Raw genomic sequence first — 55,843 nt, 5'->3', positions numbered from 1 at the left:
AGGCCGAGCGAATTGACTTGAACGCCATAGCGGAAACGGCGGAATTTCTCCTCCTCGATCCCGTAGCGTTCGCGTGTGATCTCGTCCCAAAGCTCTGTAAAGGCGCGCATTTTGCAGAGCTCAGTGACAAAGCGGATGCCGGCGTTCACGAAGAAGCTGATGCGGCCGACCATCGCGGGGAAATCACTTGCAGCCACCTTGCCGCGCAGATCGTCGAGCACCGCGATCGCGGTCGCCAGCGCATAGGCCAGCTCTTGTTCGGGCGTCGCTCCGGCCTCTTGCAGGTGGTAGGAGCACACATTCATCGGGTTCCATTTCGGCAGATGCTGCGCGGTATAGGCGGCAACGTCCGTGATCATGGCGAGCGAGGGCTGCGGCGGGCAGATATAGGTCCCGCGCGAGAGATATTCCTTGACCAGATCGTTCTGGACCGTGCCCTGCAGCTTGGCGACATCCGCCCCCTGCTCTTCCGCCGCCGCGATATAGAGTGCCAGCAACCAGGGCGCGGTCGCATTGATCGTCATCGAGGTGTTCATTTGCTCGAGCGGGATCTGGTCGAAAAGCGCCCGCATATCGCCGAGATGACCGATCGGCACGCCGACCTTGCCGACCTCGCCCCGCGCCAGAACGTGGTCGCTGTCATAGCCGGTCTGGGTCGGCAGATCGAAGGCCACAGAAAGCCCCGTCTGCCCCTTGGACAGGTTCATGCGGTACAGTTCGTTCGACTTTTTCGCGGTGGAATGGCCCGCATAGGTACGGAAGAGCCAGGGCTTGTCTTTCTCGGTCATCCAAACGCTCTCGCAACAATATTACAGTTGAGCAATCGTTACGGAAACAATCATACCCTGTCAATTCGCCGCGTTGCAGAATTTGCGATCCCTCTCGCAAATGCGAAATCGCACGGAGGTTGCAGGGCTTGGCACGACTCCATTTCGCGCGAGTGACCAGCAATGGTTGGGATTTGCCGGTAGCGCGCATCCTCCGCTCCGCCCTCGGGGACGGGAATCGCAACGGAGAGAGGGCCTGCCGGATCTGCTCGCTTTCGGCCCATTTTGCACCTGCCTCGGCTTCCATCGGTCCCTAGGCGCATTTTTTTTCGCATGCGCAGCATCAGTGGGGTATCATCTCCACAAGGCCCCGCCTTCTCCGGTCAAACATCTATAATTTAACGGGATTTCAAAGAAACACACCAAAGCGGAGGCGTCGGACCTCGCGCAACAAAATAACCAATGCGACACATTGTTTCAATTTCACAGTTTCTTTGGTTGCATTGTTTCAACGCCAATCGTAATTCATGTCTTATTCGCCGATTCTGCAACGCGGCAAGGAGATTGAGATGGCTCTGGACCAACCCGCCCCGATCGCGGCCTATGATGCGCCGGAAAAGGACCTCTACGAGATCGGCGAAATGCCGCCCCTCGGTTATGTTCCGAAATCGATGTATGCTTGGGCGATCCGCCGCGAGCGTCACGGCAATCCCGACAAGGCCATGCTGGTCGAAGTCGTCGAGACCCCGAGCATCGACAGCAACGAGGTTCTGGTGCTCGTGATGGCGGCGGGCGTGAACTATAACGGGATCTGGGCCGGTCTCGGCGTTCCGATCAGCCCGTTCGACAGCCATCACCAGCCCTATCACATTGCCGGTTCGGATGCCTCGGGGATCATCTGGGCGGTCGGCGACAAGGTGAAGAACTGGAAGGTCGGCGACGAGGTCGTCATCCACTGCAACCAGGACGACGGCAACGACGAGGAATGCAACGGCGGCGATCCGATGTATTCGCCGAGCCAGCGCATCTGGGGCTACGAAACGCCCGACGGCTCCTTCGCGCAGTTTACCCGCGTTCAGGCCCAGCAGCTCATGCGCCGCCCCCAGCATCTGACCTGGGAGGAATCGGCCTGCTATACGCTCACGCTGGCAACCGCATACCGCATGCTTTTCGGCCACGAACCGCACGAGCTGAAACCCGGCATGAACGTGCTGGTCTGGGGCGCATCGGGCGGGCTGGGGTCTTTCGCGATCCAGTTGATCAATGCGGCGGGTGCCAATGCGATCGGGGTTATCTCGGACGAGGACAAGCGCGAGTTCGTCATGGGGCTTGGCGCGCGCGGCGTCATCAACCGCAAGGATTTCAAATGCTGGGGCCAGCTGCCGACGGTCAATACGCCCGAATACAAGGTCTGGTTCGACGAGGTCCGTAAATTCGGCAAGGCGATCTGGGACATCACCGGCAAGGGCAACAATGTCGACATCGTCTTTGAGCATCCCGGCGAGGCGACCTTCCCCGTCTCGACCTTCGTGTGCAAAAAGGGCGGCATGGTCGTGATCTGCGCCGGCACCTCGGGCTTCAACTGCACCTTCGACGTGCGTTATATGTGGATGCACCAAAAGCGCCTTCAGGGCTCGCATTTCGCCCATCTCAAGCAGGCGTCGGCCGCCAACAAGCTGATGCTCGAGCGCCGGATCGATCCCTGCATGTCGGAGGTCTTCCCTTGGGCGGAAATCCCGCAGGCCCATACCAAGATGCTCAACAACGAGCACAAACCGGGCAATATGGCGGTGCTGGTCCAGTCGCCCCATACCGGCATCCGCACCTTCGAGGATGCGCTGGAGGCGAGCCGCGCCAAGGGTCGGTTCTGAATTAACTTTTGCCAACAACCGTTTGGCAGACAAAAGAAAGGGCGGCATTGCCGCCCTTTTCCATGGGATCGTCTTTGCTTCGGGTTCAGCCGTATAGCGTGCGGGCGCGATCCTCGAAGGCGCGGACGATGCGCGACATGGCCTCGCCGAAGACGACGCCGATCAGCTTGCCCAGAATGACGCTTTTGAATTCGAAATCGACGAAGAATTCGACCTTGCAGCCGCCCTCGGGCAGATCCTCGAAGGTCCAGCCGCTGCGCAGATAGCGAAACGGCCCGTCGAGATATTCTGTATCAATGCGCAGATCCGCGGGCCAGAGCGTGACGCGGCTGCCGAAACGCTCGCGCATCACCTTGAAGGAGATGACCAGATCGGCCTCGATCACTTCGGAACCGTCGGGGTGCGCCTCGCGCGAGCGGATGCGGGCGGCGCTGTTCCACGGCAGGAATTTCGGATAACTCTCCACATCCGCCACCAGATCATACATCTGACGGGCGGCATAGGGCAGGATGCGGCTATCGCTATGATGTGGCAAAGCTTTGTTATCCGTCGCTATCGTATTATCTGGGTCTTGCTGTCTGGCGGCACTCCTAACAGGGGAGAGGGGCAATGAACAACCTCAACTGGCTTATTCGCGCCTCGCGCTGGGTCCGAAATCCGCCGAGCGAAAAGCGGGTCATTCTGGTTTTCTCGGTCATTGCCATCGGTCTCGCGATTGCGGGGCTCGAATATTTCGGATTCTGGCCCGATTGGGCCACGCTCGAGCGCCCGCCGCGCGGCCCGCATCTGCCGCGCTGAAACGGGTTCGGGACCGGATCGGGCCGGATTGCGGTGTCGGGCGAGGCTTAAAGCCCCGCCTCACCAAAGGTATTGCACTGACCCATTTGGCCGGTCTTGAAGCCGCGGGTGAACCAGGTCTGGCGGTCCTCGGCCGAGCCGTGGGTAAAGCTGTCGGGCATCGGCGTGCGCCCTGCCTGCTTCATCAGGACATCATCGCCTACCGCACCGGCCGCGCGGATCGCCTCGCGGATATCGCCTTCGTCGATCGTGCCGAACTGGTCGCTGGCCTGCCGCGCCCAGATACCGGCGAAGCAGTCGGCCTGCAGCTCGGTCAGGACCGAGAGGTAGTTCGAGTCGCTTTGGCTGGCGCGCGCGCGTGTCTGGTTCACCTGGCCCAGAACCCCGATCAGGTTCTGGATATGGTGACCGACCTCGTGGGCGATCACATAGGCATAGGCGAAATCGCCGCCCGCATTCATCTTGCCCTGCATGATCTGGAAGAAGTCGGTATCGAGATAAAGCTTATGGTCGCCCGGACAATAGAACGGCCCCATTGCCGCCGACGCGCCGCCGCAAGCCGATTGCACCGCGCCCGAGAACAGGACCAGCGTCGGATCCTTGTAGGCCATCCCCGCCTGTTCGGGCAGAACCCGCGCCCAGACCTCTTCGGTATCGGCCAGAACGACCGAGACGAACTGCCCGATTTCCTGCTCCTGCTGGCTCAGCGGGCGCGTCTCACCGGATTGTGTTCCCTGATCCACCGCACCGACCAGAGGCGAGATATCGACCCCGAAGAAATAGCCGACGGCCAAGACCACCAGCATCCCCACGACCCCGACACCGCCAACGCCTGCTGCGCTCCTGCCGCGCCTGTCATCGACATTGCGGCTTCCCCGACGTCCTCGCCATTCCATTCAAAGCCACTCCTTAGCCATGGGTTTTCCGCACAGTGACCCTAATCATCATCGCAATCAACGCCCTGCGAGACTTGACAGTTCCGCGGCCACAGACCAGCAAATGCACAGGCAAATGAGGAAAAGACATGTTCGACTGGATCACCTCGACGATTGATCACTGGGGCTATCCCGGCATCTTCTTCCTGATGGTCGCCGAAAACGTCTTTCCGCCGATTCCCTCCGAGCTGATCATGCCGCTGGCCGGCTTTCTCGCGGGATCGGGCAAGTTGAACCTGTGGCTGACGATCCTTGCGGGCACGGCCGGATCGGTCCTCGGCACCACGATGTGGTATTACATCGGCCTGTGGATCGGCGAGGCGCGGCTCAAGCGTTGGGCCGCAAAACACGGCCGGCTGATGACCGTCTCGCCCGCGGATATCGACACCGCGCACCGCTGGTTCGACCGTTACGGCGTGCTTGCCGTGCTGCTCGGGCGCATGTTGCCGACGATCCGGACGCTGATCTCGGTGCCGGCGGGTTTCGTGCGCATGCCCTTGCCGCGCTTTCTGGTCTACACCACCATCGGCAGCGCGCTCTGGACCAGCATTCTGACCATTGCAGGCTATCTGATGCAGAGCCAATATGCGCTGGTCGCCGATTGGGTCGACCCGCTGTCGAAGGTCATCGTGGCGCTGGTCGTGGTTGTCTATCTCTACCGTGTCTTTACATGGAAGCCGCATTAACCCCCCTCGCCCTTTCCCGTTTTACGCCGTCTCCGTGCAATCAAGTCCCACCTGCCCCAACATCCGCCCCATCGCGCACCACAGCGCCGATCATCTGAAATGGAAGCCCATGCCATGACGCATCTGAGCAATCGACAATTGGCAGGCCTTGCCGGGCTGGGATCGGCGGGTCTTCTGCTGGCCGCACTGACCTTTCAACATTTCGGCTATGCGCCTTGCGAGCTGTGCATCCTGCAACGCTGGCCCCATCTGGCGGCAGCCGTCATCGGTCTGGCGGTCTGGGCTTTCGGCTGGGCCCGCGCGCTGGCGGTCCTCGGCCTGCTCGCCGCACTGGCGGCGACGGCTTTCGCGATTTTCCATGCCGGCGTCGAGCTGAAATACTGGGAGGGACCCGCACATTGTTCGGGCGGGATCTCCAATCTGGCGCAGCTTTCGACCAATGACCTGATGGCGCAGCTCAAGGCCGCGCCGGTGGTGCGCTGCGACGAGGTTTCCTGGAGCCTGCTCGGCCTCTCGATGGCGGGCTGGAATGCGGTTTGTTCGGCGGTTTTGTCGCTGCTCTGGGCCGTCTCGGCCTTTCGCCGCGCCTGAGATCCTTCCGCTTGCGCCCCCGATCGCGGGCCGCAAGCGGGAATTTGTCCGGCCCGAGCCCGATCCCGAGCGGATCACTGCCCGATCCCGCGCAATCGGACCGCCGCAAGGCCGCTTTCATCAAGATAATCCGGCATAATCGGTGCGAAAGCCCCCGCCGCGATTGCACCCAAGGTCAGTGGGCGGTATACCATGACACAACAATATCTTGAGGCGATCACGTGTCAGACACTCCGGAAAACGACAACGACGACAACATCGAAACCGCTGCATCGACGCAGGACGACGCCGCGCGCGAGGTGATGGCGCATGACGGGCCGGTGGTGAGCATCTCGGACGAGATGCGCACGGCCTATCTCGACTATGCGATGTCGGTCATCGTCAGCCGCGCCATCCCCGATCTGCGCGACGGGCTGAAGCCGGTGCACCGCCGCATCCTTTTCGCGATGCACGAGACCGGCAACACGCATGACAAATCCTATCGCAAATCGGCCCGTCCGGTCGGCGATGTCATGGGTAAGTACCACCCCCACGGCGATGCCGCGATTTATGACGCGCTGGTGCGCATGGCGCAGGACTTCTCGATGTCCCTGCCGCTTCTGGACGGTCAGGGCAACTTCGGCTCGATGGACGGCGACAGCCCTGCGGCCATGCGCTACACGGAAGTGCGCATGGACAAGCCCGCAGCCTATCTGCTGGCCGATATCGAAAAAGACACGGTCGCTTTTCAGGACAACTACGACGGCAAGGACCGCGAGCCGACGGTTCTGCCGGCGCGCTATCCCAACATGCTCGTCAACGGCGCGGGCGGCATCGCCGTCGGCATGGCCACGAACATTCCGCCCCACAACCTCGGCGAGGTCATCGACGCGACCCTCGCGCTGATCGAGGATCCCGATCTGACGGTCGAGCGGCTGATGGAATATGTCCCCGCCCCCGACTTCCCGACGGGCGGCATCATCCTTGGCCGCTCGGGGGCGCGCAAAGCCTATATCGAGGGTCGCGGCTCGGTCATCATCCGCGCCAAAACGCGGATCGAACAGGGCCGCAACGGCCGCGAGTCGATCATCATCGACGAGATCCCCTATCAGGTGAACAAGGCGACGATGATCGAAAAGATCGCCGAACTCGCCAAGGAAAAGAAGATCGAGGGCATCGCCCATGTGCAGGATGAATCCGACCGGATCGGCGTGCGCGTGGTGGTCGAGCTCAAGCGTGACGCGACCGCCGAGGTCGTGCTGAACCAGCTGTTCCGCTTTACGCCCATGCAAACGAGCTTCGGCGCGAACATGCTGGCGCTCAACGGCGGCCGCCCCGAGCAGCTGACCTTGCGCGATTTCCTCGTCTACTTCCTCGCCTTCCGCGAAGAGGTCGTCGCCCGCCGCACGGCTTACGAGTTGCGCAAGGCGCGCGAGCGCAGCCATATCCTCTGCGGTCTGGCCGTGGCGGTTTCCAATGTCGATGAAGTCGTGGCCACCATCCGCGCCTCGGCGGATGCGGCGCAAGCGCGCGAGCGTCTGATGGAGCGCCGCTGGCCTGCCGAAGAGATCATCGAATATCTGCGCCTGATCGACGATCCGATGCATCCGGTCAACGACGACGGCACCTACAACCTCTCGGAAACCCAAGCCCGCGCCATTCTGGAACTGCGCCTGCAGCGCCTGACCCAGCTCGGCGTCAAGGAAGTCACCGACGAGCTGCAGGAGCTGGCCGATGCGATCCGCGAATATCTCGCGATCCTCGCCTCGCGCGAGCGTATCCTCGAGATCATTGCCGGCGAGTTGCGTGAAGTGAAACAGCTTTTCGCCGTGCCGCGTCGTACCGAGATCACCGATTGGTCCGGCGATATGGACGACGAGGATCTGATCGAGCGCGAGGATATGGTCGTGACCATCACCTCGGGCGGCTATATCAAGCGCACCGCGCTGGCCGAGTTCCGCTCGCAGCGCCGCGGCGGAAAGGGCCTGTCGAGCATGGCCACCAAAGAGGACGACCTCGTCACCACCCTCTTTGTCGCCAATACCCATACCGAGCTGTTGTTCTTCACCACCGACGGCATGGTTTACCGCCTGAAAACCTGGCGTCTGCCGCTGGGTGGCCGGACCGCCAAGGGCAAGGCAATCGTCAATATCCTGCCGATCGATCCGGGTGTTTCGATCGCGGCGCTGATGCCGGTCGATGCACCGGAAGCCGATTGGGACAATTACCAGACGATCTTCGCGACCTCCGAAGGCGATGTCCGCCGCAACGCCCTGTCCGATTTCACCAATGTGAAATCGAACGGCAAGATCGCGATGAAGCTGCCCGAAGGCGTCGAGCTGATCGGCGTGCGCATGGCGACGGAAACCGACGACGTGATGCTGGTCACGGCATTCGGCCGCGCGATCCGCTTCCCGACAACCGATGTGCGTGTCTTCAAGGGCCGCGATTCGACCGGCGTGCGCGGCATCCGGCTGTCGGAAGGCGACAAAGTCGTCTCGATGTCGGTCATCCGCCACTTCGAGGCCGATCCCGCCGAACGCGCCGCCTATCTCAAGATGCGCCGCGCCGTCGAAGGGGCGCTCGATGACGGGGCCGAAAGCGACGAGGACGACGAGACCGTCGAGGGCAACATCACGCAGGAACGCTATGCCGAAATGTCGGCGGCGGAAGATGCGATCCTGACCATTACCGCACGCGGTTCGGGCAAGATCTCGTCGAGCCACGATTATCCGGTGCGCGGTCGCGGCGGTCAGGGCGTCATGGCCATGGACAAAGCGATGCGCGGCGGGCCTCTGGTCGCCTCCTTCCCTGTCGAGCGTGACGACCAGATCATGCTTGCCACCTCGACCGGCCAATCGATCCGCGTCGCGGTCGACGGCATCAGCTTCCGCTCGCGTTCGGCCGGGGGCGTGCGCGTCTTCAATACCGGCGCCGGCGAAGAGGTGGTTTCGGTTGCCCGTATCGCGGAAAGCGGTGAGGATGACGCCGAAGAGTAAGGCCGCATAGGTATTTGGGTCAGAGCGAGGGCGAAGGGTGGAACCACGCGAAGCGGTACTGCGCGAGCGGTTGCAAACGGGTTTTCTGGGCATTGTCGCCTTCGCTTTGATCCTCTTCCTGCTGGTGCAGGCGAAATTCCTGCTGATCACGCTGTCCATCGCGATCATCATCTTTTCGCTGACCTCGGATGCGATCCATGCCATCGCCAAGCTGAAAGTGCCCACATGGTTCGCGACCATCGCGGCCTTGTTGGCGCTGAGCATCTTTCTGCTCTGGCTGGTTGCGACCATCGTCAGCCAGGTCAACGAGATCGTCTCGACCTCGATTTCCTATGCCGAGCGGGTCCAAAGCCTCGTGCCCGAACTGACCGACTGGATGGGCCCCAATGCCCAGACCGCGGTCGAGAGCTTTTTCAGCAGCATCAACGTCACCGGCTGGATCCGGCAGGTCGCGGCGCAGGCCTCGAACCTCTTTTCCGGCGTGGTGATGATCCTGCTTTACGTCGGCTTCATGTTCTCGGAGCGGATCTGGTTTCCGGTCAAGATCGAGCGCCTGACCGGCGATCCCGACAAGGCGCGCAAGGTGCGCGCGATCATTTCCTCGATCATGCGCAGCGTGAACCGCTATCTGGTGATCAAGGCGCTGGTCAGCGCGCTGACGGCCGCTTTGGTCTGGCTGATTTTCTGGACGGCGGGCCTCGATCTGGCGGGACCGATCGCGATGATCACCTTCATTTTGAACTTCATCCCGACCATCGGCTCAATCATTGCAACCGTTGTCGCGGTGCTTCTGGCGCTGGTCCAGACCGGCGATGTCCCCGAGACCGTGGTCATCGGACTGGCCTGCACCTGCGTCCATTTCCTCATCGGCAATATCCTCGACCCGATGCTTTTGGGCCAGACCTTGCGGATGTCCTCTTTCGGGATCGTGCTGTCCCTCGCGGTCTGGGGTGCGGTTTGGGGCCTGCCGGGGATGTTTCTTTCGGTGCCGATCATGGCCGCAATCATGATCATCTGCGCCCATATCCCCTGGCTCAGGCCGGTGGCCGTCCTGCTCTCGCGCGAGGGGTTCGCCGATGACGGGCTCGAGGGCGACGATTATCTTCTGGACGAAGAGCCCGCCCCGCGCCAAGAGGCATAGGGGCGGAGCCGTCACGGCGCACGGCAGGCCGGAGCCCGCCGTTTCACCGCATCCTAGTTGCGCTCGAACTGCTCGCCGTAGCCGCTCGTCCCGCTGTCGCCGTCATCACCGTCATCATCACCATCGTCGCGGCCTTTCGCGATTTTGGCATCATCGTCCAGCGGACGCAGGCCAATGGTGCGCGGATCCATCGGCGGCTGTTGCGGGCCCGGATCGGGCGAGAGCGGCGCGGCCTTGCGCGGCGGGTTCTGCGCGGCGGTCGGGTTCAGCGTTTCGGCATTGCGCAGCCAGATGTCGCGCTGCGGAAAGGGCAGTTCGATTTCCTCTTCCGCAAAGCGGCGCGCGATCTGGTGGTTGATCTCGGAGATCACGCCGGTCCCGCCGTTCACGTCCGAGACAATGGCGCGGATCTCGAAATTCATGCTGTCGGCCCCGAAACCGCGGAAGATGATCGCGGGCGGCGGGGTGATCAGCACGGTCGGCTGGTCCTCGGCGATTTCCTTGAGCACGCGCTCGACCTTGCGGGTATCGGTGCCGTAAGCCACGCCCACCGGCACGATCACGCGACCCGAGAGGTTGTTGCGCGTCCAGTTGGTCACCGACTGGCTGACGAAATCCGAGTTCGGAACGATGACCTCGGTCCGGTCGAAGGTCTGGATATGGGTCGAGCGCACCGAGATGCGTTTGACGATCCCCTGTTTGCCGCCGACCTCGATCCAGTCGCCGACGGTAATCGGGCGCTCGATCAGCAAGATGATGCCCGAGACGAAGTTCGACACGATGTTCTGGAGGCCGAAACCGATACCGACCGAGAGCGCACCGGCAAAGAGCGCGAGCGACGACAGGTCGATCCCCGCGCTGGTCACGGCCAGCATCAGCGCAATCATGATGCCCACATAGCCCAGGCCCGAAACGATCGCGTTCTGCCCGCCCGCGTCGATCTTGGTCTTGGGCAGAATGGTCGTGCGCAACGCGCCCTGCACGAAGCGTGTGACCCAATAGCCTACCGCGAAGATCACGAGGAAGGCGAGGATCCGCGTCGGCGACAGGCGCACGCCTCCGAAGGCGACGCCCTGTTTGAGCTGCGACCAGAGCTCGCTCAGCTCGCTGCTGCGCGCGCCCCAAATCAGCGCGAAGAGCGGCAGCGAGGCGATAACCAGCGCTATCCCCACCAGCACCGGCATGAGAGAATCGCGCGCCGCGCTGTCGCCACCCTTGGCCATCGCGTAAAGATCGGCGATGAAATCCTGCAGGAGGATCAAAAAGCCCACGAGGCCGATGGTCATGACGGTCGGCCAAAGGATCGCATTCGCGCCCGCCGTATAGCCGATCAGCGCCGCCAGCGCCGAAAAGATCGCGATCAGACGCCCGATCGATCCAAAGATCGCCATGATGCGGACGCGGTAGGCGGGGTTTTCTGCGTTGTCTTGTTGCGGCAACTGGCGCAGGACATCGCTCAGCCGGAACAGGAAAAGCGCGCCGAGCAAAATAACAGGCAGGTGCCAGATAGCGGCCGAAGCATCGGAAATCTGGAGCGGCACCCGCCCCTCCGGCCCCGGTTGGTTGAGAAAGCCCGACAGCGGCAGGACGGCCGAGCCGAAGATCTGGTGCAATGCCAGAGACGCGGAAAGCGCCACGCCGTAGCGGCGGCCATGCAGCCGCGCCTTGTCCGATACCGGCAAGCAGGTCGAAATATCGTCTTGCGGCGAGGGGAAAATCCTGCGGCTCAGCCAGACGCCTGCGAAAAACGCGAGCCCCGCCGCCGGTAGCGTCATGATGAGCGGCCGCCCCCACGCGCCGAACAATCCCGTGACCAATAGCGCGATGACCAAAAGCACGACGCCCAGCAGCGGCACGAAGATCTGGCCGAGCGAGACCGCGAAAACCAGCGTCGCCCGTGTCCGGTCGCTGACCCGCGCCGAAAGCCGCATCGGCAGCGAATCGATCCATCTGCGGCCCTTGGTCAGCAGCAAAAGCGCCGCCAGTAGGACGCCCGCGACCTTGGGCAACCATTCGCGCGCCCCGCTCCAACCGCCCTGATTGGCCAGACGGGCGGAGACCTCGCCCACCAGACCCGCAGCCAGCTTGTAGCCGTCCTGAAGCGCCGGCCCCCAATTGGCGGGGTTGAGCGGGCTCGGGGCGATGCGCAGGAGGGCGCTGGTCTGGCGGTCGCGCTGGAAGCGGTCGATCTGCTGGATCACGCCATCGGCGCGGCCATAGGCCTCGACGGCGGCAAGCCCGGGGGCCTGCAATTCCGACATCTGCGCGCCCAGCTCCTTGCGCCGCGCCGCAATATCTTCGGATTCGGTCGCCCCTTCGGCGGGGGGCGGCCCCAAAGCCGCGATCTGGTCGCGCAGCGTGGCGATCCGCGTCGCATTGGTGCCTTCGGCCGCGCGGAAACTATCGCGCCACTTCACCACCTCAGCGCGGATCGCATCCAGACGCGCATCATTGGCCTGTCCCGATTGCAGGATCTGCTCGGCCTGTCCGGCGAGCTTTTCCCAAGCGGCGTAATCGGGCTGGGGTGCCTCTTGCGCTGCGGCAAAGCCGGTCAGCGCCAGAAAGACGGTCAGGGTCAGGGCAATCAGGTGGCGCATGGGAGATTAGTCTTCGTAAACGGTCGGAAGATCGGCCGGCGCGCGGTCGAGCCATTCGGGAACCGGCAGGCTCAGCGCGCGCAGGAAATCGGGGTTGAAAAGCTTGCTTTGATAGCGCGTGCCGGAATCGCACAGCGCGGTGACGATCGTATGGCCCGGCCCCATCTCGCGCGCCATGCGGATCGCGCCGGCAACGTTGATCCCCGACGAGCCGCCAAGGCAGAGCCCCTCGTGTTCGAGCAGATCGAAGATGACCGGCAGCGCCTCGCTATCGGGGATGCGGTAGCTGAAATCGGGGGTGAAGCCTTCGAGGTTGCGCGTGATGCGCCCCTGCCCGATCCCTTCGGTGATCGACGAGCCGGGGCTTTCGAGCTTGCCGGTCGTGTAGAAGGAATGGAGCGCCGCGCCTTCGGGGTCGGCCAGACCGATCTTTACGCCCTTGGGCTGGAGCGCCATCGCAACCCCCGCAAGCGTCCCGCCCGAGCCGACCGCACAAATGAACCCGTCGACCTTGCCGCCGGTCTGCTCCCAGATCTCGGGGCCGGTCGTCTCGATATGGGCCTGACGGTTGGCGGTATTGTCGAACTGGTCGGCCCAGATCGCGCCATGAGGCTCGGTCTGCGCAAGCTTTTCGGCCAGACGGCCCGAATAGCGCACATAGCTGTTGGGGTCGCGGTAGGGCGCGGCGGGGATCTGGACAAGCTCGGCACCAGCAAGGCGCAGCATGTCCTTTTTCTCCTGACTCTGGGTCTCGGGGATGACGATGACCGAGCGGAAGCCCATCGAGGCCCCGACCAGCGCAAGGCCGATGCCGGTATTGCCTGCCGTACCTTCGACGATCGTGCCGCCGGGCTGCAGCGTGCCGCGCGCGATCGCGTCACGAATGATGAACAAAGCGGCGCGGTCCTTGATCGACTGGCCGGGGTTCATGAATTCGGCCTTGCCCAGGATCGTGCATCCGGTGATTTCCGAGGCATGACGCAGCTTGATCAGCGGCGTGTTTCCGATGGAGGAGGCAAGATCAGGGCAAATACGCATGAGCAGGGCCTTTCGCGTTGAACTGTATGTCTGTTTATACGCCGCCCGCAGCGAGCGACAAGTCCAACCGCCCTAAACACGACTTATCCTAGCGTGTATTCTTTGCGCATCCGGTCGGCCTCTGCCTGAAGCCAAAGCGCGAGGACCAGCAGCGGCCCGTTTCGGATCTTGCCCTGCCGCAACATACGCTCAAGCTCGGCCCGCTCGACCAGATGCGAGCGGATGTCTTCGGCTTCGGCCTCGAGCCCGCCCAGCCCTTCCGATCCGTCGGGCAGATCGGCGATGCCGATGTAAAGATAGAGCATTTCGGCGGTCGCGCCGGGGCTGGCGTAATGATGGGGCGCGGGGATCAATTGCCCGAGAGCGACGCCCGCCTCCTCCTGCGCCTCGCGGCGCGCGGCATCTTTGGGTGCCTCAAGCTGGTCGATCCGGCCCGCGACAGCCTCGTAGAGCCAGGGCTCGCGGTCGCCGCGCAGGGCGGGCGCGACGCGGAACTGGTCGATCAGCATAACGCGGTCGCGCACGGGGTCCCACGGCAGAACGACCACCGCATCGCCCGAGACGAAAACCGCGCGTTCCAGCACCTCCGACCAGCCGCCGGAGTAAAGCCTGTGGCGCAACCTGACATCCTCGACTGCGAAGAAATGCGCATAGGGCTCGGATCGATCGAGGATTTCGAAACGTGCACCGCCCGCCTTCTCCGCAGCCGGTCCGATCACCGCCTGTTCCTCTCGCTCGGCCCGCATTCGGGCCGCGACCCAGTCGCCGATCCGCGGCAAACGCGCGCGAATGGCCGACGCAGGGCGTGCCGGATCAAGCGCAAGGAGCGCCCGCGCCATGGCGGCGCCATATTCGGCGGGCCAATCGCCCGTTCCATCGCGTTGCGCCCCCACATTGGCGCAGGCATCGTCATCCGCCAGTGTTACGCCCAGCACTTCGCGGCCATCGAGCGGGATCGGCGACAGATCCATGATCTCCGCGTAACGGCACAAGGCGGGTTGCCAGTCGACCGCCACCGCCGCCAGGGGCTCGGGACCCGCGCAGAAAACCGGCCAGCCGTCCGCAACGATTCCCGCCTTCGCGCCGCCATAGAGGCGCCCCGTCATCGGCACCGCCGTCCCTTCGAGCCCCAATGCGTCGAGCATCTGCGGGCTGGCCAACGGCCCTGTCAAAACAATCATAGATCCGCCTCGGCAAGCTGACCGGCCGACATCACGCCGGTCTCATAGGCGATACGCGCGAAGATCCCGTCGAAAGCCGCGCCAAGCGCATCGGCCAAAGCCGACGCCTCGCGCGAACCAACGAAGGTGGTCAGATCCTCGAGCTCCGCCTCGCTCAAAGGGCTATAGGCCAGATAGAGCATGGCCTGAACCCACCGTGTGATATTATCGCGGATTTCAGGCTCCTGCGCCCAGGCCTCGCTGGTCATGTCCTCGACGGGAACCTCGATTTCGCTGACATCGGCAAAGCCGCGGCTCGAGGCGATAATGGCGTTCAGACTACCCGCGACATTGGCATCGACCACATCGGTCACCGCCATGATCCGGTCGATCCGTTCAAGCCGGAGGTTGCCGGTTTCGGCCGCCTGCTCTGCCGCCTCCATCGCGGCATCGCGCGCATCGGGCGCGATCATCGCGAGGCGCGCCGAAAGCTCGAGCTGGACGACGCGCTTGCCCAAATCTGTGTGGTAAAACAGCAAAGCCTTGCGGATCTGCGCCGGATCGACACGACCGAGCGCAACCGGAAGCTCGATCGCCATCAGCCGCGAAAGCCGGTCGGGATCGTTGATCCGCGCGATATTGGCGCGCCATGCCGTCTGCTGGTCAGGCGGAATCGCGCCGAGATCCTCCGAGGCCTGCGCCACTGCCTCTTGCGACATGACCGAAACCAGCTCGTCGAGCATCAACAAACGCGTGACCTCTCCGGTCAAAATACGACCGTCCTGCGCCACAGGTGCCGCATCGACGGGGGCGGCAAAAGCCGGCGGCATGATTCCCCCGATAAGGGCGTCAAAACCGCCCACAGTAAAAAGTGCAACTATAACAGTCGCTTTTGTACAATTAACCAACGAGTAAAAACTTTCTTTCATCTTTTTTAGAGTTTCTCGTTCAACCCCTCTTGCGCTTCCATATTCACACAGCTAAATGCCCCTCACCACACCAAAAAAAGCGCGGAGAGGTGCCGGAGTGGTCGAACGGGGCGGTCTCGAAAACCGTTGAGCCTGCAAGGGTTCCGTGGGTTCGAATCCCACCCTCTCCGCCAATTTTCCCAATCGGCAAAAGAATAACCAGACAGGTCCTAACGGCCGGTTAACGTTTTCTGTTGTGAATGGCGGTTCTGCGTCCGATCCTGGCGCGCGAAACACCAACGCTACCGTTTCCCTCCCTCCCATCTGTCACTACCCCAAGCAGCGCAGTCGTACGCTGGTGCGGATCCGTCTGGTTTCGACGCACCGGCCCGAAGCCGTTTGCGCAATTTTTTGCACCCCTGAACGCGTCCCGTTTACCGCGATCGCGCCGTTCGGGATTCGCCCGAAGCCTTTCCCAATCCGACAGCCATGTCCTCTGTGCAAGCGGCGCCTTCTGCCCTGCCCCTGTTAAGGCGGAATTTCCTTCCTATCTCCTAGGGCGTCGTTCCTGTTTGGTTAACCAGAGCCGCCATGTTTGTTTTTCTTGATTTTGAAGCCTCCTCCCTCGCGAAAGACAGCTACCCGATCGAGGTCGGCTGGGTGTTCGAGGACGGTCGCTCTGGCGGGATGCTGATCCGTCCCGCGCCGGAGTGGAGCGATTGGGACATGCGCGCTCAGGCCGTACACCAGATCGATCGTGCAACCCTCCTGCGCGACGGGACCCCGCATGGGGCGGTGGCGGCGCATTTGGTCGAGATGATGGAGGGGCATGCGCTTTTCGCCAGCGCTCCCTCATGGGACGGCAAATGGTTGAGCGTGCTGCTGCGCACCGCCGGATTGCCGCGCCATAGCCTGCGCCTGCGCGACACCGATCTGGCTTGCCGCGAAACGGCAGGCGCGATTCTCGGCCCCGTCCTTCCGGCCGATGCGCTCGAAGCCGAAATCGACGCGATTCTGAAAGCCGTCGACGAGGCCCGCACCACCGTTCCTCCTGCGCACCGCGCCCTCGCCGATGCCGAGGGAGAGCGCGACCGCTGGCTGCAGGTCCGCGACGAGGCGCAAAAGCGCATCCACAGCCTCTCGCCCGAAGGCCGCGTCAGGTCCTGACGGAAAAAGCCCCTTAATCTTGCCGATATCCGCAAGACGGGCGGCAGCAGTCCCGCCCGCCCCGTCACGCCCGAAAGCAAAGGGATACCATGTCCGATCTCTTCGATACCCCGCCCTTGCCCGGCCTCGCGACCCGTGCCGATCTCGTCACGCGCGAGGAAGAACAGGCCCTGATTGCCGCAATCGACGGCGCGGGCCTGACGCCGTTCCAGTTTCACGGCTGGGAGGGCAAACGCCTGACCACGGTTTTCGGGTCGAAGGACGATGCGGCCAAAGGTGCGCGCCCCATCCCCGACTGGCTCTTGCCTTTGCGCGCGCGGCTTGCCGAATGGGGCGGGCTTGCTCCCTCGCAATTGGTGCAGGCGCTTCTGATCCGCTATGATCCGGGCGCAGGCATCGGTTGGCATCGCGACAATGCGGGCTTTGATCAGGTCTTCGGCCTCTCGCTTGGCGCAGCGGCCGATATGCGGTTCCGCCGCAGACGCGAAAGCGGCGGCTTCATGCGCGTCACGGTCCCGCTCGAGCCGCGCGGGGCCTATCACATGACGGGGCAGTCCCGCTATGATTGGGAGCATTCCATCACCGAGATGGACAGGACGCGCTGGTCGATCACCTTCCGCACGCCCGCGCCCTGATCCTTCGCACCCTTGACGTCGCCTCGACGCATCCACCCGCAGCGGTCCACGCCATTCTGCAACCATCGTGGCACCAACCGAAAGTCCATCTTCCCCACGGGACGAACTCGCCGCATTTGTCTTAGGAATGGAAGCTGCTACAGGCAGGAATGGAACTCCGGCCGCTTTGCGGCATTCAAACGGGGTCAAGGCGGATAAGCGTTACGCGGCATGCAAGAAAACAAGACTGACACCCTCCCCTTCGTTTTCGAGGGGAATTTGACCCAAAGGACCGCCATGATCGGGTTGACCGGCACGCTCATCGCTTCCAGTCTCGCCGAAGCCGAGACGATCCAGACCCATTTGCCGCGCCATCTGCGCCTGTCGCGCAACGAGCCGGGTTGCCTGCGTTTCGACATTTCCCTGACCGAAGATCCTTTTGTCTGGCAGATCGACGTTCTCTTCATCGACGAGGCGGCTTTCGTCGCCCATCAAGAGCGCACCTTGGCCAGCGAATGGGGCCGGCTTTCGGCAGACATCACCCGCGATTTCACCAAATTCGCCGCCAATATCGAGCTGCGCGACGAACGCCCCGAGGATACGGCGGCAATCCTGTCGCTCCTGGCCGAGACCTTTGACGGCGTGTCCGAGGCGCGTCTGGTCCAGACCCTGCGCGAGGACGGCGATCTGGCCTATTCGCTGATTGCCGAGGCCGGAGGCGCGATCCTCGGCCATCTCGCGCTTTCGCCGCTGGCCTCGGCGCGGCCTGCGCTGGCCATCGCGCCGCTTGCGGTGATGCCGCGGGCGCAGGGGCGCGGCATTGCCTCCGAGCTGATCCGTTTCGCGATCGAACGCGCGCCCGAACATCTGCTGGTCGTACTTGGCGAGCCCGATTTCTACGGCCGCTTCGGCTTTCGTCAGGTGAATTGGGATTCGCCCTTTGCCGGCCCGCTCCTGCAGGCGCGCGGCCCCAACCTGCCCGAGCGCGCGCGCATCGCCCATGCGCCGGCCTTTGCCAGCCTCGGCTAGGCAAGACTACTACCGCACAGAAAAACCCGCGCCGCCCTGTCGGGTCGCGCGGGTTTTGTCGTTTCGGGCGGCAGGGACGTGGCCCCGCGCCCCATTTGACCCAGCGATCACTCGCCCGAGGCGGTGCCGTCATCCTCGGGCTGCGGCAGGCGCAGGCGTACACGTTTGACGCGGCGGGGGTCGGCCTCGACCACTTCGATCTCCGCGCCGTTTTCAAGGCGGATCACCTCTCCACGCACCGGAACGCGGCCCGTCAGCATGAAGATCAGACCGCCGAGCGTATCGACCTCTTCCTCTTCCTCCTCGGCCGAAAGACGCAGCCCCGTGACCGCCTCGACATCCGTCAGCGGCGCGCGGGCCTGAATGAGCCAGAGCCCCGGCGCTTCGAGCTGCCAAAGATCGCCCTCGGCCTCGTCATGCTCGTCGTCGATCGTGCCCACGACCTGCTCGATCAGATCCTCGATCGTCACCAGACCGTCGACCCCGCCATATTCGTCGATCACCAGCGCCATATGGATGCGCTTTTGCTGCATCTGCTGGAGCAGGACGCCAAGCGGCATCGAGGGCGGAACGTAAAGCAGCGGGCGCAGCATCGGGCGCAGCGCGAATTTCGCGGGCGGATTGGCCCCGAAGCCGTATTTCAGCGCGAAATCCTTGAGGTGGATCAGCCCGAGCGGACTGTCGAGGGTCCCGCGAAAGACCGGAAGGCGGGTGAAGCCCTGCTCGCGAAACAACGCGACCAGCTCTTCCATGCCGATATCGACGGGGGCGGCCATGATTTCGGCCTTGGGGATGGCGACATCATCGACGCGCATCCGGCGCAGGTTCACAAGCCCCGGCGCAATTGCCTGCGAGGCGGGTCTTCCGTCTTCGCCGGCGGCTTCGCTATCGCCTTCTGGTTCGGCGCCGCCAAAGGCGCCGAGAATGCGGCCAAGGATGCCGCGCGACGGAGGGAGGTCCCGCCCGTCGCCTCCCACACCATCGGCCCAACCGGCCGGGTCAGAGGAAACGGGCGTGTCAGGACTTCGGTCGCTGCTCATCTTTCATACTCGAGATAGGGGTCAGGGATACCAAGACGCGAGAGGATCTCCGTTTCGGAGCCCTCCATCGTCAAAGCGTCGGAATCGTCGATGTGGTCATAGCCCGCCAGATGCAGGATCGCATGGACCAGCAGGTGGGTGACGTGATCGGCGAAGGGCTTGCCCTGTTCTTCGGCTTCGCGAAGGCAGGTGTCGTAGGAAATCGCGATATCGCCCAGCTCTTCGGCCGGCGGCAGTTCGGGCCGCTCGCCGGGCGCGCGCGCGCCGAATTCGCTGGAAGGCCAGGACAGCACATTGGTCGGACGCGGCTTGTCGCGGAATTCGGCATTCAGCCCCGCGATGCGCTCATCGTCGCAGCCCAGCACCACGATGCGAAGATCCTCCATCCCGAGCCATTCCGAGACCGCGGCAAGCGCACGCGCCGACTGGCCCTCGAGATCGGCGTCGAGCCAGCGGTCGTCCTCGATCACCAGATCGATCGCGCCGCTTTCCTCGTCGTCCTCATCGGCGAAAGGGTCGAACGGGTCGGCGCCGCTCATGCGAAAGAGCCCCCCGGTGCACGGCGCGGATTGCTTTGGCCGCGCTCGTCGCGGACCTCGCCGCGCGCCAGAGCCTCTGCGCTGTCCGTGTCGTAAGCATCGATGATGCGCGCGACGAGATTATGGCGCACCACATCCTTCGAGGTGAAGTAGGAGAAGCTGATCCCCTTGATATCCTTGAGGATCCTTTCGGCATCCATCAGGCCCGAGGTCACGCCGCGCGGCAGGTCGATCTGGCTGCGGTCGCCGGTGATCACCATGCGCGAGCCCTCGCCCAGACGGGTCAGGAACATCTTCATCTGCATGGTGGTGGCGTTTTGCGCCTCGTCGAGCACGACGAAAGCGTTGGACAGCGTGCGCCCGCGCATGAAGGCCAGAGGCGCGATCTCGATGCGCTTTTCCTCCATCAGCTTCTGCATCTGCTTGCCCGGCAGAAAGTCGTTCAGCGCGTCGTAGAGCGGCTGCATATAGGGGTCGACCTTCTCCTTCATGTCGCCCGGCAGAAAGCCCAGACGCTCGCCCGCTTCGACGGCGGGGCGCGACAGGATGATCTTGTCGACATGGCCGCCGATCAGCATGGTCACGCCGACCGCAACCGCGAGATAGGTCTTGCCCGTGCCCGCAGGACCGATGCCGAAGGCCATTTCATTGGCGAAAAGCGAGCGGACATAGGCCTTCTGACCGTCGGTGCGCGGTTCGATGGTCTTTTTGCGGGTGCGCAATTCGATCGGCCCGCTCTGGAACATCTCGAGCTGCTCGCTCGGGCTGGCGGGACGCTCGAAGATCGGATCCGGCCCCATGCGCAAAGCGGCATCGACCTCGGGAAGGCCGACGGGGCGGCCCTGTTCGAGGCGGGCGTAAAGCGCGCGCAGCACCTGTTCGGCATCCTTTTGCGCCTCGGGCTCGCCAACCACGGCGAGCAGGTTGCCGCGACGCAAAACATGGACATTCAGCGAGCCCTCGATCCGTGCAAGGTGCCTGTCATGAGGCCCACACAGATCGATCAACAGCCGATTGTCCGGAAATTCGATAAGAGTTTCGCCAGTTGTGGCGGTCGCACGTGGAAGCGGGGGTTGTCCCAAATCACTCTCCGAAAGGGTAGTCGTCTACAGTTAAAGGTGTCAACGCGACGGGATTCGCACAAGGGGTCGGGCGCAAACTTCGCCCGAAAACGGCCCCGGGAGGCGAGATTTCATGCAATCGTCATCTCACTCGCGCCATCGGCCCTCGATGAAGTCATGCAGATAATCGTCGCGCGCCCCGTCCATTTCGGCCAGCGCGCCCTGCCAGCGCACGCAGCCGCGGTCCAAAAGCGCGACGCGATCGGCAATCGTGCGCACCGAGGTCATGTCGTGGGTAATGGTGATCGCTGTCGCACCGGTTTCCTCGACAATGCCGCGGATCAGCGCATTGATGCGGGCGGCGCGGATCGGATCAAGGCCGGTCGTCGGCTCGTCGAAAAAGATCACCGCAGGATCGGCCGCAATCGCGCGGGCGAGCCCCGCCCTTTTGCGCATCCCCCCCGAGAGCTCGGCGGGCATCAGATCGGCGACCTCTGGGCCGAGCCCGACGCGCGCGAGCTTTTCAAGCGCAATCGCTCGGGCATCGGCGCGCGAACGGGTCTTGAGCAGGCGGAAGGCCACGTTTTTCCAGATCGGCAGACTGTCGAATAGGGCGGCATTCTGGAACAGCATGCCGAAACCGTCTAGAAAAGCCGCGCGATTTGCACCTGCAAGCGGCGCACCCTTGTAAAGGATCTCGCCCCGATCCGGCGTCTCCAGCCCGAGAATGCAGCGCAGCAGCACCGATTTTCCGGTGCCCGAGCCCCCGATGACGACAAGGCTCTCGCCCTCGTCCAGATCGAGATCGATGCCCGAGAGCACCTCCTTGCGGCCGAAGCTTTTGTGCAGGTCGCGGATGGACAGAAGCGGCGCCATCAGAAGAACAGCCCCGTCAGCACGAAATTCGCGGCGAGGATGCCGATGGAAGCGGCGACGACCGCATTGGTCGTGGCGCGCCCAACCCCTGCCGCACCGCCCGCCGCATGGATGCCGAACCAGCAACCCGAAGTCGCGACGATCAGCCCGAAAAATCCGCCCTTGATCAGCCCCGAGACCACATCCCAGCTTTCGAGATAGGCCCAACTATTGGCGAGATAGGTCGTCGAATTGAAGCCGAGCGCATTCACCCCGATCAGCCAGCCGCCCATGATGCCGATGATGTCGCCGACACCGACCAGTACCGGCACCGTCAGGATCGCGGCCCAAAGGCGCGGCGAGACCAGCCATTTCACCGGATCGGTCGAGAGCGTCATCAAAGCGTCGATCTGCTCGGAAACCCGCATCGTGCCGAGCTCGGCGGCAATCGCGCTCGCGACGCGCGCCGCGACCATCAACCCGCCCAGAACCGGCCCGAGCTCGCGTGCCATGCCGATCGCGACAACCGCAGGTACGACATCCGAAGCCTGAAAGCGCGCGCCGCCAGAATAGAGCTGCAAGGCCAGGGCCGCGCCGGTGAAAAGCGCGGTCAGCCCGACCACCGGCAACGAAAGCCAGCCGATATGGAGGATCTGGCGCCCCAAAAGCGCGGGCGAAAGCGGCAAGATGCCCGCAAGCCCCTTGCCCAGAAAGATCGCGACCCGCCCGCAAGCGGCGATCACCGCAATCGCGGCGCGCCCTATCGCACTGATCGGATTGCCGGCCAACCGGTTCGGGCTCAAACCCACACTCTCGGATAGCGCCGGCCGAGCGAGGTCAGGATCTCGTAGCCGATGGTGCCGGCCAGCGCCGCCAGATCATCGACGCTCTGACGCTCGTTGAGCAGCGCGAGTTCGGCCGGAACCTCGGACAGATCGGTGACATCGACCGTGATCAGATCCATCGAGACCCGCCCGATCATCGGCACGGCCTGATCGCCCGCCCAGAAATTCAGCCCCTTGTTGGCCAGCGAGCGCGGTAGCCCGTCGGCGTAGCCCGCCGCCAAAGTCGCGATTTTTGACGGCCGCGCGGCGGTCCAGGCATAGCCGTAGCCCACCGATTCCCCGACCGCGACATCGCGGGTCTGGATCACCGGAACGGAAAGGCCGACCACGCTTTGCGCGCCGACAAAGGGATCGGCGCCATACATGCCGACGCCGCAGCGCACGAGGTCGAAATGGAAATCGGGGCCGAGCAGGATACCGCCGGTCGCGGCCAGCGCTCGCGGCGCATCCACCCCGTCGGTCATGGCGCGGAAGGCGGCCAGTTGCGCGGCATTGGCGGCATTGTCCGGCTCGTCGGCACAGGCCAGATGCGACATGATCAGCGCGGGGCCGGCAGCAGCGGCCTCGGCGCGGATCGCGGCCCATTCGGCCGGCTCGAAGCCGAGGCGGTTCATGCCGCTGTCAAGCTGGATCCCGAAGGCCCCTTTGGGCCGCAAGGCGCGGTCGCGGAAAAACTGGGCGGGACTGTTGAGCACGGGAACAAGCCCCGTCAAATCTTCGCCTTCCATATGACCGGCGAGCACGAAAATCCGCGCATCTTCAGGTAGATGCGGGCGCAAGGCGCGCCCCTCGGAGGCGACGGCCACGAAGAAGTCGCGTGCCCCCGCCCCGTAAAGCGCCGGCGCGACTTTGGCCGCGCCCAGCCCGTAGGCATCGGCCTTCACCACTGCGCCCGGACGCGCGGCAGGCGCGCGCTCGGCAAGCGCTTTCCAATTGGCCACCAGGGCCGAAAGATTGATCACGAGTCCCATGGCCTCGGCATGAACCCGTGCCTTGGCGAGGTCAAGGGGTTTAACTTGTTTGCAGCTTTGCAATCGCCACGCCAGACAGTGTTTGCAAATTTTCTGCTTTATGCTTCCGACGCAGGCATTTGCACGTTAAACAAGTTGAGAACGAACGGAGGACCACCCCATGAAGGACATTCTGGACGAGTTGGAGCAGCGCCGCCGCGAGGCGCGTCTGGGCGGTGGCCAGCGCCGGATCGATGCACAGCATGCCCGCGGCAAACTGACCGCCCGCGAGCGGCTCGAGCTGCTGCTCGACGAGGGCAGCTTTGAAGAGTTCGACATGTTCGTGCGTCACCGTTCGACCGATTTCGGCATGGAGGCCGACCGTCCCTATGGCGACGGCGTCGTCACCGGATGGGGGACGATCAACGGCCGCATGGTCTATGTCTATAGCCAGGATTTCACCGTCTTCGGCGGCTCCCTGTCGGAAACCCATGCGCAGAAAATCTGCAAAATCATGGATATGGCGATGCAGAACGGCGCGCCGGTGATCGGGCTCAACGATTCGGGCGGCGCGCGCATCCAGGAGGGCGTTGCCTCGCTCGCGGGCTATGCCGATGTCTTCCAGCGCAATATCATGGCCTCGGGCGTGGTGCCGCAGATTTCGGTGATCATGGGCCCTTGCGCGGGTGGTGCGGTCTATTCGCCCGCGATGACCGACTTCATCTTCATGGTCAAAGACACGAGCTACATGTTCGTCACCGGCCCCGATGTCGTCAAAACCGTGACGAATGAAATCGTCACCGCAGAGCAGCTTGGCGGGGCCTCGACCCATACCAAGAAATCCTCGGTCGCGGACGGAGCTTTCGAGAACGACGTCGAGGCGCTGTCGGAAATCCGCCGCCTGTTCGACTTCCTGCCGCTCAACAATCGCGAGAAAGCGCCGACGCGCCCCTTCTTCGACGACCCCCACCGCATCGAGGCCAGCCTCGACACGCTGATCCCCGACAACCCGAACCAGCCCTACGACATGAAGGAGCTGATCCTGAAGATCGCCGACGAGGGCGACTTCTACGAAATCCAAAAGGATTTCGCGGCCAATATCATCACGGGTTTCGTGCGGATCGAAGGCCAGACCGTGGGCGTCGTCGCCAACCAGCCGACGGTTCTGGCGGGCTGTCTCGACATCGACAGCTCGCGCAAGGCGGCACGTTTCGTGCGGTTCTGCGATGCGTTCGAGATCCCGATCCTGACGCTGGTCGACGTGCCGGGCTTCCTGCCGGGCACCACGCAGGAATATGGCGGCGTCATCAAACACGGCGCGAAACTGCTGTTCGCTTACGGCGAGGCGACTGTTCCGAAAGTTACCGTCATCACCCGCAAGGCCTATGGCGGCGCTTACGACGTCATGGCGTCCAAACATCTGCGCGGCGATTTCAACTACGCCTGGCCCACTGCCGAAATCGCGGTGATGGGGGCGAAAGGCGCGGTCGAGATCCTGTACCGCTCCGAGCTGGGCGAGCCCGACAAGATCGCGGTACGCACCAAGGATTACGAAGACCGCTTCGCCAATCCTTTCGTCGCCGCGGAAAAGGGCTTTATCGACGAGGTGATCCAGCCCCGTTCGACCCGCCGCCGTGTTGCGCGCGCCTTTGCCAGCCTGCGCGGCAAACAGCTGAAGAACCCCTGGAAGAAGCACGACAACATCCCGCTGTGATCCGGTCCTCTGCCGCAGTTACGTCGAAATTCGCCCTGCTTTTTCTGGTGGGTCTGGTTTCGACATCCGCGGCAGAGACCCCCGCCCCGCCCGCCTCACAGCCCGCATCGGCCAGCATCGATCTGCCGTCGGGCGCGAAAGTCTACCTTCAGGAAACCCTTGAAGATAACTTTGGAGATTACGGTTTGACCCTTCGCTACCGCTTCGTCATGCCCGATCTGGCCGATCGCGTGCCGTCGTCATTCGGCACGGGCACCGATTTCGGCGGCGACGAGCCGCTCGATATCGACACGCAATCGATGGAAGGCGGCGAGGATAGCGGCGAGGATTACATCGACGACGGGCTGATCTCTCCCGAGGATCTTGATTTCCAGCCGGTCTTTTCGATCCCCGGCGCCGAAGAGGCCGCCGATCAGGTCATCGACCATGCCATCAGCGATATCGACGACGGCACCACCCTGCCGGCGGTCCCCGATGTCCTTCTCAAAGACCCCATTCACGACGATATCGTCTGGATCTGCGACAATATCGCATTGCCCGAAGCTCTGAAATCGGCCAAGCGGCCAGCACAGATTGTCGTCAGCCTCGCTGATCGGGAATCTGAGTTCGGATCCTATGACCCGAATGTCCTTCAGATTTTTGAGTCCTTTTCCTTGCCCAAGGATCGGGACAGTTGCGAATGGAGACCCTGGTGATGCGGCCTATCAAGATGACTGATGCAGCCCTGCCACAGCGCTCCGGGCGAATGGCGACCGGTACAGCCGGTCTCTGTCTGCGCGCCCGGACGGAAGTTAATATGATGCGTTGGTCGCATGTTGCGGCCGACACTATATCGAGCAGCCGGGGTCAAAGAACCCCGTCCATCAGGAGCTTTTACCTATGTCGAAGAAACTCGTTCTCGCCCTCGCACTCGTCGGTTTCGCAGCAGCTTGCGCTCCCAAAACCGAAGAAGTCATCGTTCCGACCGCTCCGGTCACTGCCGAGCCGGTCTACCAGGGCAAATTCGGCGCCAACTAATCTTGGCCCGCGCGGGCGGGGTCTCTGCCCGCGCTTGTCCGGCCTCACACAGGCCTTTGTCCCTTCGGCCCTGATCGTTTCCGGCCAGCCCGCATTCCGCAAGGAGGGCGCAGCATGCTGAAACATCGCGGTTTTCCGGGACGCCTTCCCTCCACCGACTACCAGTTCACCATCCGCCGTGCCAACAAGAAAGGCGCGACCAAGCTGATCGCGCGTGAACGTTTCCGCGACCGCTCGCCCGCCGACAAAAAGGCCGATGCGGGTTTCCTCGCGGCTTTGATCAACCATTTCGGCGACGAACCGTTCGAACGCGGCAACCTTGATGGCGGCCGGATCTCGTGGCTTTTGGGCCGCGAAGTCGTGGCGGTCGGCAAGCTTGATCCGACCAGCTACGACCAGATGCTGCGCGTCGACATGAAAAAGGCCGAAGCGAACTTCCCCGAGCTTTTTGCCGCCGAGCCGCCCGATTTCGATTGGGACGAGGCTTTCGGCGACGATTGGGACGACGAGGATTTCGACGACGAGGACGAGGACCGCTGATGCGCATGTCTTTGCCGAGCGCGAGGTTTTCACGGGCATTTCAGTTGGCTCGCACGCAAACTTATGCGAATGGATGGGAAGTAAGACATCATCCCGTCCTGCTCGGCTGTGACGAAAAGCAACCGTCGGGACTAACAACCAGAGGCAGTCTAACATGCAGACCCGCACCTTCTTCCGTCTTTCGGCACTTGTTGTCGTGGCTTCGACCCTCGCTGCTTGCCAGCCGGGCCAGCCGGTCAACCCGAACGTCCGCAACGCAGCAATCGGCGCTGCCGGTGGCGCAGTTGCCGCAAAAGCTTTTGACGGCGACGCAACCAAAGGCGCACTCGCAGGTGCGGCTCTTGGCGCGCTTTGCAACGACGCAGGCGTTTGCTCGGGCTACTGATACCCGCCAATCAGCGCAAGATTTCGCGCCGCTCCCGCATTTTGCGGGGGCGGCGTTTTCTATTTCAACGCCGGATTTCCGGCCCAATCCACGAGTCGCTCATGTTTAAGAAAATCCTGATCGCCAACCGTGGCGAGATCGCCTGCCGCGTCATCAAGACCGCCCGCAAGATGGGGATTGCGACCGTGGCCGTCTATTCCGACGCGGACCGCAACGCGCTTCATGTGCGCATGGCCGACGAGGCCGTCCATATCGGCCCCTCGCCCGCCAACCAATCCTATATCGTGATCGACAAGATCATGGAGGCGATCCGCCAGACCGGCGCCGAAGCCGTCCATCCGGGCTACGGCTTCCTCTCCGAGAACAAGAAGTTCGCCGAGGCGCTCGAGGCCGAGGGCGTGGCCTTCATCGGGCCGCCGTCGGGTGCGATCGAGGCGATGGGCGACAAGATCACCTCCAAGAAAATCGCGCAGGAAGCCGGTGTTTCCACCGTTCCGGGCTATATGGGCCTGATCGCGGATGCCGAAGAGGCGGTGAAAATCGCGAACGAGGTCGGCTATCCGGTGATGATCAAGGCCTCCGCCGGCGGTGGCGGCAAGGGGATGCGCATCGCCTGGAACGATCAGGAGGCCCGTGAAGGCTTCGAATCGTCGCGCAACGAGGCCGCCAACAGCTTTGGCGACGACCGCATCTTCATCGAGAAATTCGTGACCCAGCCGCGTCACATCGAAATTCAGGTACTGGCGGACAAACACGGCAATTGCGTCTATCTGCACGAGCGCGAATGCTCGATCCAGCGCCGCAACCAGAAGGTCATCGAAGAGGCACCCTCGCCCTTCCTCGACGAGGCCACACGCAAAGCCATGGGCGAACAGTCCGTCGCGCTGGCGAAAGCGGTGGGCTATGCCTCGGCGGGGACGGTCGAATTCATCGTCGACGGATCGAAGAACTTCTATTTCCTCGAGATGAACACCCGCCTGCAGGTCGAACATCCCGTCACCGAGCTGATCACCGGCGTCGATCTGGTCGAACAGATGATTCGCGTGGCCTATAACGAAAAGCTGCCCTTCGCGCAGTCCGATCTCAAGATCAACGGCTGGGCCATCGAAAGCCGCCTATACGCCGAAGACCCCTATCGCAACTTCCTGCCCTCGATCGGCCGCCTGACGCGCTACCAGCCGCCGGCAGAAGTCGCGGCCGGTCCGCTGAAGACCGCCGGAAACTGGGTCAACAACAGCGAAAGCCGCGACAGCGCGACGGCGGTGCGCAATGATACCGGCGTCTACGAGGGCGGCGAGATCTCGATGTTCTACGATCCGATGATCGCCAAACTCTGCACCTGGGCGCCGACCCGTCTCGAGGCCGTCGACGCGATGCGCCATGCTCTGGACGAGTTCGAGGTCGAAGGCATCGGCCACAACCTGCCCTTCCTTTCGGCGGTGATGGATCACCCCCGATTCGTTTCGGGGGACATTTCGACGGCCTTCATCGCCGAGGAATATCCCGAGGGCTTCCTTGGCGCGACATTGCCGCAAACCGAGCTTGAACGCGTGGCCGCCGCTGCCGCCGCAATGTTCCGCGTGGCCGAAATCCGCCGCACCCGCATCTCGGGGCGTTTGGACAACCACGAGCGCCATGTCGGCGAACATTGGGTCGTCTCGCTGGCCGGCAAGGAAATTCCGGTGCGCATCACCGCCGACAAGGCAGGCTCGACGGTCCAGATCGGCGGGCGCAGCCTGCGGGTCGAAAGCGAATGGCTGCCCGGCCAGTCGCTCGCCCATATCATGGTCGATGGCGAGCCTTTGGTGATGAAGGTCGACCGCGCGACCTCGGGTTTCCGCCTGCGTCTGCGCGGCGCGGATCTGGTCACCCGCGTCCAGCGCCCGCGCGCGGCCGAACTGGCCCGCCTGATGCCCGAGAAAATGCCGCCCGACACCTCGAAGTTCCTGCTCTGCCCGATGCCGGGTCTGGTGGTGAAGATCAACGTCGAGGCCGGAGACGAGGTGCAGGAAGGTCAGGCTTTGGCCACGATCGAAGCGATGAAGATGGAAAACATCCTGCGCGCCGAACGCAAGTCGGTGGTCAAGATCGTCAACACCAAGCCGGGCGAAAGCCTCAAGGTCGACGACATCATCCTCGAGTTCGAGTGAGGCCCTGATGGTGCCCGGACCCGCTGCCCGCGTGATCCCGAGCGTGCCCCTTGCGGATGCGCGGCGGGATCCGTGGTTGCGGGTTTGCTTCTTGCGGACGGGGGCGGTCTGATGCCCTCGCCCGTCGACGATTGGCTCAATCCTGCCGTTCAGGGCGCTTTGGTCGCGGCTTCGGTCGCGGTCGTCGGCTGGATCTATAACGGACGCCAGAACCGCCGGATGGCGGCGCAATTGCGCGCCGAGCGGGTCGAGGATCTGCAGCGCGCCATTCTGGCCGAGATCCGCGCCCATGTCGTCGCGCTCGAACACCAGCAGCTGACCTTCGAGGAAAGCTTTGCTCTGGTCGAGCGCGTGCGGCGCGGCGGCTTTATTCCGACCATCCCGACCGAGGCCAACGACCGCATTTTCCGCGCCGTCATTGCCGATATCCACGTCCTGCCGGCGCGGGTGATCGATCCGGTGGTGATCTATTACCGGCTTCTGGCAGTGATGGGCGCTTTTGCCGCCGATATCCGCGAACAGGCGCAAAGCGATGCGGATCGGGCGGCGGATATGCTGGCCGATTACCTGTCGCTGACCGAAGAGGCCCTCGAATCAGGGCGCTATGCCATGACGCTGCTGAGCGCGCAACTGAACGGCGGTTCGGTGGCGATCGATGCTTTGCTGGATGGGGCCGAGCAGCGCGAAGCCGCACGAATCGCATCCGCCCTGCCCGTCGAGCTGAACGAGATGCGCGACCGCCTTAATAGGCGATCTTCGGACCGGAGCGACCTCTGATGGGCTTCAATCCGATGACATTGGTGATTTCATTGGCGGTGCGCGCCGAGGCGAGCCTTTCGACCAGCCGTTCCGTCGCGCTTGCAGGCTTGCCGGCCGCACGCGGCTGGCGGTTGTCGGCAGGCGCATCCGCAGGACGCGTTCCGGCCGGAGCCTTGGCTTTGAGCGAGATCATCGACTTGGGCATCGTCAACTCCTTGCAGGGCGACTTGAAGCGGGGCGGATTGGAAGCACCCTTCGCCATCAAGGTAGTGGTCCTTGGCCCTTCGCGCAATATGTTGCGCGCAAAGAGCCTTAACCGCAACGAAACTTGTGCCCGTACAAACCGCGAAAATGCGTCCGGAGCGCGACGCGCGGCAGGATCTTACGGCAGAACCCTTGCGCGGCCGATTTCCTGCCGGCGCAGCGGCGTTTTGTCGATCGCGCGGGAAATCTCGCGCACGGACCACGGCGCGGGTTTGCGCTGTTTGACCTGCCCGTCCTTGTCGAGCACGACCAGCGAGAACCCCTCGGGGCGCAGGCTGCGCCGCCAGCTCGAATTGGCGGCGGGATCGGTATCGGTGATCACCACGACATCGCGCGCGACCAAGCCGGCAGGCTCCGCCTCGATCATGCGCATCTGCGTGCGGAAGGCCGGATCATCGGCGCTGTCGGCAAAGACGACGACCGGACGCGCCTGCCACAAATATGCCCCCGGCTCGACGCCGGCGGCATCGACCACCTCGAGCGCGCCTTGGGCAAGCGGAGCCTCGACGGGATCGATCCCCGCATCCGTGGCGCTTTGCGCGCCCAGATCGGGGCGCACATATCCGCTGCCGGCCCTTCCGGCATCGGGCTGCCCGCCCATTGCGGCAACCAGCGGCACTGCCGCCAACAGAATCAATCGACTGAACTTCATCACGGCCTCGTTTCCCCAACCATATAGGTGCGAAACGGGTATGGGAAAGGATGCAACATGACCGAGACGGCAAAACCCTCGATGGACGGCTGGCGCAAACTGGCGAGCAAGGAGCTGAAAGGCGCGGATCCCGATACGCTCGACTGGCAGACGCTGGAAGGGATTACGGTGAAACCTCTTTATACAGAAGAGGACACCCGCGACCTCGCCCATATGAACGGCCTGCCCGGTATCGCGCCCTTCACGCGCGGGCCGCGCGCCACGATGTATGCGGGCCGTCCCTGGACGATCCGGCAATATGCGGGTTTCTCGACCGCCGAGGAATCGAACGCCTTCTACCGCAAGGCCTTGGCCGCCGGTCAGCAGGGCGTTTCGGTCGCCTTCGATCTCGCGACGCACCGCGGCTATGACAGCGACCATCCCCGCGTCGAGGGCGATGTCGGCAAGGCCGGCGTCGCGATCGATTCGGTCGAGGATATGAAGGTGCTCTTCGACGGGATCCCGCTGGACAAGGTCTCGGTCTCCATGACGATGAACGGGGCGGTGATCCCGATTCTGGCGAATTTCATCGTCACGGGCGAAGAACAGGGCCATTCGCGCGCCGTTTTGTCGGGGACGATCCAGAACGACATCCTCAAGGAATTCATGGTGCGCAACACCTATATCTATCCGCCCGAACCCTCGATGCGCATCATTGCCGACATCATCGAATACACCTCGAACGAGATGCCGAAATTCAACTCGATCTCGATCTCGGGCTATCACATGCAGGAGGCAGGCGCGAACCTCGTGCAGGAGCTCGCCTATACGCTGGCCGACGGGCGCGAATATGTCCGTGCCGCGCTGAATGCGGGCATGGATGTCGATGCTTTCGCGGGACGGCTGTCCTTCTTCTTCGCGATCGGGATGAACATGTTCATGGAGGCCGCCAAACTGCGCGCCGCGCGGTTCCTGTGGCACCGCATCATGACCGAGTTCAATCCGCAAAAGCCCGGCTCGCTGATGCTGCGTACCCATTGCCAGACCTCGGGCGTGAGCCTGCAGGAGCAGGACCCCTACAACAACGTCGTGCGCACCGCCTACGAGGCGCTCGCGGCGGCGCTTGGCGGGACGCAATCGCTCCATACCAACGCGCTGGACGAGGCGATCGCGCTGCCGACCGATTTCAGCGCGCGCATCGCCCGCAATACCCAACTGATCCTGCAGGAAGAAACCGGCATCACCCATGTCGTCGATCCGCTGGCGGGTTCCTATTACGTCGAAAGCCTGACCGCCGAGCTGATCGAGAAGGCCTGGGCCTTGATCGAGGAAGTCGAAGAGATGGGCGGGATGACCAAAGCGGTCGCCAGCGGCATGCCCAAGCTGCGTATCGAGGAAACCGCCGCCCGCCGTCAGGCCATGATCGACCGCGGCGAAGAGGTGATCGTCGGCGTCAACAAATACCGTCTGGCGAAAGAGGATGCGATCGACATCCTCGATATCGACAACGTCAAGGTCCGCGAAAGCCAGATCGCGCGGCTGAACACGATGCGTGCAAGCCGCGACGAGGCCGCCTGTCAGGCCGCCTTGGCCGAACTCGCGCGCCGCGCCCGCGAGGGTGGCAATCTGCTGGAGGCGGCCGTCGAGGCCGCACGCGCAAGGGCTTCGGTCGGGGAGATCAGCATGGCAATGGAGAACGAATTCGGGCGTCACCGCGCCGAGGTCAAAACCCTCGCCGGTGTCTATGGCGCAGCCTATGAGGGCGATGCCGATTTCGCGCAGATCCAGAAGGACGTCGAGGCTTTCGCCGAAGAAGAGGGCCGCCGCCCGCGCATGCTGGTGGTGAAAATGGGTCAGGACGGCCATGACCGCGGCGCCAAGGTCATCGCGACCGCCTTTGCCGATATCGGCTTCGACGTCGATGTCGGGCCTTTGTTCCAGACACCCGAGGAAGCCGCGCAGGATGCGATCGACAACGACGTCCATGTCGTGGGGATTTCCTCGCAGGCGGCGGGACACAAGACGCTCGCGCCCAAGCTGATCGCCGCGCTGAAGGAACAGGGCGCCGAAGAGATCCTCGTGATCTGCGGCGGAGTGATTCCGCAGCAGGATTACGATTTCCTCAAAGCGGCGGGGGTGAAGGCGATCTTCGGTCCCGGCACCAACATCCCTTCGGCCGCACGCGATATTCTGGATCTGATCCGCGCGACGCGAAAGGGCTGACACCCGAAGGGCGCGGGATTGGCGGGGCAAGCCCTGCCGCCACGCATTAACTAGACCGGCGGGCCAAACGCCGGTTTTGCTGCCGCCTTCGGGTATTTGGATGATGAAGAAAGCCCCGCCGGTCCGTCGGATCGGCGGGGTTCCGCATTCCCGCCCGCGATTGCCGACAGCCCCTTCCCCGCCTTGTCTTGGCGGGGGGGCTGTGAAAGAGTCGAGACCTTATACGAACGGGGGCGCAATGAGCGACGCGAGGGCTGACGCAACGGGCAACGTGGTCAATGACGGGCGCAACGGCACCGTCAAACAGATCATCTGCATCAAATGGGGCGCGAAGTTCGGCCCCGAATTCGTGAACCGCCTGCACGGCATGATCGCGCGCAACATCACCCCGCCCTTCCGGCTGTATTGCTTTACCGACAGCGACGAAGGGCTTCATCCTGATATCGCCGTCAGGCCCCTGCCCGAATTCGACTATAAAGCGCCCGAACGGACCAAGGGGAAATGGCCGAAATCGCGGCTTTGGGGCGATCTCGGCGATGTCGAGGGGGTGGTTTTGTTCCTTGACCTCGATGTCATCATCACCGGCAATCTCGACGATTTCTTCAGCTATGGCGATCCCGACGACACGATCCTCGGACTCAACCCCAATACGCCTCTGGAAAAGATGGGCCAGACCTCGGTCTACCGGATGCGGGTCGGCAAGCTGAAACCCTTGCAGGACATCTTCCGCGCCGATCCGCAGGCGGCCGCCGACAAGTTCAAATACGAGCAGCGTTTCGTCACCCGCAATGCGCCCGGCGGGGTGAAGTTCTGGCCCAAGGGCTGGCTCGCGCATTTCCGCATGCATTGCGTTCCGAACTTCCCGCTGAACTATTTCCGCGAGGCGCGCATTCCGCAGGGCACCAAGATCGTCATCTTCCCCGGCAATCTCAATCCGCCCGATGCGATCCTTGGCCGCTGGGACGAGGCCGACGAGCATCGTGCGCCGCTCGACCATCTGCGCGCCGCTTTCGACGGGCGCCGGCGCGAGAGCTTCGGCAAACACATCCGCCACTATCTGCGCCCCGTGAGCTGGGTCGAGAAATTGTGGCGCGAATGAACCGACCGCCCGAGACCCATTACCTGCTGCCCGCCGATTTCGCCGCTGCTTTGGGGCAGGCGGTCGCGACCTTCGGCTGGCTCGAGGAGGTGCTCAAACGGGCACTTTTCTCGCTGGAGCGGGTCCGGCTGGCCCGCGATCTGACCGCGACAGAATTGGCGCGCTGGCGCCAGCATATGACCGATATCGCCGATGATTCCCTCGGCACCTTGATCGAGCAGCTCGACAGCGCGCTGCGCCGCCATCCGGGCATCGACGACCGCGACGAGATCAACGACCGGCTGGTTGTCCTCAAGCACCAACGCAACCTGATTTGCCATGCCTCCTGGAGCCCGACCGCCGAGAAGACGCGCTGGCGTCCGGCCTTTGTCGCGATGAAGGGCGAAAGCGTGCCTGCGGACCTTTCGGCGCCGGAGCTTGATCTGATGCGCCACGAGGCCGAAGCGGCGGGCCGGCGCATCATCGCGATCATGCATCTGACGGGGATTGCGGGGGAATGGGTCGGCGAAGACGACGATCCCGACATCGACCGCTGACGCCGTCGCGCGCCGCAGGTCGTCCCCTCCTCCGCCGCGGCCTCCGCTGTCTTTGCGCAACAGCCCCCAGGGCCCGGTCTTGCGCCCCGTCTTGCGCGCGTTGCAACAGCCCGCGCCTTCCGCTAACACCCGATCAAGCTGAAATAACGAGAGATCCATGTCCTCCCACAGCACCGCGTCCGAACCGAAACCGCTGCGTCTTGGCATTGCCGGACTGGGCACCGTCGGTACCGGCACCGTCAAAATCATCCAGAACCACGCCGCGCTTTTGTCCAAGCGCGCGGGACGCCCGATCGCGATCACCGCGGTTTCCGCCCGCGACCGCCACAGAAACCGCGACATCGACCTGTCGGATTACGCCTGGGAGGCGGATGCCCGTGTCCTTGCCGCCCGCGAGGATATCGACGTTTTCGTCGAGCTGATCGGCGGTGACGAGGGCATCGCCCGCGAAGCCATGACCATCGCGCTGAAAGCCGGCAAGGATGTCGTGACCGCCAACAAGGCGCTTCTGGCGATCCATGGTCAGGAACTCGCCGAGCTGGCCGAAGCCAACGGCCGCCTGATCCGGTTCGAAGCAGCCGTCGCCGGCGGTATTCCGGTCATCAAGGCGATGACGGAATCGCTGGCGGGCAACCAGATCCGCCGTGTCATGGGCGTGATGAACGGCACCTGCAACTACATCCTGACGCGGATGGAAAACGCCGGGCTGCCCTATGCCGAGGTCTTCGAGGAAGCCCGCAAGCTCGGCTATCTCGAGGCCGATCCGACCCTCGACGTCGGCGGGATTGATGCCAGCCACAAGCTGACGCTGCTGGCCTCGATCGCTTTCGGCACCAAACCCGCCTTCAATGCCGTCGAGATCGAGGGGATCGAGCGCGTCTCGATCGACGATATCCGCCGTGCAGCCGATATGGGTTACCGCATCAAGCTTCTGGGCGTGGCGCAGATGACCGCGCGCGGGCTCGAGCAGCGCATGTCGCCCTGTCTCGTGCCGGCGGACAGCCCGCTCGGCCAATTGCAGGGCGGCACCAATATGATCGTGGTCGAAGGCGATAGCGTCGGCCAGATCGTGTTGCGCGGCGCAGGCGCGGGCGAAGGTCCGACCGCCAGCGCCGTGATGTCCGACGTGATCGAGATCGCGCGCAATGTCCGCCTGCCGGTCTTCGGCCAGCCCGCGAGCACCCTGCTCAGCTCGCAGGCCGCACGCACCGCGGTTCCGGCCGCCTATTACCTGCGCCTCGAGCTCGCCGACAAACCGGGCGCGCTGGCCAAGGTCGCCTCGGTTCTGGGCGATGCGGGGATTTCCATCGACCGGATGCGCCAATACGGCAACGACCGCCACCAGCAGGGCGCGGCTCCGGTCCTGATCGTGACCCACAAGACCACGCCCGATGCGATCGATCACGCGATCGAGGCCTTGCCGCGCACCGGTGTCATCACAGGAGAGCCGGTCGAGCTGCGGATCGAAGAAGTCTGATCCCGCCGCACCGTCCGCTTCAAAGGCCCCGCATCGCGGGGCCTTTTTCATGGCTGATGCGCGTTTCGCGCTTGGCCTTGACCGCGCTTCTTGCCAGTTTCGCGCAAACGACATTGAAAAGCGCAAAGGCCGCCGCAATGAGCACAGCCACACCAGCCACGAAGGCTCTCGACGCGGGCAAGGTCGCGTTTCACGTGATCGAATATGATTATGTCGCTGGGCAGGACAAAATCGGCCTCCATGCCGCCGAAGCGATCGGGATCGCGCCGGAACGGGTGCTGAAAACGCTGATGGTCGAGGTCGACGGCAAGCCCGCCTGCGCCGTGATCCCCTCCGACCGCAGCCTCTCGATGAAGCGGGTGGCGGCGGCCTTTGGCGGGAAGTCCGCGCAGATGATGCCGCCCGACAAGGCCGAACGGCTGACGGGTTTCCACACCGGCGGCATCAGCCCCTTCGGCCAGAAACGTGCCGCCCCGACCGCCTTCGAGGAAAGCGCGCTGGCCGTGCCCGAGATCGTCCTGAACGGGGGCAAACGCGGCCTGATGGTCGCGCTCGCCCCCGAAGATGCGCTCACCGTCGCGAAAGCCGCCGCCAAGCCGCTTTGCGCCGACCTGTGATCAGGCGCCCGACAAGGCCACCACCGGATCGAGCCGAGCGGCATTGCGGGCGGGCATGAAGCCGAAAACCACGCCGATCAGGCTGGAGCTGGCGAAAGCCGCAATGATCGAGGCACCCGAATAGACCAGCGTGAACTGGGTGCTGAGCGCGCCGAAGACCACACCGAAGCCAAGCGCCAAAGCGATGCCGAGCAAGCTGCCCATCAGGCAGACCAGAACCGCCTCGATCAGGAATTGCTGCATGATGTCGCTACGCCGCGCGCCGACCGCCATGCGCACCCCGATCTCGGAAATCCGTTCGGAGACCGAGACCAGCATGATGTTCATCACCCCGATTCCGCCTACAATCAGCGAGATCACCGCAATCGCCGCGATCAGAAGCGTCAGGGTCTGGGTGGTCGTGGTGATGGTCTGGCGGATCTCGTCGGTGTTCATGATGAAGAAATCCGTAGTGCCGTGGCGCTGGGTCAAAAACTGCGTCACCGCCTGTTCGGCCACGGCCGTATCGACCGTATCCGCGACCTGAACCGTGATGCTGTTGAGCGCCATCGAGCCCGAAATCCGTGCCTGCACCGTGGTATAGGGCGCGTAAAGCCCGAGATTCTGGCTGCCTCCTCCCGGCCCGCCCGCGCTGATCGAGATGACGCCGGTGACGCGCAAAGGCACGTTGTCGAAGATCAGAACCGCACCGACCGGATCACCGCCACCCGCGAAAAGCGCGTTGCGGGTATTCTCGTCGATCACCACATCCTGCGCCATCCCTGTCACGGCCGCACGGTCGAACAGGCTTCCCGCCACCAGCTTCGCGCCGGTCGCGGCAAAGAACTGCTCGCCCACACCGTTGATCTGGGCACTGGCCTCTGTCGCGTCGAAGCGCAACGTGCCCGAGCTCTGCACGCGCGGCGTCACGGCCGCGACATAGTTTTGCCGCGAAAGCGCCTCGGCATCGCTGACCACCAGCGTCGTGATCCGGCCCGAGCGCATATCCCCGAAACTCGCCCCCGCATAGATCTGGAGCGTATTGGTCCCGAGGCTCGAAATATTGGCGAGAACCTTCTGCCGCGAACCAGCCCCCAAAGCCACCACAGACACGACAGAGGCAATGCCGATGATGATCCCGAGCATGGTCAGGAAGGTGCGCAACTTATGCGCGCCGAGCGCCAAAAGCGCCATGCGCAGGATCTCGGCAAATCGGCGCGGCAGGACATCGGCAGGCGAACGGCTGGGCTGCCGAGGCGCGGATGGATCCCGCGGCGGGTCGATCGGATTCGACGATATATCACCATTATTTTCAATGTGATTCGCCGAGTTATTGATGTTTTCTCGAACCACGTTCCGACGCTCCGGCCTGCGGTCGGCGATGATTTCTCCGTCACGGATTTCGATGATGCGCTCGGCCCGCTCCGCAATCGCGAGGTCATGGGTCACGATGATCACCGTGCGCCCCTCGGCGTGAAGCTCGTCGAGAATGGCCAGAACGTCCTGCCCGCTGCGGTAATCGAGAGCGCCGGTCGGCTCGTCCGCGAGCACCACGCCGGGGTTGTTCATCAGCGCCCGCGCGATCGAGACGCGCTGCTGCTGCCCACCGGAAAGCTGTGTCGGACGATGCGCGGTCCGGTCGGCCATGCCCAGACGCCCGAGCAGAGCCGCCGCGCGGTCGCGCCGGTCCGAGGGGGCCTCGCCGGCATAGATCGCGGGGATCTCGACATTGCCGAGCGCCGAAAACTCCGAAAGGAGGTGATAGCGCTGGAAAATGAAACCGAACCTTTCGCGCCGAAGCGCCGCCAGAGCATCGGGGCCGAGCTGCGCCACCTCCTGTCCCGCAATCCGGTAGCTGCCCGAGCTGGGCCGGTCGAGACAGCCCAGAATATTCATCAGCGTCGATTTTCCCGAGCCCGAGGCCCCGACAATCGCCACCATTTCGCCCTCGCGGATCACCAGATCCACGCCCTTGAGCACGGTCGTCACACCTTCGCCGGACGGATAATCCTTTCGAATATCCTTCAGCTCGATCAATGGCTTGCGATCCATTTTTACAGCCCCATCGGCGGGCCGCCGCGGCCCATCATCCGGCCCGAGCCGCCGGAGGAGCCTCCGCTCCGGCCCGCGCCCTCGCCGGTCACGACCGCTTCTCCCTCCGAGAGGCCTGCGAGAACCTCGGTCGAAACCTTGTCGTCCAGCCCGATGACGATCTCGCGCCGGCTGATCTGCCCGTCGCTGCCCAGAACCTGAACGGTAGCGGCACGGCCTTGGGTCACGCTCTGCCCCTCGCCGTCACGCGCCTCGCCTGCTTCCGCCGAACCGGAGCCCGAAGCGGCGGCGCCGCCGCCCCTGCCGCCCCGGCCCCGCCCTTCAGCACCGCCGCCCTGACGCCCTGTCGGGGTCACGGTCACGGCGCTGAAGGGCACGGTCAGCACATTTTCGGCGCGACCGAGAACGATATAGACCTGCGCCGTCATATAGGTGCGCAAGGCCTGCTCGGGGTTCGGCACGGTAAAGACGCCGTTATAGTAGACCGCCGCCGTCGAGGTGCTCGTCCCCGATGCGCTCGTGCTGATGCTGCTGTCGTTGCGGATCGATTCCGGCGCGGGCTCGACCGTCTCGAGGCTCGCGCCATAGCGCTTGCCCGGCTCGCCGAGGATATTGAACCAGACCTCCTGCCCCGGCCGGATGCGCACGATATCGGCCTCCGAGATCTCGGCGCGCACGGTCATGCGGTCGAGCTGGCCCAGAATGACGATGGTCGGCGCGGCCTGGCTGGCATTGACCGTCTGGCCTTCCTGACTGACGATGGCCAGAACCGTGCCGTCGATCGGTGCGGTGATCTTGGTATAGCCGACATTGGCGCGGGCGGTCTCGATCGCGACCTCGCCCTGAATGATCTGGGCATCCAGCGCCTCGATCTGGGCCTTGAGAACCTCGACCTGCTCGCCGGCGCTGTCGAAATCGACGCGGGTCGAGGCGTTGCGCGCCACCATTTCCTGCTGGCGCGCAAAGGTCCGCTCGGCCAGAGAAAGATTGGCCTCGCGTTCGGTCCTTTGCGCGCGCACCCCCGCCAAGGCCGCCTCGGCGGTGCGGAGCTGGTTGAGCTGGGTCACGCTGTCGATTTCCGCGATCAGATCGCCCGCCTTGACCTCCTGACCCAAAGCGACCCCGACCGAGGTGATACGCCCCGAGACCTGCGCCCCAACCGCCACCAGCCGCGCGGGCTTGAGCGTGCCGTTGGCGAGCACGGTCTGCTCGATCGTGGCACGGGCGACCGGCGCGGTAATGACCTGCAAGGCGCTGCCCTGATCATTGCGGCCATAGACATACCAACCCGCCCCAAGCACCGCCACCAGCGCAAGCGGCGCCCCGATCCGCAGAAATTTCCGCATCCGTTCCGTTCTTTCCTTCCGCGCACCCAGCCCGCCGAATGCGGGAAATCGGGACGCCATCCGCTCCGGCTTGCGGAGACATGTTTTCGTTGTGCGGCTTATGGCACGGCAAATGGAAACCAAAAGGAAATAACTTTGCCCTATCCTTGCGAAAGCCGCGCCCAAGGTCACGAAAGGAAAGGGCGAATGCCCCTCTGGCACATTGGCCTGCCCTGCGGCAAAGATTGACGCAGCGCTCCCCGCCACCCGCGTCCATTCGTCCCCTTCTCCGCCCCCCGCGCCCCGATTAGGCTTCGATCATGATCCTTGCATCCCTTGCCCTTTCCGCCGCCGTCGAGGCCAGCCCCCCCGCCCTGCGCGCCCCCGCACAAGGCGATGCCGCGGGCATGGTTCTGGCGCAGGCCCGTACCCCCGAAACAAGCGCCGACGCGCCATTGGTGTCGGGGCAGTCGGGCAGCCCGAACTCCGACAAGGCGGATGGGGCAGATGCTACTGCGGTGCGCGCGCCTGCCGTCGGCAATCCCTCGATCGCGATGGGGCTGGCCGGTATTGCGGATTGGTCGACGCAATCGCCCTTCATCGACGTCTTCAAAACCTCGCGCCCCTGGATCGGCCACCTCCCCGGCCAATGGGGCGGCGCGAGCGAAGAGGTCATGGCCGCGGCCACCGACGAGCACGGCTGGCTCACCCGCATGCCCGAGGGGGTCAGCCATGTCAGCACCCTCATCCTGACCGAGATGCCCGAGGGCATGGTCTCGAGCGCCGGCACCTACCGTCTGAGCTATCAAGGCGAGGGCGAGGTCACGATTTCGGGCGGGCGGGTCATCGCGACACGTCCGGGCGAGATCGACTTCGAATATCGCCCCAACGGCGGCAATATGGTCCAGATCGAGCTGCGCGCGATCGCGCCCGAGAACCCGATCCGGCAGATCTCGGTCGTCCATGAACGCGATCTTGCCCGCTTCGCGGCGGGGCAGGTCTTCAATCCCGCATGGCTGGCACGGATCGGCGACATGCGCGCGCTGCGCTTCATGGACTGGATGGCGACGAACGGCTCGCCGGTCGCGCATTGGTCCGATCGCGCCGAGCCGCAGGATGCGTCATGGGCAGGGCCGGCAGGCGTGCCGCTCGAAGTGATGGTCAAGCTCGCCAACGAGACCGGAACCGATCCGTGGTTCACCCTGCCCCATCTTGCCGATCCGCAATATATCGAGCAGTTCGCAAGCTATGTCCGCGACCAGCTCGATCCCAAGCTGACGCCTTGGTACGAATATTCGAACGAGGTCTGGAACTGGCAATTCCCGCAGGCGCAATGGGCCAATGAGCAGGGACAGGCGCTCTGGCCCGATCTCGGCACGGCATGGGTCGAATATTACGCCGGAAAATCGGTCGAGATGGCGCAGATCATCGACAAGACCTATGGGCCGAAACCTGCGCAAAGCTATCACAAGGTGATCTCGACCCAGACCGGCTGGCTCAGCCTCGAAGAGGCGATTCTTGATGCGCCCGCATGGCGCAAGATGGCAGTGGGACGCAAATTGCCCTCGGCCACATTCGATTCCTATGCGATCACCGGCTATTTCGACGCAAGCTTGGGCCGCGACGACAAGCCGAAACTGGTCAAGGAATGGCTGGCGCAATCGCTCGCCGCCGCGGAGTCTGCCGCCGATGCCGCCGGTCTGACCCGCGCCGCGAAAGACGCCTATGTTGCGGGGCATCTTTACGATCTGGCCGGCGATCTCGCCATTCGCGAATTGCGCGACGGCTCGGTTTCCGGCGATCCGGCGGGCTCGCTCAAAGAGCTGTTCTCCACTTTCGCCTATCACAAGAAGATCGCCGACCAGCGCGGCCTGCGTCTCGTGATGTACGAAGGCGGCACGCATGTCGTCGGCGTCGGCCCTTGGGCAGATGACGAAGAGCTGACAGGCTTTTTCGTCTGGCTGAACCAAAGCGAGGGTATGGGCCAGCTTTACACCGAGCTTCTGGCGGGCTGGAAAGCGCAGGGCGGCACGATGTTCAACGCCTTTGTGGATATCGGGCGGCACAACAAGCACGGCTCCTGGGGCAACTTGCAACATATCGACGACAGCTCGGCCCGCTGGGATGCGCTGATCCGTTTCAACCGCGACACACCCGCATGGTGGGAGAGCCGCGCAAACGGCACTTTCGTGACCCGCAGCGAAAGCGAATGAATATCGCGGGTCGCGCCGCGCTGCTGCCGCGCGACCGGAAAACCCCATAAAAATACAACCTTAAGGGGTATTCCCGGCCTTTCTGTCCGGAATATGCCCAAACGCCGTCAGGTCTTGCCGCCCAATGCCGGAAGGAAGGAACGGAAGCCTGCGCCGGTCGTTCATCCTTGGCGAACAGGTTCGGGCGGCGTGTCTGCATCGGTGCTTCTCCGGCACCGGCCTTTTCGCGGATACGAGGGACGAGAACCGCATATGTCACAGGCCAATTCGTTAACCACCGCCCCCATCAACCGGACGCTTCTGCTTTTCGCCCTTCCGACCCTCGGCTCCTCGGTTCTGCAATCCGCCAACGGCTCGATCAACGCGGTTTGGGTCGGGAGGCTTTTGGGCGAGCAAGCGCTTGCCGCAACCACCAACGGCATTCTGGTCATGATGCTGATGACGGCCTTCGTCTTCGGCTTCGGACTGGCCTCGACCATCCTGATCGGCCAGGCGGTGGGCAGGAACGACCTGCGCTCGGCACGTCAAGTCGTCGGCACCGCCATGGGGACATTCGCGCCGGCTGCGGTCATCGTCTCGGCGATCGGCTGGATCCTCGCGCCACAGATCCTCGCGCTGCTCGGGACACCGCCCGAAATTCTGGCGCTCGCCGATGATTTCCTGCGCGTGACCTTCGTCGCCATGCCCGCGATGATGATCCAGACCATGCTGATGATGGCCCTGCGCGGCAGCGGCGATTCGATGACGCCGCTGATCTTCATGGCAATGGCCGTAGTGCTCGATGTCGTTCTGAACCCGCTCTTCATCCTCGGGATCGGCCCGCTTCCGGAGATGGGAATCGCGGGCTCGGCGCTGGCGATGGTGGTGGCAAACTACATCAGCCTCGGTGCAATGCTCTGCGCGATCTATGCCCGCAAGCTGCCGCTGCGCCTGACCGGAGCGGATCTGAAGTTCCTGGTCCCGAGCCCGCATATCCTGCGGCAACTGGTCGGCAAGGGCCTTCCGATGGGCATCCAGATGATCGTGGTTTCCAGCTCGATGCTGACGATGATGACCATGGTCAACAGTCAGGGCGTCGACACGGCCGCGGCTTTCGGCGCGACCCAGCAGCTCTGGACCTACGTCCAGATGCCCGCCATGGCGCTCGGTGCGGCGGTCTCGGCGATGGCCGCGCAAAACATCGGCGCGGGCCGCTGGGACCGCGTCGGCGAGATCACCCGCTCGGGCATCATTTTCAACATCCTGCTGACCGGCGCGCTTGTGGTGGCGCTTTTTTTCCTCGGCCGTCAGGTCATGTCGGTCTTTCTGGGGCCGGAAAGTCCGGCTTTGTCGATCGGTGCGCATATCAGCCGCCTCTCGACCTGGGGGTTTCTGGCGTTCGGCGTCTCGATGGTCCTGTTCGGGACCATGCGCGCCAACGGGCAGGTGATCATCCCCTTGGTGATTCTGATCATCGCGCTCTATCCGGTACGCGTCGGATTTGCGGTCGGCATGAAGGGCCTTTTGGGCCCCGACGCCCTGTGGCTGAGCTTCCCCGTTGCCATGGTCTCCACCCTGATCCTTGCGACGATCTGCTACAAACAGGGCGGCTGGCGCAAATCTTCACCACCCGAGGCCCCCGCGCCCTTGCGAGAACAGGCAGCCAGCAACCTGCTCGGCCCCTGAGCCGGAGCCGTCCGGATGCCCGCAAACCACGGGCAGCCGCCGAATTTCCAAAGGCTCCCCCTGCCCTGCCCGCGCGGGAAATCCCTCCTCCCCACCAAGATCGGGGCTTTCGGCGATACGCTCATCAACGAACTGAAGATTGTGCGAAAAAGGCCCTTGTCTGTCCCGACCTCGCTGCATATACGGGTCAGCGGAGCGGTGGCCGAGTGGTCGAAGGCACACCCCTGCTAAGGGTGCAGGCGGGAAACCGTCTCGAGGGTTCGAATCCCTTCCGCTCCGCCACCTATCATTGATATTATTGAATTTTTCAGAAGAATTTCTGTCATACCCGCCATAGGGCCCGCCATCTAATTTGCGCTTGATTGCAACAGATTGCGGCATCGCCTTGCGCTGGATCTGGCTGTGCCTTCACGTCGGGCAAATGCGATCCGACCATGTGCGACGCCGCGACACCCACGACTTTCGCGACATGCGCCGGACCAAGCTGTTAAAGACACGCTCGATCCTCTGCTTTTCCTGAATTGCGGATGCGTGCCGAGACCGTGGACGCCGGTCCCGAGCCGGATCGGCCCAGACTTTACGATTCCCCCCTGCCGGCCCAGACGCCATATCTGGCGCATGACGCCGATTGACATTTGCTTACCCGACATACCGACAGAACCCGACAAAAGCCCGATCGGCTGGAATGTCGCCATTGGGTCGAGCATCTGCTACGCCGCTACATCCGCTGCAACCGCTACACGGGCACTCCGATCTGGTGCGCTGCGACATTGCGACACCCGCGACATTCGCGACACACCGAATCTGATAGGGTGCCTGAAAAAAAGCGCTCGGCCCTCTCTTGCTTGGCCATCATCTGCCAAGCCCCCCAGCCCTAAATGAAAGCACGGGCCTGCGCCCATTGATCGGGAATTGCTTGCCAGACAGCAGGCCGCGCCGCGCGATTGATCGGAGACGGGTGCGCAGAGGGGACGAAGGAAAGCCCAAGCCCCTCGATGAACCGAGCTGCACGCTGGGCCTTTCCATCGACGCAGACAACAACACGCAGGTTCGGCAACAACTCGGCGAGCTTGCCCACGCGGTCGAGCCCGTCGCGGAGTTCGGCGGCCTCGATCCGTCTTGAGCCATTCCACCACGGCACGGTGTTCCAGAGGATTGATTCCTGCCGCGAAATGCCTGCCTGCTGCATGAAATGGAAAATCGCTTCTGCCGTGGGGTCGTCATTGTCCCGCGAAATGAAACCCGATCCGACGCGGCCCACCAAGGCGAGGTCGTCCGTCATTGGCCCCGGCTTTTCCATCAGGAACAGGATGCGTGCATTTACGCCCGCGTCGGCTGGGTCAAAATCAGGCACAGTGCCTCTGCCCTCGGCCCGCAACTCTTTGGTCAGTTCGACAAGCGGCCCCATGTGCGGCGACGACAACAGCGCGCGCCGCCGCGCTACCACATTCGGATCGCGAAAAGAGCGGGGGTGTTCGTCCGTCATGCCTTTGTCCATTTTGGATGCTCTGCGCCTGTCGCATCACCTTGGAGCCCCGTACTGGAAAAGCAAAGCCCCGCGCTGGGCGGGGCTGTCATGCAGTTGGAAGCCGTGCGGTTGCCGCCGTCAGCTCGGCAAGCTCACGCTATCGAGGTTGGCATTCAGTTCATCGGCCATAGCCCGTGCCACCCCAATGAGGACCGTCTGAGCGCTCTCGGCCACACCTTCGAGGTTTAGGGATTCCAGTGCCTCAAGGACGCCCGACAACTTGCAGGCCAAGTTCTGCTGGTTCTGCACATGCTTTTTGAGTGCGCTCGTGGTCATGCTGCTTCTCCTTTGCGCCAATGACCGCGCTTGGTCTCACGGGCCAATTCCTCGACGCCTTCATGCACAGTCGCCATAAGGGCCTCGGCTATCTCAAGCACATAGGCCACATTGGCCTCCCGATGCAGCGTGACCTCTTCGCCGCTGGTTTCATTCTCCAGCGCCAGCCGCGCGACACGTAGCAGCGCATAGACATGGTAAGCCAGCCCGTCGGCGGCCTCGCGGGCGTCCCCAGTGAAACGCAGGATTTCAGAAGCCCTCATTGTGCAGTCTCCATGAGTTTGATCGTGTGGCGCAATGCCGTGCGCATATAGGCTCGGGCCTCCCGTTCGGGGACGCTGTATCCATTGCTGCGCTCGCTGGCATCCAGAGCGAGGACAAGGCTGTCCTTGATCTCGTGAAGCCTCGCGGCAGACAAGCCGGTATCGTTCGCGATATTCGCGTTCATCCTGTTTCCTCCAGTTTTATCAGGTGGTGGTCGCCGGACGCAGGCCCAGCGTCTTAGTCGTTTCGCTGCGCCATTGCGTGGCGGATGAGGGCAAGCTGGTCATGGTCCGCGGTCGAGAGCCGGTCTTGGCACTCGATCACAAAGGCCCATTCTGCCAGAGCGGCATAGGTCATTGCTTCGACTTGCGAAGCCGAAACCTGCACGCGCTGGGCAGCTTTACGGGCCATCTGCGCCGCTACCTTGGCCTGATACCATGCCTGCTTGAGCGCCCTGCGCAGGAGCGCCCGCAGAGACTCACCATTCCCGATGAACCGCCGCGCAATGACCCATGCGGCCGACATGATCGAAGAAAGATTGTAGTTCATGGTCGCGGTATTCCTGTGCTATTAGCATATCTATGCAATCAACAGCACATGCTGTCAACACAATAAAGGTGCTATCAGCACAGAAAGGTCACTATGACACCAGATCAATTCAAAGGGGCGAAAGCCATGTTAGGCCTCAGCAACCCAGAGCTCGCGGAAGCTACCGGATTGCACCGCAATACACTCAACAAACTGGACAAAGGCGAAGGCAAAGCCTCGACAATTCAGCTCGTTCGCCTAACCTTAGAAGCTAGGGGCATCCAGTTTTTAGATATTGGCCAGCCCGCACTCGGGCGTGGTGTCGCCCTGATTAAGGGGAAAGCCGATGAAATGGGCTGAATGCGCTGCGTTGTCAGAATCCTTAGGGCACTCTCGTTTTTTGTGGCCAAGCGGCGGCATCACTGAGTTCAATTGCGAGCCCGGCTTCACGCTGTCAGACCTGACCGGCGCAATCTCCTGGATATGGACCTACCCAGGGGATTTCATCCTGCGCGTCCCATCCATCGCTAGCTTTCTGGAAGTGCCAAGCGCGAGCATTGGCGGCCTTCTTTCCTCAGCTATCACATTTGGGCTGTTCGCTTTGATCTGGTTTACTGTCACCCTTTCGAAGCCACCACGCCTAGAGGGGATCGACTGACAGCCGGCGGTTTGGCGCTTTAGATATCACCTTTCTAAGGGGTGACAAAACTCAGCCGGCCCAGCAGCTACGCTAGCCCTGTTTTCCCTTCGATCGGGGCCTTCCCGCCCGCAACCGGCACCATTCCGCCCGTGCCCCAGTACAAGCCTCGCAACCCAGAACACAGCCACCTAGACTGAGGCCCTGAATGCTGGATTGGAGCATGGGCCCAATGGCTGATAAAAACGTCGACGGCGCACCGCTTCTGGACGATCAGACCCTTACATTACTGGCACGACAGTTGCGCGGAACGACCCACGCGAAACTGCGGTTCATTGGTGACGATCGAGACTTCGAGCACGCTCTGGCTAATGTGCTTCTCGCGCTGGGCATATCTTCGGAGAGCGAGCACATCGCCGACGTGGCGCCCTCGCCGCAACGCCGCTTCAGCTTCCGCTATGAGGGCAGCACGGTGATTGTGACGGTCGCGCTAGAAGTGGCAGCCGACCACTACTAGCCCTCGCGCGTCGGCGCTTTGCGCGCAAGCATGATGCAGATCCGCCCGCGCGCTCTAGCCCTCATCCACTTCCATTTACGGCCATGTCACCGCGGCACGATAGAGGTGCCATGTCGCGTGGCCAAGCACCGGCAGGACGAAAATCAGCCCGACAAAAAGCGGGATCGACCCCAGAGCCAGCAAGACAGCGACAATCAGCCCCCAAAGCGCGATGGTTCCGGGGTTGCGGCGGACAACGGCGAGAGAGGTTGTCAGAGCCAAGGGGATGCCGACCCGCCGGTCCACGAGCATCGGGAAAGACACGACGCTCAGGCAAAGCACAACCGCAGCGAAGATGGCGCCGACCCCAACGCCCATCGCAATCATCTCCCAACCTGCCTCGGTCGTGAAGCTGTCACGAAGCAAGGCGGAGATGTTGTCATAGGGCACTGGCCCAAGCGTGGCGAGCCAGATGGAATGGGCAGCATAGAGCCAAAGCAGAAAGACCCCCACGAGCAGGGCGCCAAGCGTAAGCACTGGGCCAAAGACGCTCGCGCGCAAGGCATCCATCGCGACGCCCCAGCTGGGCTCCAGCCCTTGCTCGCGACGTTTGCTCATCTCGTAAAGACCGGTCGCGGCCACCGGTCCCACGAGGGGGAAACCGGCGGCCAATGGAACCAAGAGATGCAAATGCCCCGCTTGAAGCGCCCAGACAGAGAGCGCAAATCCGATCACCGGATAAAGCAGCACCAAGACGATGACGTCTGATCGGTATGCCGCTAGATCCCTTATGCCCTTGCTCAGGGCTATTCCGACCTCTCGCGCTCCAATCGTGTTGACGACCGGTTGCGCAACCTCTACGCCCCCAATCCCGTCAACAGCCGCCTCTAGGCCGTGCCCCACGCCAACAACGCGCCGTGCGGCCCAAGTGATCGGGTTGCCAATTATTTCGGTGGACATTGCTTTACCCTCCATCTCGAGGAGGCGCGGAGCTGAGTCAGGCATTGACCGGTCGGACGGTGGCATATGACCAAGCCGTCAGGCCATTTCCGGCCTCTGGGTCAGCATATCAAATTCTTGGCGCACTTCACATCGGATTTGTCGGGGGCTGCCGAGTGGCCTAATCTCCGGAGGCACAGCATTGCGCCGGCAGCGCTCCGGCAACCGCGCCGCGATCCGCCTCTTTTATGGCCTGTCGTATTCAAGCCAAATGATTACAGCCCGTGCGGCTTGATTTCACTTCAATTAAATGTCCTTGAATATGGATTCGTTACATAATTTCAGAGCAGTCAGGCATGAGCAAAGAAACTACGAATGGTTGCCCGTGGTACGAGAATCCTTGGAAATGCTGTGGATTTGCCTCTCTACTATTGGGGCTGCTAAATTTTTTCTTAATTTTACTTCACTGGAACACCAGCAGCGAAATCAAAGACATAAGCGCCATCGGTGTCTCCATTACTGTACTACAGACATTCTTGGCGGTCGGTGCGCTGGGCGGGTTCTTCCTTCTTAGATCCGCAGCAAAGTCAGCTGCGGAAGAAGAAGCGCGTGCCGAGTTCGCGAAATTTAGGATCGAAGGCCAAGTCGAGCTGGAGAAGGTGAAGGCGGAGATTCGAGAAAGCGCTCAGCTTATAGCCAGGCGCGCCTCTTTGGACTATCTTGACAGCACCGGCATACGTTATGGCACTGGAAACTCTGCGGCATCGACTCCAGATATGATGTCCGCACTTGATGATGAGGAGGGCTCCGATGATCGATGAAATGGCTATTGTCAAAAAGTACGCCGCTCACCTGCCTGTCGAGGTCAACGCACTCATTCGTGAGCTTGGACTCACCTACTTTGAGGCTCCGATGCCGTCGGAGAACTCCGGCCGTATCCACAAGGATGGTTCGGACTTCACTATAACTGTGAATGCTAGCGAGGGGCCCCAGCGCCGACGCTTTACAGCTGCGCACGAGCTCGGCCACTACCTCCTGCATCGCGACCTTCTTCCAGATGGCGCTCACCTGGACCGGCTATTTAACGCCCAAGGTTATGAAGAAGCCAACGACGGCATTCGTCCTCATCACGAGGTGCAAGCCAACCAGTTCGCAGCAAACCTTTTGATGCCCGCAACATTTCTTCGAACACACTATGACCCAGCAGCGGATAACTATAAAGAACTCGCTCGTAACTGTGCAGTGTCGTCCCGCGCGATGCAGGTACGACTGAAGGCTCTGGGGCTGCGAGGTTAAAAGCAACCTTCTTTGCTGGTAAGCCGGTCTCAGTTTCTCAGTCCGCTCAGCCGTTCCCGCGTTGCCCGCTTCCGGCATCCTTCACAGCAGTATAGGGCATCGGCTCGGCGGAACTCCGGCACGGGCCGCTTACACCAGAGACACGCCCAGCCATCGCGCCGCAAGTTATGAGCGATCCGCCCAGCCCGCGCCATCCGCTGGGTACGGCCCGACAGCAGGAAGGTATCGACCAGCAGGCTAAAGCCTCCGCCTTGCCGATCGATGGTCACGCCGCTTGGATCAGGTGCTGGCATCGCTCCACTCCTAAATCGTGGGTTACAGGCCGGTTAGGCCTTTGGATATTCAGGAGCCTCTGGAGCTGACCCCTTTGGAGTGCTCGCGTCCTCTTTGACGCGCGGTTCGTGTTTTTTCGTGTTTTTCAGCCGCGAACAGCAATGCGTGCGGCGGCGGCTCAACGGGCACGTTCCCGAAATGCGGGGAGCGTGGCCACGCCTTATTCGGTCACCCGATCAAGCCCAGCGCGCGCGCAGATAAAGAACGAGGCGCTGGGCAGTGCAATTAGGCACACGTGAGATATGCGGCGCCCAGCGCGGGCGCATCAGCGCCCACTGCTCTTACTTGTTTCTCCCCGCAGAAGCCTTTTCGCGAACTGCTCCGCAAGCACGCCTCCGCCCTGAGGCGAGCCCTTGCCAGCACCACGCCCCGGCATGTCGATGGTGGCTGGGGAAAGCGGCGCGAGCAGATTCGTGGTGAACGTGGGCCTGCCACGTCCGACAAGCTGGTTCGCGAGCCACGCCTGACCGGGGCCGGACATCCTCGCAGCCCCCAGCGCAGCGGGCGCGGCCGAGCCGACAATGGAGCCCGCAATTGCACCAGCGGGGCCACCACCGATTATGGCACCCGCACCGGCACCAAGACCAGTCCAGCCCACATAGGGCACCCCCATAGCGCGAAGGTTCTGCGCGGTTCCGGAGTTGGACATTGGCCTCATAATACCCCCCGCAGCTCGTGCGAGTTCACCTAGTTCGCCACGGCCACCCTGAGCATAAGAGGCTCGGCCTTGCTGAACGACGGCATTGCGCAGCGCCGAAGGAGAGAGGATGCCGACCGCCGCCTCCTCGCCAGCGCTGGTGGCAGCCCTCTGGATCGCGAGGAAGTTGCGCCATTGGTCGCGTGCGGTCGCCAGGCGAGCAACATCGTCAGCGCGGCCCAAGCTGGTCAGGGTCGAACTCATGGCATCATCCAAGGCAGTCAAAGCCTCGATTGCTGCTGAGCGAGTGGCGCCGTCATTGCTGGCCGTGAGCCGAGAAAGGCTAGAGCGCCATGAATTCACTGTGCTGGCAGGTATACTTTCGCCAGTCCTGAATGCGCCGGTCATTCGCTTCACAATCTCGCCGACGATGGGGGCTTGTGCCGACTTCGGGGCAAGCTGCTTATAGGTCTCATTCGCCATGGACAGCGCATTGAGCGTCTGCGGATCTGGCGTCACGTCAACGCCTCTGGGCGTCGCTGGGCTCATCCTGCGCGCTCATGCTTCACCACCTTGCTGCGCGGCTTGAAGCGCGGCCAGCACGTCCGGCAAGAGCGCGCGCTTGAAGGCCACGCCCTTGCGGCTGGGGCGCATCTCGCCGTCCTCTGCTTTGAACCAGACACGGAGATTCACCAGCTGCACACCCTTGAAGTCGTCAACGGTCAGGCGCAGCTCTTCGCGGCTGTTCTTGGGAATGATTGCCAAATCCATCAGTGACACCCCGCACGGCCGAGAGACACGCTGGAGCGCAGGACATAGCGGGCGTGCCGGCCGGGGAACGGGCCGTCATGCTGTTCGTGGATCGTCTCGATATCCACGCCCGCACCGCGCAGCTTGTGGACATAGGCCGACCAGCGCGGGCCGGGGTGATCGATCGGGGTGCAGCCCTTAGGACCTGCCTGCATCAGGGCTTCCAATGCCCACCGGTCGCGGCCCTTGGTGATGATTGTGCGCTGGCTGTCTGCTCCATCGCGCACCGTGAAGGCCTGTGCCGGCCATTGCTTGGTGAAGGTCATGCCTTGCCTCAATGCTTGCGGGCAAGAGCGTCGCGCGCTATATTCGCGGTATCCTGATACCTGCCAAATGTTGCACCGCCGCCCCTTGCCTCGGGGTGGCGGTTTCTTATGCGGCTGCCCGATTTGCGGACTTGGCAGCTTCCCACGCTTCGAGCTCTGCGAGCTTCCAACGGGTACAGCCGGGCGTCAGGGTTACGGGCTTGGGGAAATTCGGATCAGTCTTTGCCCAGCGCCAAGGGGTTGTGCGGTGAACCCCGTAGCGTGCGGCGATTTGGGTGTCGGCGAGGAAGGTGTCGGCCATTGCCATGCGCTCCAATCAATTGCGATTGGAGGCAATATGCCGCCCTAGAACTAGTGGGGGAATGCAACGACAGGCCCATAATATTGATAACGTGCCCGAGCAAGGTGCCCAGAAACGCACACTGGTCATTCTAACCTCACACCATTCTGGGCAGCTTAATTGGGCAGCCTTTCTGGGCGTGCTCCGCTTATGCCGTTCTTTTCAAGAACTGGTTTCAGATACCGCTGAGCCGTGGAACGCGGTAACGGCTGGCCGAACGTTCTATTCACGAATTCGCTCGCCTCCGCCCAAATTGACTCAAGCTTTTCTGGCAGTACCTTAGCCTTTGCCCGTCTCTCAAACTCGATTACCAGCGCAGTCTCGAGAAGGCCGCCCCCTTGCTTAGGCGCGCCCCGACTGGTCGCCCGCGCACTGATGACGGCTTCACCTTCACTTTCAGCGTTGCGTGCAATGAGGCACGCTCCGAAGTCCTCAAGCGTCCTTAGAGATTTCCCAATGTCAGGCTGGGGAACCAGCATCATGAGTTCGGAGAACGATACTTGAGCCGCGATCCACCTCGGTTGTTCGTCTTCACCGGTACCTAGGTTGCTCAACGGCCACGCAACATCAGACATCCGCCAATCTGATCTTGGAATATCTCCAAACCTCCCGCTCATTGGGCCATCATCAGGCGAGGGCAATAATTCGATACCTCGCGCCGCTAGCTTTCCTTGAACAAGTGCGGTGAACAGTTTGCTGCGTGCTATCTCAACAAGTTGATCTAGCTCGGCTAGAAATGGCGCAATGGCCATTGCGCTCTCAAGCTCGCTTTCTAGGGCGCTTAATTCTCGCTCGAATTCGTTCTGCCGATCTTGATCGTAATCGGGGTCACCAGCAGCAGGGTAGTACTTCTTATGCAGTTCCACTTGAAGCTCGACCGCATCGCGCGCCTCTTTAACTGTTTGACCGTAAGACTCAGTCATGTGCCGCGCGAAGTCCGCTGCATCATCATGTTCCAAGAAACGATGCGCAATGGGGGCAATTGGAAAGTAAGTTGGTGAAGCCAGCCCTTCTAGATGGTCAAGGTGCGCGTCCACGTTTTGCCTTTCATCGTGCCCATTCTCGTCCGGCCAAAATGTTGGCACCACTCCGAATGCGATCCAGTGGGCTGCTTCATCAAGATAGCACGTCTCAGCTACCTCAGCGCGAATGAATATTTCCACTATCCAATCCTCACTACTTGTGCTCCCGACCGTGTTTTCCCGGTCAGATAATCTGCCCATGCCGCCATCATAGCGCGGCGCTTCTCAACCATGTCCCCGCGCCGGTATGACGCCTCGACCGCGCTCCCGACCTTGTGCGCCAGCGCGACCTCGGCCATGTCGCCGGGGAAGTGTGTGCGCTCTGCAACCCAATCGCGGAAAGTGCTGCGCAGACCGTGCGGAACGGCTGGGCGCTTATTCACTCGATCCGTAAAGCCCCTGCCCCCTGCATCCACATCAGCCGCATGCACACGCTTCATGGTCGCGCTCAAGGTCATGTCAGACATTTCACCGCCACGCGGCGCGGGAAACACCAGCGGATTGCCTTCGAAGCGAGGGAGGGCTTGCAGCAGCTCGACCGCCTCGAATGACAGCGCCACCCGATGCTCTCGGTCCATTTTCATGCGCGCAGCTGGGATGATCCAAAGCCCTTTATCGAGGTCGATTTCCTCCCACAGCGCCCCGCGCACCTCACGGGACCGCGCAGCCGTCAGAGCCGTGAACTCAAGCGCCCGGCTCCCCATTCCTTCACGCCCGCGGATTTCAGCAAACCAGCGCGGTGCATCGTCAATCTGCACGGCGGGGTGATTTTCTTCCTGCTTGATCTTGGAGGGCGCGGGCAGAAGCTCTTTCAGGTTGCCCGCCCAGCGTGCCGGATTATCGCCTGTCCTGTGCCCGGCCACCGTCGCCCAAGACAGCACTGATTCAATGCGGCCGCGAAGGCGCGAGGCCGTCTCGGTCTTTTCAGTCCAGATCGGCTCAAGTACGCGCAGCACATCCTGCACGGCAATTTCGTCAACCAGCAACTTGCCAAGCTCGGGCACGGCATAGGTCTGGAGCGTATTGCGCCACTGATCGCGATGCTTGGCATTTTTGAACGCTTCAAGCTTTGCATCGAGATAGCGGTCCGTCGCATCAGAGAACGTGAGACCTCGCCGCCGAGCTGTTTCCAAGGCCGCGCGAGCCGACCTGCGTTCCTCCACGGGGTCTATGCCGCGTCGGATCTGGTCCTTTGCCTCGCGCGCCCTATCGCGCGCCTGCGCCAGCGTCACATCGGGGAAGCCGCCCAAACCAATCTCGCGGCGCCGCCCGCCGACCGACACGCGCAACAGCCACGTGCGCCCGCCGTTCGGCGTGATCTGGAGAAGAAGTCCGGAGACACCACCAACCGCAAAGGTCGAGTTGCCCCCCTTGCCCGGGTGTTGCAACCTTTTCACATCCAGTGCGGACAGCTCTTTCGCAACCCTCGGCATATACGCCCCTCATCATACCCGCCTAAGACTATGCATTCGGTCGCAAAAGATTGCAACAGGCAGCAACAGGGGCTCACAATAAAACACGAGGTTTCATAGGGATATCTGCGATTTCACGCGACAGATCGCGACTGAACAATGGCGGCCTTCCGCTCCGCCATTTGCACATTGCAAACCTGATCCTCCCCCCGTGAAGTGGTCCGCCGTTATGCTTAGGAAACGGAGGATCAAGAATGGCAAACAAGCGACCGAAGCCGGAAGAGATTGTGTCGAAGTTGCGGCAGGTTGAGGTTCTGATGGGTCAAGGCCTGTCCCGTCTGGATGCGATCAGGCGGATCGGTGTCGTCGAACAGACCTATTACCGCTGGGGCAAACAGTGAGCCGTTGAAGGCGCCACTGGTCCAAGCCCAACGGCGAACGCGGGATGGGTGTGGATCAGCTGAAGGAACTGAAGCGGCTTCAGCAGGAGAATGAGCAGCTCAGGCGTGCTGTTTCGGATCTGACGCTGGACAAGCTGATCCTGACGGAGGCGGCTCGGGGAAACTTCTGAGCCCCGCTCGCCGCCGGGCCTGTGTCGATCATGTCCGGGGTGAGCTGGGCGTTTCCGAGCGTCGGGCTTGCCACGTGCTGCGCCAGCATCGCTCCACGCAGCGCAAGCTACCGCGAGGTCGGGCTGATGAAGATCGCCTGGTTGCCGACATGATCGAGCTGGCTCGGCAGTATGGCAGCTCAGGTTATCGCCGGATTGCGGCCTTGTTGCGGGATGCCGGGTGGCAGGTGAACGACAAGCGTGTCGAGCGCTTGTGGCGACGAGACTGAGGA

56 protein-coding genes, 2 tRNA genes and 1 pseudogene (1 of these 59 cut by a window edge) are annotated in these 55,843 nt (G+C 62.8%); 31 read left to right on the top strand and 28 right to left on the bottom strand.

The annotated features are described in order from the left end of the window. Positions 1–788 carry the start of a methylmalonyl-CoA mutase family protein gene (locus tag ACFFUC_RS08710; protein WP_377685416.1) on the bottom strand. Its footprint begins 1,171 nt before the window's first position, so the window shows 788 of its 1,959 coding nt (coding positions 1–788); it begins with the start codon at positions 786–788; the stop codon falls past the left edge of the window. Between the two features lie 548 nt (positions 789–1,336). On the opposite strand from ACFFUC_RS08710, the gene ccrA reads away from it, so the two are divergent. Further along, the gene (ccrA, locus tag ACFFUC_RS08705; RefSeq protein WP_377685414.1) at positions 1,337–2,638 is read left to right on the top strand and encodes a crotonyl-CoA carboxylase/reductase; all 1,302 of its coding nucleotides are present in this window, start codon (positions 1,337–1,339) and stop codon (positions 2,636–2,638) included. An 85-nt stretch (positions 2,639–2,723) separates the two neighbouring features. Here the strand turns inward: ccrA and ACFFUC_RS08700 are convergent, their stop codons facing one another. Continuing rightward, positions 2,724–3,173: a type II toxin-antitoxin system RatA family toxin gene (locus ACFFUC_RS08700; RefSeq protein ID WP_377685413.1), complete on the bottom strand. Its 450-nt coding sequence runs from the start codon at positions 3,171–3,173 to the stop codon at positions 2,724–2,726. A gap of 74 nt (positions 3,174–3,247) precedes the next feature. Here ACFFUC_RS08700 and ACFFUC_RS08695 point away from each other — a divergent pair, with 74 nt between their 5' ends. After that, positions 3,248–3,436: a hypothetical protein gene (locus tag ACFFUC_RS08695; protein WP_377685411.1), complete on the top strand. Its 189-nt coding sequence runs from the start codon at positions 3,248–3,250 to the stop codon at positions 3,434–3,436. 47 nt (positions 3,437–3,483) lie between these two features. Here the strand turns inward: ACFFUC_RS08695 and ypfJ are convergent, their stop codons facing one another. After that, positions 3,484–4,332: a KPN_02809 family neutral zinc metallopeptidase gene (gene ypfJ, locus ACFFUC_RS08690; protein WP_377685409.1), complete on the bottom strand. Its 849-nt coding sequence runs from the start codon at positions 4,330–4,332 to the stop codon at positions 3,484–3,486. A 128-nt stretch (positions 4,333–4,460) separates the two neighbouring features. Here ypfJ and ACFFUC_RS08685 point away from each other — a divergent pair, with 128 nt between their 5' ends. From ACFFUC_RS08685 to ACFFUC_RS08670, 4 genes are all read left to right on the top strand, one after another. Continuing rightward, a complete protein-coding gene (locus ACFFUC_RS08685) occupies positions 4,461–5,057 on the top strand; it encodes a DedA family protein (RefSeq protein WP_377685407.1) in 597 nt (198 codons plus the stop codon). Between the two features lie 114 nt (positions 5,058–5,171). Then, complete coding sequence (locus ACFFUC_RS08680) at positions 5,172–5,648, top strand: disulfide bond formation protein B (protein WP_377685405.1); 477 nt, start codon at positions 5,172–5,174, stop codon at positions 5,646–5,648. Positions 5,649–5,869: 221 nt separating this feature from the next. After that, complete coding sequence (gyrA, locus tag ACFFUC_RS08675; protein WP_377685403.1) at positions 5,870–8,626, top strand: DNA gyrase subunit A; 2,757 nt, start codon at positions 5,870–5,872, stop codon at positions 8,624–8,626. 37 nt (positions 8,627–8,663) lie between these two features. After that, positions 8,664–9,767: an AI-2E family transporter gene (locus ACFFUC_RS08670; protein ID WP_377685401.1), complete on the top strand. Its 1,104-nt coding sequence runs from the start codon at positions 8,664–8,666 to the stop codon at positions 9,765–9,767. 53 nt (positions 9,768–9,820) lie between these two features. Here the strand turns inward: ACFFUC_RS08670 and ACFFUC_RS08665 are convergent, their stop codons facing one another. From ACFFUC_RS08665 to ACFFUC_RS08650, 4 genes are all read right to left on the bottom strand, one after another. Next, a complete protein-coding gene (locus ACFFUC_RS08665) occupies positions 9,821–12,364 on the bottom strand; it encodes a DUF3772 domain-containing protein (protein WP_377685400.1) in 2,544 nt (847 codons plus the stop codon). A gap of 6 nt (positions 12,365–12,370) precedes the next feature. Continuing rightward, complete coding sequence (locus ACFFUC_RS08660) at positions 12,371–13,402, bottom strand: cysteine synthase A (RefSeq protein ID WP_377685398.1); 1,032 nt, start codon at positions 13,400–13,402, stop codon at positions 12,371–12,373. An 83-nt stretch (positions 13,403–13,485) separates the two neighbouring features. Continuing rightward, a complete protein-coding gene (locus tag ACFFUC_RS08655; RefSeq protein ID WP_377685395.1) occupies positions 13,486–14,583 on the bottom strand; it encodes an NUDIX domain-containing protein in 1,098 nt (365 codons plus the stop codon). Further along, entirely contained in the window at positions 14,580–15,392 is an 813-nt protein-coding gene (locus tag ACFFUC_RS08650) for a hypothetical protein (RefSeq protein WP_377685394.1), read from the bottom strand. Before ACFFUC_RS08650 ends, ACFFUC_RS08655 begins: the two co-directional genes overlap by 4 nt. 182 nt (positions 15,393–15,574) lie before the next feature. Between ACFFUC_RS08650 and ACFFUC_RS08645 the strand changes: the two genes are divergently transcribed. From ACFFUC_RS08645 to ACFFUC_RS08630, 4 genes are all read left to right on the top strand, one after another. Beyond that, positions 15,575–15,664, top strand: a tRNA-Ser gene (locus ACFFUC_RS08645). Positions 15,665–16,061: 397 nt separating this feature from the next. Beyond that, positions 16,062–16,637, top strand: a complete 576-nt coding sequence (locus ACFFUC_RS08640) for a 3'-5' exonuclease (RefSeq protein WP_377685392.1) — start codon at positions 16,062–16,064, stop codon at positions 16,635–16,637. A gap of 89 nt (positions 16,638–16,726) precedes the next feature. Further along, positions 16,727–17,272, top strand: a complete 546-nt coding sequence (locus tag ACFFUC_RS08635; protein ID WP_377685391.1) for an alpha-ketoglutarate-dependent dioxygenase AlkB — start codon at positions 16,727–16,729, stop codon at positions 17,270–17,272. A 276-nt stretch (positions 17,273–17,548) separates the two neighbouring features. Beyond that, positions 17,549–18,280, top strand: a complete 732-nt coding sequence (locus ACFFUC_RS08630; protein WP_377685389.1) for a GNAT family N-acetyltransferase — start codon at positions 17,549–17,551, stop codon at positions 18,278–18,280. 107 nt (positions 18,281–18,387) lie between these two features. Here the strand turns inward: ACFFUC_RS08630 and ACFFUC_RS08625 are convergent, their stop codons facing one another. The 6 genes from ACFFUC_RS08625 to alr all read right to left on the bottom strand — a co-directional run bounded on the left by ACFFUC_RS08625 (position 18,388) and on the right by alr (position 23,591). After that, on the bottom strand, positions 18,388–19,320 hold the full coding sequence (locus tag ACFFUC_RS08625) for a transporter associated domain-containing protein (RefSeq protein WP_377685388.1): 933 nt from the start codon (positions 19,318–19,320) through the stop codon (positions 18,388–18,390). Beyond that, positions 19,317–19,859: an rRNA maturation RNase YbeY gene (ybeY, locus tag ACFFUC_RS08620; RefSeq protein ID WP_377685386.1), complete on the bottom strand. Its 543-nt coding sequence runs from the start codon at positions 19,857–19,859 to the stop codon at positions 19,317–19,319. The genes ACFFUC_RS08625 and ybeY overlap by 4 nt, the downstream gene beginning before the upstream one ends. Then, the gene (locus ACFFUC_RS08615; protein WP_377685384.1) at positions 19,856–20,941 is read right to left on the bottom strand and encodes a PhoH family protein; all 1,086 of its coding nucleotides are present in this window, start codon (positions 20,939–20,941) and stop codon (positions 19,856–19,858) included. The genes ybeY and ACFFUC_RS08615 overlap by 4 nt, the downstream gene beginning before the upstream one ends. A 126-nt stretch (positions 20,942–21,067) precedes the next feature. Then, complete coding sequence (locus ACFFUC_RS08610; RefSeq protein WP_377685382.1) at positions 21,068–21,796, bottom strand: ABC transporter ATP-binding protein; 729 nt, start codon at positions 21,794–21,796, stop codon at positions 21,068–21,070. After that, entirely contained in the window at positions 21,796–22,578 is a 783-nt protein-coding gene (locus ACFFUC_RS08605; protein ID WP_377685380.1) for an MlaE family ABC transporter permease, read from the bottom strand. Before ACFFUC_RS08605 ends, ACFFUC_RS08610 begins: the two co-directional genes overlap by 1 nt. Further along, positions 22,575–23,591, bottom strand: a complete 1,017-nt coding sequence (alr, locus tag ACFFUC_RS08600; RefSeq protein ID WP_377685378.1) for an alanine racemase — start codon at positions 23,589–23,591, stop codon at positions 22,575–22,577. Before alr ends, ACFFUC_RS08605 begins: the two co-directional genes overlap by 4 nt. Positions 23,592–23,751: 160 nt before the next feature. On the opposite strand from alr, the gene ACFFUC_RS08595 reads away from it, so the two are divergent. The 7 genes from ACFFUC_RS08595 (at position 23,752) to ACFFUC_RS08565 (ending at position 30,153) form a co-directional block, all read left to right on the top strand. After that, the gene (locus tag ACFFUC_RS08595; protein ID WP_377685376.1) at positions 23,752–25,284 is read left to right on the top strand and encodes an acyl-CoA carboxylase subunit beta; all 1,533 of its coding nucleotides are present in this window, start codon (positions 23,752–23,754) and stop codon (positions 25,282–25,284) included. Then, positions 25,281–25,979 (top strand): DUF6497 family protein, encoded by a 699-nt coding sequence (locus tag ACFFUC_RS08590; RefSeq protein ID WP_377685375.1) that lies wholly within the window; start codon positions 25,281–25,283, stop codon positions 25,977–25,979. The genes ACFFUC_RS08595 and ACFFUC_RS08590 overlap by 4 nt, the downstream gene beginning before the upstream one ends. Before the next feature lie 184 nt (positions 25,980–26,163). Next, positions 26,164–26,301 (top strand): hypothetical protein, encoded by a 138-nt coding sequence (locus ACFFUC_RS08585; RefSeq protein ID WP_377685373.1) that lies wholly within the window; start codon positions 26,164–26,166, stop codon positions 26,299–26,301. A gap of 114 nt (positions 26,302–26,415) precedes the next feature. After that, positions 26,416–26,841 carry a hypothetical protein gene (locus tag ACFFUC_RS08580; protein WP_377685371.1) on the top strand — a complete coding sequence of 142 codons (426 nt, stop codon included), beginning with the start codon at positions 26,416–26,418 and terminating at the stop codon, positions 26,839–26,841. Between the two features lie 154 nt (positions 26,842–26,995). After that, positions 26,996–27,226 carry a YMGG-like glycine zipper-containing protein gene (locus tag ACFFUC_RS08575; RefSeq protein ID WP_377685369.1) on the top strand — a complete coding sequence of 77 codons (231 nt, stop codon included), beginning with the start codon at positions 26,996–26,998 and terminating at the stop codon, positions 27,224–27,226. Between the two features lie 101 nt (positions 27,227–27,327). Then, on the top strand, positions 27,328–29,376 hold the full coding sequence (locus tag ACFFUC_RS08570; RefSeq protein ID WP_377685367.1) for an ATP-binding protein: 2,049 nt from the start codon (positions 27,328–27,330) through the stop codon (positions 29,374–29,376). Positions 29,377–29,487: 111 nt separating this feature from the next. Continuing rightward, a complete protein-coding gene (locus ACFFUC_RS08565) occupies positions 29,488–30,153 on the top strand; it encodes a hypothetical protein (protein WP_377685366.1) in 666 nt (221 codons plus the stop codon). Here ACFFUC_RS08565 and ACFFUC_RS08560 read toward each other — a convergent pair. Further along, the gene (locus ACFFUC_RS08560) at positions 30,119–30,340 is read right to left on the bottom strand and encodes a hypothetical protein (protein ID WP_377685364.1); all 222 of its coding nucleotides are present in this window, start codon (positions 30,338–30,340) and stop codon (positions 30,119–30,121) included. The two genes, ACFFUC_RS08565 and ACFFUC_RS08560, sit on opposite strands and share 35 nt — an antisense overlap. 177 nt (positions 30,341–30,517) lie before the next feature. After that, the gene (locus ACFFUC_RS08555) at positions 30,518–31,051 is read right to left on the bottom strand and encodes a DUF4174 domain-containing protein (RefSeq protein ID WP_377685362.1); all 534 of its coding nucleotides are present in this window, start codon (positions 31,049–31,051) and stop codon (positions 30,518–30,520) included. Between the two features lie 57 nt (positions 31,052–31,108). Here ACFFUC_RS08555 and scpA point away from each other — a divergent pair, with 57 nt between their 5' ends. The 5 genes from scpA (at position 31,109) to ybaK (ending at position 36,982) form a co-directional block, all read left to right on the top strand. Further along, positions 31,109–33,253, top strand: coding sequence for a methylmalonyl-CoA mutase (gene scpA, locus ACFFUC_RS08550; protein WP_377685360.1), 2,145 nt, complete (start codon positions 31,109–31,111; stop codon positions 33,251–33,253). Between the two features lie 238 nt (positions 33,254–33,491). Further along, on the top strand, positions 33,492–34,352 hold the full coding sequence (locus tag ACFFUC_RS08545) for a glycosyl transferase (RefSeq protein ID WP_377685359.1): 861 nt from the start codon (positions 33,492–33,494) through the stop codon (positions 34,350–34,352). Continuing rightward, the gene (locus tag ACFFUC_RS08540; protein ID WP_377685357.1) at positions 34,349–34,888 is read left to right on the top strand and encodes a hypothetical protein; all 540 of its coding nucleotides are present in this window, start codon (positions 34,349–34,351) and stop codon (positions 34,886–34,888) included. Before ACFFUC_RS08545 ends, ACFFUC_RS08540 begins: the two co-directional genes overlap by 4 nt. Before the next feature lie 157 nt (positions 34,889–35,045). Beyond that, positions 35,046–36,365: a homoserine dehydrogenase gene (locus tag ACFFUC_RS08535; protein WP_377685355.1), complete on the top strand. Its 1,320-nt coding sequence runs from the start codon at positions 35,046–35,048 to the stop codon at positions 36,363–36,365. Positions 36,366–36,502: 137 nt separating this feature from the next. After that, the gene (gene ybaK / locus ACFFUC_RS08530) at positions 36,503–36,982 is read left to right on the top strand and encodes a Cys-tRNA(Pro) deacylase (RefSeq protein ID WP_377685353.1); all 480 of its coding nucleotides are present in this window, start codon (positions 36,503–36,505) and stop codon (positions 36,980–36,982) included. Here the strand turns inward: ybaK and ACFFUC_RS08525 are convergent, their stop codons facing one another. Beyond that, a complete protein-coding gene (locus ACFFUC_RS08525; protein ID WP_377685351.1) occupies positions 36,983–39,013 on the bottom strand; it encodes a MacB family efflux pump subunit in 2,031 nt (676 codons plus the stop codon). A gap of 2 nt (positions 39,014–39,015) precedes the next feature. Then, positions 39,016–40,359 carry an efflux RND transporter periplasmic adaptor subunit gene (locus tag ACFFUC_RS08520; protein ID WP_377685349.1) on the bottom strand — a complete coding sequence of 448 codons (1,344 nt, stop codon included), beginning with the start codon at positions 40,357–40,359 and terminating at the stop codon, positions 39,016–39,018. A 299-nt stretch (positions 40,360–40,658) separates the two neighbouring features. On the opposite strand from ACFFUC_RS08520, the gene ACFFUC_RS08515 reads away from it, so the two are divergent. From ACFFUC_RS08515 to ACFFUC_RS08505, 3 genes are all read left to right on the top strand, one after another. Next, entirely contained in the window at positions 40,659–42,551 is a 1,893-nt protein-coding gene (locus tag ACFFUC_RS08515) for a hypothetical protein (RefSeq protein WP_377685347.1), read from the top strand. Positions 42,552–42,803: 252 nt separating this feature from the next. Next, entirely contained in the window at positions 42,804–44,216 is a 1,413-nt protein-coding gene (locus tag ACFFUC_RS08510) for an MATE family efflux transporter (RefSeq protein WP_377685345.1), read from the top strand. A gap of 192 nt (positions 44,217–44,408) precedes the next feature. Beyond that, positions 44,409–44,498: transfer RNA gene (locus ACFFUC_RS08505), tRNA-Ser, on the top strand. Positions 44,499–45,090: 592 nt separating this feature from the next. On the opposite strand, the gene ACFFUC_RS08500 is transcribed toward ACFFUC_RS08505, so the two are convergent. The 5 genes from ACFFUC_RS08500 to ACFFUC_RS08480 all read right to left on the bottom strand — a co-directional run bounded on the left by ACFFUC_RS08500 (position 45,091) and on the right by ACFFUC_RS08480 (position 46,833). Continuing rightward, on the bottom strand, positions 45,091–45,702 hold the full coding sequence (locus ACFFUC_RS08500; RefSeq protein WP_377685343.1) for a uracil-DNA glycosylase: 612 nt from the start codon (positions 45,700–45,702) through the stop codon (positions 45,091–45,093). 120 nt (positions 45,703–45,822) lie between these two features. Continuing rightward, positions 45,823–46,020: a hypothetical protein gene (locus ACFFUC_RS08495; protein WP_377685341.1), complete on the bottom strand. Its 198-nt coding sequence runs from the start codon at positions 46,018–46,020 to the stop codon at positions 45,823–45,825. Then, positions 46,017–46,283 (bottom strand): hypothetical protein, encoded by a 267-nt coding sequence (locus ACFFUC_RS08490; RefSeq protein ID WP_377685340.1) that lies wholly within the window; start codon positions 46,281–46,283, stop codon positions 46,017–46,019. Before ACFFUC_RS08490 ends, ACFFUC_RS08495 begins: the two co-directional genes overlap by 4 nt. After that, entirely contained in the window at positions 46,280–46,468 is a 189-nt protein-coding gene (locus tag ACFFUC_RS08485) for a hypothetical protein (RefSeq protein ID WP_377685338.1), read from the bottom strand. The genes ACFFUC_RS08490 and ACFFUC_RS08485 overlap by 4 nt, the downstream gene beginning before the upstream one ends. A gap of 53 nt (positions 46,469–46,521) precedes the next feature. Further along, on the bottom strand, positions 46,522–46,833 hold the full coding sequence (locus ACFFUC_RS08480) for a hypothetical protein (RefSeq protein WP_377685336.1): 312 nt from the start codon (positions 46,831–46,833) through the stop codon (positions 46,522–46,524). Between the two features lie 93 nt (positions 46,834–46,926). Between ACFFUC_RS08480 and ACFFUC_RS08475 the strand changes: the two genes are divergently transcribed. The 3 genes from ACFFUC_RS08475 (at position 46,927) to ACFFUC_RS08465 (ending at position 47,966) form a co-directional block, all read left to right on the top strand. After that, complete coding sequence (locus tag ACFFUC_RS08475) at positions 46,927–47,172, top strand: transcriptional regulator (RefSeq protein ID WP_377685335.1); 246 nt, start codon at positions 46,927–46,929, stop codon at positions 47,170–47,172. Further along, positions 47,159–47,470 carry a hypothetical protein gene (locus tag ACFFUC_RS08470; protein WP_377685333.1) on the top strand — a complete coding sequence of 104 codons (312 nt, stop codon included), beginning with the start codon at positions 47,159–47,161 and terminating at the stop codon, positions 47,468–47,470. Before ACFFUC_RS08475 ends, ACFFUC_RS08470 begins: the two co-directional genes overlap by 14 nt. Positions 47,471–47,657: 187 nt before the next feature. Further along, the gene (locus ACFFUC_RS08465) at positions 47,658–47,966 is read left to right on the top strand and encodes a hypothetical protein (RefSeq protein WP_377685332.1); all 309 of its coding nucleotides are present in this window, start codon (positions 47,658–47,660) and stop codon (positions 47,964–47,966) included. Positions 47,967–48,041: 75 nt separating this feature from the next. Here ACFFUC_RS08465 and ACFFUC_RS08460 read toward each other — a convergent pair whose 3' ends face one another. Beyond that, on the bottom strand, positions 48,042–48,905 hold the full coding sequence (locus tag ACFFUC_RS08460; protein ID WP_377685331.1) for a DUF2189 domain-containing protein: 864 nt from the start codon (positions 48,903–48,905) through the stop codon (positions 48,042–48,044). Positions 48,906–49,240: 335 nt separating this feature from the next. On the opposite strand from ACFFUC_RS08460, the gene ACFFUC_RS08455 reads away from it, so the two are divergent. Continuing rightward, entirely contained in the window at positions 49,241–49,705 is a 465-nt protein-coding gene (locus ACFFUC_RS08455) for a hypothetical protein (RefSeq protein WP_377685329.1), read from the top strand. Next, complete coding sequence (locus tag ACFFUC_RS08450) at positions 49,695–50,180, top strand: ImmA/IrrE family metallo-endopeptidase (RefSeq protein WP_377685327.1); 486 nt, start codon at positions 49,695–49,697, stop codon at positions 50,178–50,180. The genes ACFFUC_RS08455 and ACFFUC_RS08450 overlap by 11 nt, the downstream gene beginning before the upstream one ends. A 598-nt stretch (positions 50,181–50,778) precedes the next feature. Here ACFFUC_RS08450 and ACFFUC_RS08445 read toward each other — a convergent pair. The 5 genes from ACFFUC_RS08445 to ACFFUC_RS08425 all read right to left on the bottom strand — a co-directional run bounded on the left by ACFFUC_RS08445 (position 50,779) and on the right by ACFFUC_RS08425 (position 55,021). Beyond that, complete coding sequence (locus tag ACFFUC_RS08445) at positions 50,779–51,669, bottom strand: hypothetical protein (RefSeq protein ID WP_377685325.1); 891 nt, start codon at positions 51,667–51,669, stop codon at positions 50,779–50,781. Positions 51,670–51,708: 39 nt separating this feature from the next. Continuing rightward, the gene (locus tag ACFFUC_RS08440; RefSeq protein WP_377685324.1) at positions 51,709–51,921 is read right to left on the bottom strand and encodes a transcriptional coactivator p15/PC4 family protein; all 213 of its coding nucleotides are present in this window, start codon (positions 51,919–51,921) and stop codon (positions 51,709–51,711) included. After that, positions 51,921–52,226 (bottom strand): winged helix domain-containing protein, encoded by a 306-nt coding sequence (locus ACFFUC_RS08435; RefSeq protein WP_377685322.1) that lies wholly within the window; start codon positions 52,224–52,226, stop codon positions 51,921–51,923. Before ACFFUC_RS08435 ends, ACFFUC_RS08440 begins: the two co-directional genes overlap by 1 nt. 456 nt (positions 52,227–52,682) lie before the next feature. Beyond that, on the bottom strand, positions 52,683–53,729 hold the full coding sequence (locus ACFFUC_RS08430; RefSeq protein WP_377685320.1) for a hypothetical protein: 1,047 nt from the start codon (positions 53,727–53,729) through the stop codon (positions 52,683–52,685). Then, positions 53,729–55,021 carry a tyrosine-type recombinase/integrase gene (locus ACFFUC_RS08425; RefSeq protein WP_377685319.1) on the bottom strand — a complete coding sequence of 431 codons (1,293 nt, stop codon included), beginning with the start codon at positions 55,019–55,021 and terminating at the stop codon, positions 53,729–53,731. Before ACFFUC_RS08425 ends, ACFFUC_RS08430 begins: the two co-directional genes overlap by 1 nt. Before the next feature lie 233 nt (positions 55,022–55,254). On the opposite strand from ACFFUC_RS08425, the pseudogene ACFFUC_RS08420 reads away from it, so the two are divergent. Then, positions 55,255–55,837 (top strand): annotated as a pseudogene (locus ACFFUC_RS08420) (IS3 family transposase); the annotation flags it as partial. Between the last annotated feature and the right edge of the window lie 6 nt (positions 55,838–55,843).

Origin of the sequence: Paracoccus cavernae, from assembly GCF_042430175.1 — a bacterium.
Classification (GTDB): Bacteria; Pseudomonadota; Alphaproteobacteria; order Rhodobacterales; family Rhodobacteraceae; genus Paracoccus; species Paracoccus cavernae.
This window is presented reverse-complemented; position numbering and strand designations above follow the sequence as displayed.

Coding starts and splice junctions, on each gene's coding strand:
- ACFFUC_RS08680 (WP_377685405.1), top strand. CDS start 5,172: ATGACGCATCTGAGCAATCGACAATTGGCAGGCCTTGCCGGGCTGGGA.
- ybaK (WP_377685353.1), top strand. CDS start 36,503: ATGAGCACAGCCACACCAGCCACGAAGGCTCTCGACGCGGGCAAGGTC.
- ACFFUC_RS08575 (WP_377685369.1), top strand. CDS start 26,996: ATGCAGACCCGCACCTTCTTCCGTCTTTCGGCACTTGTTGTCGTGGCT.
- ACFFUC_RS08425 (WP_377685319.1), bottom strand. CDS start 55,021: ATGCCGAGGGTTGCGAAAGAGCTGTCCGCACTGGATGTGAAAAGGTTG.
- ACFFUC_RS08440 (WP_377685324.1), bottom strand. CDS start 51,921: ATGGATTTGGCAATCATTCCCAAGAACAGCCGCGAAGAGCTGCGCCTG.
- ACFFUC_RS08580 (WP_377685371.1), top strand. CDS start 26,416: ATGCTGAAACATCGCGGTTTTCCGGGACGCCTTCCCTCCACCGACTAC.
- ACFFUC_RS08610 (WP_377685382.1), bottom strand. CDS start 21,796: ATGGCGCCGCTTCTGTCCATCCGCGACCTGCACAAAAGCTTCGGCCGC.
- ACFFUC_RS08460 (WP_377685331.1), bottom strand. CDS start 48,905: ATGTCCACCGAAATAATTGGCAACCCGATCACTTGGGCCGCACGGCGC.
- ACFFUC_RS08465 (WP_377685332.1), top strand. CDS start 47,658: ATGCTGGATTGGAGCATGGGCCCAATGGCTGATAAAAACGTCGACGGC.
- ACFFUC_RS08485 (WP_377685338.1), bottom strand. CDS start 46,468: ATGAACGCGAATATCGCGAACGATACCGGCTTGTCTGCCGCGAGGCTT.
- ACFFUC_RS08475 (WP_377685335.1), top strand. CDS start 46,927: ATGACACCAGATCAATTCAAAGGGGCGAAAGCCATGTTAGGCCTCAGC.
- ACFFUC_RS08635 (WP_377685391.1), top strand. CDS start 16,727: ATGTCCGATCTCTTCGATACCCCGCCCTTGCCCGGCCTCGCGACCCGT.
- ccrA (WP_377685414.1), top strand. CDS start 1,337: ATGGCTCTGGACCAACCCGCCCCGATCGCGGCCTATGATGCGCCGGAA.
- ACFFUC_RS08565 (WP_377685366.1), top strand. CDS start 29,488: ATGCCCTCGCCCGTCGACGATTGGCTCAATCCTGCCGTTCAGGGCGCT.
- ACFFUC_RS08695 (WP_377685411.1), top strand. CDS start 3,248: ATGAACAACCTCAACTGGCTTATTCGCGCCTCGCGCTGGGTCCGAAAT.
- ACFFUC_RS08545 (WP_377685359.1), top strand. CDS start 33,492: ATGAGCGACGCGAGGGCTGACGCAACGGGCAACGTGGTCAATGACGGG.
- ybeY (WP_377685386.1), bottom strand. CDS start 19,859: ATGAGCGGCGCCGACCCGTTCGACCCTTTCGCCGATGAGGACGACGAG.
- ACFFUC_RS08495 (WP_377685341.1), bottom strand. CDS start 46,020: ATGACCACGAGCGCACTCAAAAAGCATGTGCAGAACCAGCAGAACTTG.
- ACFFUC_RS08560 (WP_377685364.1), bottom strand. CDS start 30,340: ATGCCCAAGTCGATGATCTCGCTCAAAGCCAAGGCTCCGGCCGGAACG.
- ACFFUC_RS08660 (WP_377685398.1), bottom strand. CDS start 13,402: ATGCGTATTTGCCCTGATCTTGCCTCCTCCATCGGAAACACGCCGCTG.
- ACFFUC_RS08640 (WP_377685392.1), top strand. CDS start 16,062: ATGTTTGTTTTTCTTGATTTTGAAGCCTCCTCCCTCGCGAAAGACAGC.
- ACFFUC_RS08490 (WP_377685340.1), bottom strand. CDS start 46,283: ATGAGGGCTTCTGAAATCCTGCGTTTCACTGGGGACGCCCGCGAGGCC.
- ACFFUC_RS08500 (WP_377685343.1), bottom strand. CDS start 45,702: ATGACGGACGAACACCCCCGCTCTTTTCGCGATCCGAATGTGGTAGCG.
- scpA (WP_377685360.1), top strand. CDS start 31,109: ATGACCGAGACGGCAAAACCCTCGATGGACGGCTGGCGCAAACTGGCG.
- ACFFUC_RS08585 (WP_377685373.1), top strand. CDS start 26,164: ATGTCGAAGAAACTCGTTCTCGCCCTCGCACTCGTCGGTTTCGCAGCA.
- ACFFUC_RS08540 (WP_377685357.1), top strand. CDS start 34,349: ATGAACCGACCGCCCGAGACCCATTACCTGCTGCCCGCCGATTTCGCC.
- ACFFUC_RS08535 (WP_377685355.1), top strand. CDS start 35,046: ATGTCCTCCCACAGCACCGCGTCCGAACCGAAACCGCTGCGTCTTGGC.
- ACFFUC_RS08455 (WP_377685329.1), top strand. CDS start 49,241: ATGAGCAAAGAAACTACGAATGGTTGCCCGTGGTACGAGAATCCTTGG.
- ACFFUC_RS08650 (WP_377685394.1), bottom strand. CDS start 15,392: ATGCCGCCGGCTTTTGCCGCCCCCGTCGATGCGGCACCTGTGGCGCAG.
- ACFFUC_RS08685 (WP_377685407.1), top strand. CDS start 4,461: ATGTTCGACTGGATCACCTCGACGATTGATCACTGGGGCTATCCCGGC.
- ACFFUC_RS08435 (WP_377685322.1), bottom strand. CDS start 52,226: ATGACCTTCACCAAGCAATGGCCGGCACAGGCCTTCACGGTGCGCGAT.
- ACFFUC_RS08630 (WP_377685389.1), top strand. CDS start 17,549: ATGATCGGGTTGACCGGCACGCTCATCGCTTCCAGTCTCGCCGAAGCC.
- ACFFUC_RS08515 (WP_377685347.1), top strand. CDS start 40,659: ATGATCCTTGCATCCCTTGCCCTTTCCGCCGCCGTCGAGGCCAGCCCC.
- ACFFUC_RS08655 (WP_377685395.1), bottom strand. CDS start 14,583: ATGATTGTTTTGACAGGGCCGTTGGCCAGCCCGCAGATGCTCGACGCA.
- ACFFUC_RS08510 (WP_377685345.1), top strand. CDS start 42,804: ATGTCACAGGCCAATTCGTTAACCACCGCCCCCATCAACCGGACGCTT.
- ypfJ (WP_377685409.1), bottom strand. CDS start 4,332: ATGGAATGGCGAGGACGTCGGGGAAGCCGCAATGTCGATGACAGGCGC.
- ACFFUC_RS08625 (WP_377685388.1), bottom strand. CDS start 19,320: ATGAGCAGCGACCGAAGTCCTGACACGCCCGTTTCCTCTGACCCGGCC.
- ACFFUC_RS08520 (WP_377685349.1), bottom strand. CDS start 40,359: ATGCGGAAATTTCTGCGGATCGGGGCGCCGCTTGCGCTGGTGGCGGTG.
- ACFFUC_RS08595 (WP_377685376.1), top strand. CDS start 23,752: ATGAAGGACATTCTGGACGAGTTGGAGCAGCGCCGCCGCGAGGCGCGT.
- ACFFUC_RS08555 (WP_377685362.1), bottom strand. CDS start 31,051: ATGAAGTTCAGTCGATTGATTCTGTTGGCGGCAGTGCCGCTGGTTGCC.
- ACFFUC_RS08480 (WP_377685336.1), bottom strand. CDS start 46,833: ATGAACTACAATCTTTCTTCGATCATGTCGGCCGCATGGGTCATTGCG.
- ACFFUC_RS08665 (WP_377685400.1), bottom strand. CDS start 12,364: ATGCGCCACCTGATTGCCCTGACCCTGACCGTCTTTCTGGCGCTGACC.
- alr (WP_377685378.1), bottom strand. CDS start 23,591: ATGGGACTCGTGATCAATCTTTCGGCCCTGGTGGCCAATTGGAAAGCG.
- ACFFUC_RS08570 (WP_377685367.1), top strand. CDS start 27,328: ATGTTTAAGAAAATCCTGATCGCCAACCGTGGCGAGATCGCCTGCCGC.
- ACFFUC_RS08525 (WP_377685351.1), bottom strand. CDS start 39,013: ATGGATCGCAAGCCATTGATCGAGCTGAAGGATATTCGAAAGGATTAT.
- ACFFUC_RS08470 (WP_377685333.1), top strand. CDS start 47,159: ATGAAATGGGCTGAATGCGCTGCGTTGTCAGAATCCTTAGGGCACTCT.
- ACFFUC_RS08450 (WP_377685327.1), top strand. CDS start 49,695: ATGATCGATGAAATGGCTATTGTCAAAAAGTACGCCGCTCACCTGCCT.